The 52522-nt window shown below is 46.5% G+C and carries 53 protein-coding genes and 1 other annotated feature (1 of these 54 cut by a window edge); of the genes, 36 read left to right on the top strand and 17 right to left on the bottom strand.

Annotated elements, in window-relative coordinates:
• The first annotated feature begins 328 nt into the window (after positions 1-328).
• The gene (locus tag AAIH57_RS24220; protein WP_430023276.1) at positions 329-1264 is read left to right on the top strand and encodes a class I SAM-dependent methyltransferase; all 936 of its coding nucleotides are present in this window, start codon (positions 329-331) and stop codon (positions 1262-1264) included.
• An 81-nt stretch (positions 1265-1345) separates the two neighbouring features.
• Here the strand turns inward: AAIH57_RS24220 and AAIH57_RS24215 are convergent, their stop codons facing one another.
• Positions 1346-3733 carry a helix-turn-helix domain-containing protein gene (locus AAIH57_RS24215; RefSeq protein ID WP_430023275.1) on the bottom strand — a complete coding sequence of 796 codons (2388 nt, stop codon included), beginning with the start codon at positions 3731-3733 and terminating at the stop codon, positions 1346-1348.
• Between the two features lie 472 nt (positions 3734-4205).
• On the opposite strand from AAIH57_RS24215, the gene AAIH57_RS24210 reads away from it, so the two are divergent.
• From AAIH57_RS24210 to AAIH57_RS24155, 12 genes are all read left to right on the top strand, one after another.
• A complete protein-coding gene (locus AAIH57_RS24210; RefSeq protein ID WP_175399174.1) occupies positions 4206-4514 on the top strand; it encodes a LiaF transmembrane domain-containing protein in 309 nt (102 codons plus the stop codon).
• A 34-nt stretch (positions 4515-4548) separates the two neighbouring features.
• On the top strand, positions 4549-5220 hold the full coding sequence (locus AAIH57_RS24205; RefSeq protein ID WP_175399175.1) for a PspA/IM30 family protein: 672 nt from the start codon (positions 4549-4551) through the stop codon (positions 5218-5220).
• 4 nt (positions 5221-5224) lie between these two features.
• Positions 5225-5455 (top strand): PspC domain-containing protein, encoded by a 231-nt coding sequence (locus AAIH57_RS24200; RefSeq protein WP_175399176.1) that lies wholly within the window; start codon positions 5225-5227, stop codon positions 5453-5455.
• A gap of 17 nt (positions 5456-5472) precedes the next feature.
• Positions 5473-5976 (top strand): PspC domain-containing protein, encoded by a 504-nt coding sequence (locus AAIH57_RS24195; protein WP_430023273.1) that lies wholly within the window; start codon positions 5473-5475, stop codon positions 5974-5976.
• A 1-nt stretch (position 5977) separates the two neighbouring features.
• On the top strand, positions 5978-6685 hold the full coding sequence (locus tag AAIH57_RS24190; RefSeq protein ID WP_175399178.1) for a PspA/IM30 family protein: 708 nt from the start codon (positions 5978-5980) through the stop codon (positions 6683-6685).
• A gap of 149 nt (positions 6686-6834) precedes the next feature.
• Complete coding sequence (gene liaF / locus AAIH57_RS24185; protein WP_430023272.1) at positions 6835-7482, top strand: cell wall-active antibiotics response protein LiaF; 648 nt, start codon at positions 6835-6837, stop codon at positions 7480-7482.
• 34 nt (positions 7483-7516) lie between these two features.
• Positions 7517-8632, top strand: coding sequence for a sensor histidine kinase (locus AAIH57_RS24180; RefSeq protein ID WP_175399180.1), 1116 nt, complete (start codon positions 7517-7519; stop codon positions 8630-8632).
• A complete protein-coding gene (locus tag AAIH57_RS24175) occupies positions 8574-9242 on the top strand; it encodes a response regulator transcription factor (protein ID WP_175399181.1) in 669 nt (222 codons plus the stop codon). Before AAIH57_RS24180 ends, AAIH57_RS24175 begins: the two co-directional genes overlap by 59 nt.
• A gap of 221 nt (positions 9243-9463) precedes the next feature.
• Entirely contained in the window at positions 9464-10210 is a 747-nt protein-coding gene (locus AAIH57_RS24170) for a YwmB family TATA-box binding protein (protein ID WP_175399182.1), read from the top strand.
• A gap of 250 nt (positions 10211-10460) precedes the next feature.
• Positions 10461-12011, top strand: coding sequence for a glucose-6-phosphate dehydrogenase (gene zwf / locus AAIH57_RS24165; RefSeq protein ID WP_175399183.1), 1551 nt, complete (start codon positions 10461-10463; stop codon positions 12009-12011).
• Positions 12012-12358: 347 nt separating this feature from the next.
• Positions 12359-12757 carry a DoxX family protein gene (locus AAIH57_RS24160; RefSeq protein WP_430023268.1) on the top strand — a complete coding sequence of 133 codons (399 nt, stop codon included), beginning with the start codon at positions 12359-12361 and terminating at the stop codon, positions 12755-12757.
• Between the two features lie 343 nt (positions 12758-13100).
• Positions 13101-14681, top strand: a complete 1581-nt coding sequence (locus AAIH57_RS24155) for a peptide chain release factor 3 (protein ID WP_175399185.1) — start codon at positions 13101-13103, stop codon at positions 14679-14681.
• Between the two features lie 204 nt (positions 14682-14885).
• Here the strand turns inward: AAIH57_RS24155 and sspI are convergent, their stop codons facing one another.
• Complete coding sequence (sspI, locus tag AAIH57_RS24150; RefSeq protein WP_175399186.1) at positions 14886-15119, bottom strand: small acid-soluble spore protein SspI; 234 nt, start codon at positions 15117-15119, stop codon at positions 14886-14888.
• Positions 15120-15287: 168 nt separating this feature from the next.
• Between sspI and AAIH57_RS24145 the strand changes: the two genes are divergently transcribed.
• Positions 15288-15950 (top strand): potassium channel family protein, encoded by a 663-nt coding sequence (locus AAIH57_RS24145; RefSeq protein WP_127538885.1) that lies wholly within the window; start codon positions 15288-15290, stop codon positions 15948-15950.
• A gap of 51 nt (positions 15951-16001) precedes the next feature.
• Positions 16002-16790 carry a TrmH family RNA methyltransferase gene (locus AAIH57_RS24140; protein ID WP_430023266.1) on the top strand — a complete coding sequence of 263 codons (789 nt, stop codon included), beginning with the start codon at positions 16002-16004 and terminating at the stop codon, positions 16788-16790.
• Positions 16791-17052: 262 nt separating this feature from the next.
• Here the strand turns inward: AAIH57_RS24140 and AAIH57_RS24135 are convergent, their stop codons facing one another.
• Entirely contained in the window at positions 17053-17925 is an 873-nt protein-coding gene (locus tag AAIH57_RS24135) for a helix-turn-helix domain-containing protein (protein WP_430023264.1), read from the bottom strand.
• A gap of 113 nt (positions 17926-18038) precedes the next feature.
• Here AAIH57_RS24135 and AAIH57_RS24130 point away from each other — a divergent pair, with 113 nt between their 5' ends.
• On the top strand, positions 18039-19196 hold the full coding sequence (locus tag AAIH57_RS24130; protein ID WP_430023262.1) for a Gfo/Idh/MocA family protein: 1158 nt from the start codon (positions 18039-18041) through the stop codon (positions 19194-19196).
• Positions 19197-19285: 89 nt separating this feature from the next.
• On the opposite strand, the gene AAIH57_RS24125 is transcribed toward AAIH57_RS24130, so the two are convergent.
• Complete coding sequence (locus AAIH57_RS24125; protein WP_430023260.1) at positions 19286-20413, bottom strand: glycoside hydrolase family 88 protein; 1128 nt, start codon at positions 20411-20413, stop codon at positions 19286-19288.
• Positions 20414-20554: 141 nt separating this feature from the next.
• Here AAIH57_RS24125 and AAIH57_RS24120 point away from each other — a divergent pair, with 141 nt between their 5' ends.
• Positions 20555-21433: a helix-turn-helix domain-containing protein gene (locus AAIH57_RS24120; protein WP_430023258.1), complete on the top strand. Its 879-nt coding sequence runs from the start codon at positions 20555-20557 to the stop codon at positions 21431-21433.
• Positions 21434-21613: 180 nt separating this feature from the next.
• Here the strand turns inward: AAIH57_RS24120 and AAIH57_RS24115 are convergent, their stop codons facing one another.
• Positions 21614-21934 carry a winged helix-turn-helix transcriptional regulator gene (locus tag AAIH57_RS24115; protein ID WP_095292196.1) on the bottom strand — a complete coding sequence of 107 codons (321 nt, stop codon included), beginning with the start codon at positions 21932-21934 and terminating at the stop codon, positions 21614-21616.
• Positions 21935-22350: 416 nt separating this feature from the next.
• Between AAIH57_RS24115 and zwf (AAIH57_RS24110) the strand changes: the two genes are divergently transcribed.
• The 4 genes from zwf (AAIH57_RS24110) (at position 22351) to yunB (ending at position 26687) form a co-directional block, all read left to right on the top strand.
• Positions 22351-23805 (top strand): glucose-6-phosphate dehydrogenase, encoded by a 1455-nt coding sequence (gene zwf / locus AAIH57_RS24110; protein WP_430023256.1) that lies wholly within the window; start codon positions 22351-22353, stop codon positions 23803-23805.
• A gap of 124 nt (positions 23806-23929) precedes the next feature.
• A complete protein-coding gene (gnd, locus tag AAIH57_RS24105) occupies positions 23930-24823 on the top strand; it encodes a phosphogluconate dehydrogenase (NAD(+)-dependent, decarboxylating) (protein WP_175399193.1) in 894 nt (297 codons plus the stop codon).
• Between the two features lie 85 nt (positions 24824-24908).
• On the top strand, positions 24909-25553 hold the full coding sequence (gene fsa, locus AAIH57_RS24100; protein WP_095361223.1) for a fructose-6-phosphate aldolase: 645 nt from the start codon (positions 24909-24911) through the stop codon (positions 25551-25553).
• A 258-nt stretch (positions 25554-25811) separates the two neighbouring features.
• Positions 25812-26687, top strand: coding sequence for a sporulation protein YunB (gene yunB / locus AAIH57_RS24095; protein WP_175399194.1), 876 nt, complete (start codon positions 25812-25814; stop codon positions 26685-26687).
• 58 nt (positions 26688-26745) lie between these two features.
• Here the strand turns inward: yunB and AAIH57_RS24090 are convergent, their stop codons facing one another.
• On the bottom strand, positions 26746-27822 hold the full coding sequence (locus tag AAIH57_RS24090; RefSeq protein WP_430023254.1) for a M23 family metallopeptidase: 1077 nt from the start codon (positions 27820-27822) through the stop codon (positions 26746-26748).
• Positions 27823-28025: 203 nt separating this feature from the next.
• Here AAIH57_RS24090 and lipA point away from each other — a divergent pair, with 203 nt between their 5' ends.
• Together lipA and AAIH57_RS24080 are read left to right on the top strand one after the other, a co-directional pair.
• Positions 28026-28925: a lipoyl synthase gene (gene lipA / locus AAIH57_RS24085; RefSeq protein ID WP_175399196.1), complete on the top strand. Its 900-nt coding sequence runs from the start codon at positions 28026-28028 to the stop codon at positions 28923-28925.
• A gap of 14 nt (positions 28926-28939) precedes the next feature.
• The gene (locus AAIH57_RS24080; protein ID WP_430023252.1) at positions 28940-29335 is read left to right on the top strand and encodes a YutD family protein; all 396 of its coding nucleotides are present in this window, start codon (positions 28940-28942) and stop codon (positions 29333-29335) included.
• A gap of 72 nt (positions 29336-29407) precedes the next feature.
• Here the strand turns inward: AAIH57_RS24080 and AAIH57_RS24075 are convergent, their stop codons facing one another.
• Both AAIH57_RS24075 and ylbJ read right to left on the bottom strand, forming a co-directional pair.
• The gene (locus AAIH57_RS24075; RefSeq protein WP_095292189.1) at positions 29408-30211 is read right to left on the bottom strand and encodes an NAD kinase; all 804 of its coding nucleotides are present in this window, start codon (positions 30209-30211) and stop codon (positions 29408-29410) included.
• Between the two features lie 105 nt (positions 30212-30316).
• On the bottom strand, positions 30317-31573 hold the full coding sequence (gene ylbJ / locus AAIH57_RS24070; RefSeq protein ID WP_430023251.1) for a sporulation integral membrane protein YlbJ: 1257 nt from the start codon (positions 31571-31573) through the stop codon (positions 30317-30319).
• A gap of 567 nt (positions 31574-32140) precedes the next feature.
• Between ylbJ and AAIH57_RS24065 the strand changes: the two genes are divergently transcribed.
• Positions 32141-32518, top strand: a complete 378-nt coding sequence (locus AAIH57_RS24065) for a globin (protein ID WP_095361226.1) — start codon at positions 32141-32143, stop codon at positions 32516-32518.
• Positions 32519-32554: 36 nt separating this feature from the next.
• Positions 32555-33286: a DUF2225 domain-containing protein gene (locus AAIH57_RS24060; RefSeq protein WP_430023250.1), complete on the top strand. Its 732-nt coding sequence runs from the start codon at positions 32555-32557 to the stop codon at positions 33284-33286.
• An 11-nt stretch (positions 33287-33297) separates the two neighbouring features.
• On the opposite strand, the gene AAIH57_RS24055 is transcribed toward AAIH57_RS24060, so the two are convergent.
• Positions 33298-33531 (bottom strand): hypothetical protein, encoded by a 234-nt coding sequence (locus tag AAIH57_RS24055; protein ID WP_337034480.1) that lies wholly within the window; start codon positions 33529-33531, stop codon positions 33298-33300.
• Positions 33528-33698, bottom strand: coding sequence for a YycC family protein (locus tag AAIH57_RS24050; protein WP_175399199.1), 171 nt, complete (start codon positions 33696-33698; stop codon positions 33528-33530). Before AAIH57_RS24050 ends, AAIH57_RS24055 begins: the two co-directional genes overlap by 4 nt.
• 129 nt (positions 33699-33827) lie before the next feature.
• Between AAIH57_RS24050 and AAIH57_RS24045 the strand changes: the two genes are divergently transcribed.
• Positions 33828-35627 (top strand): M3 family oligoendopeptidase, encoded by a 1800-nt coding sequence (locus AAIH57_RS24045; protein WP_430023249.1) that lies wholly within the window; start codon positions 33828-33830, stop codon positions 35625-35627.
• A gap of 318 nt (positions 35628-35945) precedes the next feature.
• Positions 35946-36359 carry an O-methyltransferase gene (locus AAIH57_RS24040; RefSeq protein WP_413036847.1) on the top strand — a complete coding sequence of 138 codons (414 nt, stop codon included), beginning with the start codon at positions 35946-35948 and terminating at the stop codon, positions 36357-36359.
• Between the two features lie 75 nt (positions 36360-36434).
• Here the strand turns inward: AAIH57_RS24040 and AAIH57_RS24035 are convergent, their stop codons facing one another.
• From AAIH57_RS24035 to AAIH57_RS24025, 3 genes are all read right to left on the bottom strand, one after another.
• A complete protein-coding gene (locus tag AAIH57_RS24035; protein ID WP_175399202.1) occupies positions 36435-36668 on the bottom strand; it encodes an alpha/beta-type small acid-soluble spore protein in 234 nt (77 codons plus the stop codon).
• A 202-nt stretch (positions 36669-36870) separates the two neighbouring features.
• Positions 36871-37848 carry an aldose 1-epimerase gene (locus tag AAIH57_RS24030; RefSeq protein WP_175399203.1) on the bottom strand — a complete coding sequence of 326 codons (978 nt, stop codon included), beginning with the start codon at positions 37846-37848 and terminating at the stop codon, positions 36871-36873.
• Positions 37845-38027, bottom strand: a complete 183-nt coding sequence (locus tag AAIH57_RS24025; RefSeq protein ID WP_175399204.1) for a hypothetical protein — start codon at positions 38025-38027, stop codon at positions 37845-37847. The genes AAIH57_RS24030 and AAIH57_RS24025 overlap by 4 nt, the downstream gene beginning before the upstream one ends.
• A gap of 62 nt (positions 38028-38089) precedes the next feature.
• Positions 38090-38335: a binding site (T-box leader), on the top strand.
• Positions 38336-38415: 80 nt separating this feature from the next.
• On the opposite strand from AAIH57_RS24025, the gene trpS reads away from it, so the two are divergent.
• Positions 38416-39408, top strand: coding sequence for a tryptophan--tRNA ligase (gene trpS / locus AAIH57_RS24020; RefSeq protein WP_175399205.1), 993 nt, complete (start codon positions 38416-38418; stop codon positions 39406-39408).
• A 114-nt stretch (positions 39409-39522) separates the two neighbouring features.
• Here trpS and AAIH57_RS24015 read toward each other — a convergent pair whose 3' ends face one another.
• Positions 39523-39720, bottom strand: a complete 198-nt coding sequence (locus tag AAIH57_RS24015; protein ID WP_175399206.1) for a hypothetical protein — start codon at positions 39718-39720, stop codon at positions 39523-39525.
• Positions 39721-39838: 118 nt separating this feature from the next.
• Here AAIH57_RS24015 and AAIH57_RS24010 point away from each other — a divergent pair, with 118 nt between their 5' ends.
• Positions 39839-40057 carry an alpha/beta-type small acid-soluble spore protein gene (locus AAIH57_RS24010; protein ID WP_175399207.1) on the top strand — a complete coding sequence of 73 codons (219 nt, stop codon included), beginning with the start codon at positions 39839-39841 and terminating at the stop codon, positions 40055-40057.
• A 106-nt stretch (positions 40058-40163) separates the two neighbouring features.
• Here AAIH57_RS24010 and AAIH57_RS24005 read toward each other — a convergent pair whose 3' ends face one another.
• Positions 40164-41144: a metal-dependent hydrolase gene (locus AAIH57_RS24005; protein ID WP_175399208.1), complete on the bottom strand. Its 981-nt coding sequence runs from the start codon at positions 41142-41144 to the stop codon at positions 40164-40166.
• 259 nt (positions 41145-41403) lie between these two features.
• Between AAIH57_RS24005 and cyoE the strand changes: the two genes are divergently transcribed.
• Both cyoE and AAIH57_RS23995 read left to right on the top strand, forming a co-directional pair.
• Entirely contained in the window at positions 41404-42333 is a 930-nt protein-coding gene (cyoE, locus tag AAIH57_RS24000; protein WP_430023247.1) for a heme o synthase, read from the top strand.
• A 265-nt stretch (positions 42334-42598) separates the two neighbouring features.
• Complete coding sequence (locus tag AAIH57_RS23995) at positions 42599-43210, top strand: SCO family protein (protein ID WP_175399287.1); 612 nt, start codon at positions 42599-42601, stop codon at positions 43208-43210.
• Between the two features lie 92 nt (positions 43211-43302).
• Here the strand turns inward: AAIH57_RS23995 and AAIH57_RS23990 are convergent, their stop codons facing one another.
• Positions 43303-43650 carry a toprim domain-containing protein gene (locus tag AAIH57_RS23990; RefSeq protein WP_175399210.1) on the bottom strand — a complete coding sequence of 116 codons (348 nt, stop codon included), beginning with the start codon at positions 43648-43650 and terminating at the stop codon, positions 43303-43305.
• 165 nt (positions 43651-43815) lie between these two features.
• Complete coding sequence (locus tag AAIH57_RS23985; RefSeq protein ID WP_175399211.1) at positions 43816-44997, bottom strand: MFS transporter; 1182 nt, start codon at positions 44995-44997, stop codon at positions 43816-43818.
• A gap of 216 nt (positions 44998-45213) precedes the next feature.
• Here AAIH57_RS23985 and AAIH57_RS23980 point away from each other — a divergent pair, with 216 nt between their 5' ends.
• From AAIH57_RS23980 to AAIH57_RS23960, 5 genes are all read left to right on the top strand, one after another.
• On the top strand, positions 45214-45669 hold the full coding sequence (locus AAIH57_RS23980; RefSeq protein WP_175399212.1) for an ATPase: 456 nt from the start codon (positions 45214-45216) through the stop codon (positions 45667-45669).
• Positions 45670-45687: 18 nt separating this feature from the next.
• Entirely contained in the window at positions 45688-46836 is a 1149-nt protein-coding gene (locus tag AAIH57_RS23975) for a transglutaminase domain-containing protein (RefSeq protein WP_430023246.1), read from the top strand.
• A gap of 106 nt (positions 46837-46942) precedes the next feature.
• Positions 46943-48967, top strand: a complete 2025-nt coding sequence (locus AAIH57_RS23970) for a peptidoglycan D,D-transpeptidase FtsI family protein (protein ID WP_430023245.1) — start codon at positions 46943-46945, stop codon at positions 48965-48967.
• A gap of 878 nt (positions 48968-49845) precedes the next feature.
• Positions 49846-50247, top strand: a complete 402-nt coding sequence (locus tag AAIH57_RS23965) for a hypothetical protein (RefSeq protein WP_430023244.1) — start codon at positions 49846-49848, stop codon at positions 50245-50247.
• Positions 50248-50597: 350 nt separating this feature from the next.
• On the top strand, positions 50598-52522 hold the 5' portion of the coding sequence (locus AAIH57_RS23960) for a peptidoglycan D,D-transpeptidase FtsI family protein (RefSeq protein ID WP_430023243.1). The gene runs 49 nt beyond the window's last position; 1925 of the gene's 1974 nt are visible here — the first part of the coding sequence; its start codon is at positions 50598-50600; its stop codon lies off the right edge, out of view.

The raw sequence follows: 52522 nt of genomic DNA, 5'->3' as shown, positions 1-52522 counted from the left end.
CGTGGCGGAATGGCAGACGCGCTCGACTCAAAATCGAGTGGGAAACCGTGGAGGTTCGAGTCCTCTCGCCGGTATAACGTATAACCCTGTGAATTGCTTAGACAATTCACAGGGTTATTTTTATTAGAAGATAAGCATTGTTTTCGCGGAGCTTAAGAGCAGGCTGAATATTTGATGTTGACGTATGAACTTATTGGATATATTGTAGATATATAAAGTCTGTAATAATAATGACTATACCTTAATAACACTTTATACCTCTGTAGATTTTAAAAGGCTTTAATTCTTGTGAATTTCGATTCCTATTTATAGAACGGAGTGAAGTGAAATGGCTGGAGAAAAAGTTCTTGAGGAAAGTAATGCCGCTGCGTATTCGGAAATATTATTTAATTTGTCCGTATGGGAAGAGGCATGGAAGCAGCGGCCGAGAAACCCAAAATACAAGAAAAAAAGTGCCCCGTTTGACAACGAAGAAGCGTTTGAAGGCTGGGCTAGGGATTATCACCGCCAATCCTTCACAGAAGAAGGGAAACAGCGTTCTGAGCGTATCATGAACTGGGTTGAGAACCAAGGTGTAGATTTTAGTGGTTTATCCATATTGGACATTGGAGCAGCTTCAGGTATCTTTACGATTCCCTTTGCCGAGAAGGGAGCAAAGGTCACTGCAGTCGAACCCTCTGAACTGCTTGTATCTTTGATGAAAGAGACAATTCCACATTCCTTGGTTTCCAATATTGAGATTGTTTCGGAGCGTTTTGAAGACATATCAATTCAGGAGAAGGGCTGGGAAAAGGAATATGATGTTGCCTTTGCATCCATGTGCCCAGCTATGTCTGATTGGGAAACGATTAAACAGGCGATCCAGTGCGCACGAAAATATGTATATATCAGTACTATGGCTGGACCAAAAGTACATACGTTAATGGATGAACTAAAAGAGGTACTTGGGGTCAATTCACCCTACCGGGCTGGGGATATGGGATACATACAACAGTTGCTGTTCCTGAAAGGTTACGCGTATACGACCCTGATTACGAACGAAGTCAATCCTATTGAGATGCCTGTTCAGCAAGTTGTCGATCTTTTGCCGGAATGGCTAAACACCTATGGTTTGCCTTCGGATGAAAACTCACTATACAGAGCTGAGCAATATATCAGAGATTCCTACCCAGAGGGTGTGGCTACCTTTTTACGCGGAGGTCGGTTTGGAAAAATTCTGATTCAACTGGACCAGCAGCACATGAAGGTTGTTCGTACCAAATGATCTAAATAAACAATCAATCTTTTCTCAATAAAAAGGGAGCAGACCATCTGCTCCCTTTTGGCTTGCCTACAATAACAGCGTTTATTTCGTTGTAGAGGAGAAAGCCTTCTGCCTACGTTCCCGGTATTGGCCGGGAGTAATTCCTTCCCATTTTCGAAACGAACGGATAAAGTTCTGCGGGTTGTTGTAACGAAGCCGTGCAGCAATATCTTTGACCGTTAACTCAGTTTCATCCAACCACTTTCTTGCCATCTTGAACCGATATTGTGCGAGATACTCGCTGAATGCACAGCCTGTTTCTTTTCGGAAAACTGAACTCAAATAGCTGGCATTATAATGGAGCCTCATCGCACACTCCTCCAGTGTCAGGTCAGTATCGTATTCTTGCTGGACAATCGTAATCATTTTTTCCGAGATCTGTTGATGTTGTGCATATTGCCGCTCTCTAAAAATATCAATAACCGGTCCCATGATACGAGAAATGAACCATTGTTCAACTTCAGCAGCATATTGTAGAGCAAGCAATTCCTTGAAAATCGAACTGTGTCCTGGAGAAATCTGTGCGAGTCGAATACCAGAGTCGTGCATCATCTGTAAAACCTGCATCAGTAATCGAGTTAGAGCAACCTGATACTCTTCCGCAGTCCAATCCATACGAAATATACTCTGGAGCAATTGTTGTAAAAGAACGGAGGCTTCAGCCTCATCTGCTGATTGAATGGCATGGATCAGATTATATTCCAGTGACTCAGGGTAAGGGAGCGTCCATTGGGAAGGATAAATAGCTTCCGCTTCATATTGAACGATAACCCCACTCCCCAGCTTCATTCGCTGTTGTAATGCTCCCATGGCTTCAACATACGCCTGATGTACCTCTAAAATTGATGTGTACGGTTGACTAAATCCGAAACTTACCTGAAGATTCAATATCTCACCAATTTGATGTTGTAATTGCGTTGTTGTTTTATAAAGTTCTCGCGAAAACAAGTGATTGTCCAATTCAACACTACCTATTACTGTCACTATGGTCTGTTCCATAACAGTTGGGGAAAATTGTCGTTCCTCATCAATGGATTCTTCCATTATGTTTTGAATCGCAAACAGCAAAAGATCGAGATCCTGCGGACCATACTTCGTTTGATTCACCAGATCTACCTGTACGGTTAATACGGCCATTTGTTGCCACCGAATAAGCTGGTTGTTATAGCCTTGTTCACTGATGCTTTTATATAGTGTGGCTGGTGAGCATCTGCCTAGATACATATTCATCATCAGCTGGTTGCGTAACTGCAACACATATTGATTCAATTTATGTTCCATCTGGGATCGAGAAGCAGAAAGCTGAGTAATATGTGCTTTAATTTGCTCGAATTCATCTTGATGCGGTGCAAAGGATTCTTGCAGATACTGGTTTAACGGCGCTCTGTCTCCAATCCCAAGCTGCTTTAACAGTTCACGAATAGGGATATGCAATCGTCTTGAACCAACCCACGAGAAGAGCAAGGAAAGTAACAGAAGTACGATGCTGATACACATTGTGTAAAGGGCAGTCTCTACAGATTGCTGGGTTAGGACATTCATGGGTGTGATCAAAATATAGGTCCATCCCTTTAATGGTGACTGAGTGTAATTCAAGGAATAGTGTGCATCGGAGATACGCACTTCCCGATATCCCGACGAAGCAGGAAAACGGGTTGGAGACAGCAGCTCGCTCAATTCCATGTTGGATTCGCTATCCTCAATGTTCACTGCCGATAAAGGTTGACCAATATAAATGGGATTGGGATGAACGAGAATGCGCTGTTCCCGATTAATAATAATCAATTGTGAAGCCGATAGGTCCCTGTCATCAGGTATGACAGGGTTTTGCATAGAGCACGCAGGGATTCCGGCAATTAAGGCAGTACCAGAAGGTGTATTCAAATGTGGAATAGATCTCGCGAGCGCAATATGATAGATGCAACCGGAATCGGATGACCGTTCATTATGATTAAATACGGAGGAAGGAGCTAGCTGCCAACCAGAGGTCAGCGTCTTGGACAACAAATCCTGCATGGGAAGAGCGAGAGGGAAATCCGCGTTCAGATACAGTCCGGCATGATCGATTAGCCAATCCTGCGTTTGATTCACCAGAGTAATATCCATTAAGGGCTCCCATGATCGCATATGTTGAAATTCGGATTGCAGCTGGTTCGCTGTTGTTAAATTCATATTCGGAAGCGGAGCGGACAGGGACTGAAGCATAAAGGGAGAGCGTGTCGCCTGATCCAACATATAACTGACGGTGGCAAGCTTGTGTTCGACAGTGGACTGCATCTGTAAAAGAAGTTGCTTATTGGTCTGAATCCGGTGCAGCTCCGTTTGATTCACTGAATAAGTGAATGCCGCTATTCCGGTCAACAAAATAGGCAAGGTGCTGAGCAGCGTGCCAAACACGATTATTTTATGAAGATAACTGACGGGTCGCACAGCCCCACTCCTGACTTTTGAATTAGGATAGTACCTGTTTCTATTCTAGTAAACGCTTACAATTTAAACAACATAAATTTGTTTATATGGATAAATAAGTAATTTAAGTTGGGATTGTAGATTTCCCTTTCGCTAAACAGAGAGTCGATCTGGAGAAACGGATTACCTGTTGCATACGTAAGTAAGAGGTGAGGACGGATTTTATCATATACGGTCACACTGACTCGGATAAGGGTATTAAGAGGTAACCGTAGTTCATGCTGAGGTGTATGAGTACAGAGGTCTGATGCAAGGACAGACGGAGGTCCAACCCCATCCCCGACCTGAGTCTAGGATGAAAAACCGTCCGCGGTCTGTTTTGAAAAGTCTCCGTTTCCCCTAGAATAAGGACATAAGGTTAAACAAGAAACAACAAACACAAACGAGTAAACAAACAATTCAAAATACAAACCGAAAGGGCGGTGAAAAAAATATGAGATGGAATAAGGGAAATGGCTGGGCGATTGTACTAATCGTGCTGGGAGCTCTCATCCTTTTCGGAAAGTTAACTCCGCTTCTTGGACACCTAATGGGGTATCTGATTCCGATTCTGATGATTGCACTTGGATATTACGGAGTTAAACGAGGAAATGTGATGTTGGGATGGATCGTCCTGATCATCGGTATCATTTCACTGATGGGTAAACTGGCTTGGTTGATTGGACCAATCATCGCCATCGGATTAATCATCTTCGGTGTATCGATGCTCAGCAACAACCGCAGTCGTCGTGGCCGTTACTAAGTTTTCACGATCTTGAAAAGGAGGACAGAACATAATGAGTGTATTTCGTCGAATGCGGGATATTACCGTAGCTACTTTAAACGAACATTTGGAGCAAAGTCAGGATCCAGTCAAACTGATTGATCAGTTTCTGGTCTCGACCCGCCAAGACATTGGTGAAGCCGAGAAGCTTCGTCATCAATATGCTAGCCATACCAGACAAATGAAACAACAAGCCGACCAGGCAGCAGGTATGGTACACAAACGTGAAGAGCAGGCTTCCATGGCTCTCAAAGCAGGAGAAGAGCACTTAGCCAAACTGGCCCTGCAGGAGAAGATTCTCCACGAGGAAAAAATGGAACAATACAATGAACTGTATGCACAAAGCAATGCAGCATTGCAGGAACTCGATGAACAGATTGACCAGCTGAAAGTGGAGTATCAAAATGTGTACAGCAAACGTCAATACTACTACGCTCGTATGCAAACCATTCAGTTGCAGCAGCGAATGAACCAGAGAGGGCACTATAACGGTCAAAACGTACCCCGTATGTTTAACCGACTGGATGACCAAGTCTCTGATCTCGAATATGAGGCACAAAGTCTCCGGGAAATCCGGCGAATGAGTCAAGATGGTTCAGGAGCGTCTGGCAGCATGTCATCCTCTGCGCTGGATAAGGAATTGGAACGGTTGAAGCAGAAGCTAACCAATGAAAGAAAGGAGTAGTCACATGAATAGATTATACCGCTCAACGCGTAACCGAAGGCTGACAGGTTTGATCGGCGGCATCTCTGAAAATCTCGGACTAAGTTCCACGCTGCTGCGTCTTATCTTCTTCATCAGCATTTTCGCTACGGGAGGTACATCATTGCTGATCTACTTCATCGCTGCATTGGTAGTGCCGAAGGAATCCTATCCTGCTGATCCATACGGATATAATTCCGCAACAGGATATAAGTAAACGAAAGGAGCAAGCACATGAGCAAATTATACCGCTCAACGCGTGACCGGATGTTAACAGGTTTGATCGGTGGGATCTCAGAATCCATTGGAATGGATTCCACGCTGCTGCGGATCATCTTCGTCATCAGTATCTTTGTAACAGGCGGCACAGCGTTGTTGATCTATTTCATCGCAGCACTAGTGGTACCGAAAGAACCGTTTCCACCATATGATCCATACGGTTATGGTCCTGGCCCCGGCCCTGGTCCTGGCAGAGGATACAATAGTTATGATCATGAGCCGCAAAGAGGCCCATTCCGCAACAACAATCAAGGACATGGAAGCTTCGGTCCCGGCCCAGGATACAATAACAGACCGCATTCGGGCCCACGTCCTTATGACAATAACACCTATGGAGCAGGTGCACAGCAAGAAAGTGAACTGGATTCCATGATGAAAGATATTGAGAAAAAAGCACTGAAAAAAGAAGTTGAAGAGCTTCGCCAAAAATTATCTCGTTACGAGAAGGGAGAAAAGTAAAATGGGAGTATTTAAACGGATTAAAGATATGACTAAAGCGTCGGTAAACGATATGTTGGATAAAGTGGAAGACCCGATTGTAATGTTGAACCAGTATTTGCGTGACATGGAGGCCGAGATTCACGAGGCTGAAGTAACGGTAGCGAAACAAATGGCAAACGAGCGTCGCATGAAGCAACGTTTGGACGAAGCGGAGCGTACATCTGTACAACGTGAGTCCCAAGCTGAAGCTGCTCTGGCTAACGGTCAGGAAGAAGTGGCACGCAAACTGCTGGAAGAGAAAATCTACTTTGATCAAAAAATTACGGAGTACAGCGAACTGCACGCTCAGTCTGAAGCACAAGCCAAAGATCTGCTGCAACAGCTCCATGACATGAAAGATGAGTTCTACAAAATGCGTAACAAGCGCAATGAGCTCGTATCTCGTGCACAAATGGCGAAAGCCAAAAAGCAGATGTCCCAAATCAACAGCTTGCATACGATTGAAAGCGGCGGCGCATCCCTTGGATTCCACCGCATGGAAGAGAAAATCATGCAAATGGAAGCTGAAGCAGACGTAATCCGTGCACCATACCGAAACACACAATCTTCATATACGAACCCTGTGGATGCAGAGAAGCAATACAAAGTGGATCAACAACTTCAAGCCCTGAAAAACAAAATGGGCAGCGGTTCGAAAAATGAAACGGGCGGTACTGCAAAAGAATAACTGTTCGCTCAGCAGACAATATGATATTCTATAAATCGTGAATAAAGAACGGTTTGTGGAACAAAGGTTAAGCCATACAGGTCATCATTGCCTGGTATGGCTTTTCCAACGAATAGGGAAATTCAACTTACAGAGGAGGTGCGGCAGAGATGAACAAAAAAGAACAATGGCTTGCATTTGCGATCATTATCATCGGTGTAGTCATGTTGCTGAATCAGCATATTAACTTGCTGACGGCTGCCGCACTAATTCTGTTAACGATTGGAATGGTCCAAATCCGTAAGGGAGACACTCACAAGGGGTACCGTTACTTGGCGATTGGCGGATGTCTTCTGCTGCTTGGCAACCTGATGATTGTATTTTTAATTGTACTGGCCTCACTGGCATACTTTTATTCCAAAAACAAAAAGATTCATCTGCATGGCGATGTCATGCGCAAACAGAATTTTATGGCCCGCTACTACTGGGATCAGGGACCTTGGACGTTACGCAGCATGAGCCTCTGGCACGCCCTTGGTGAGATCAATGCAGATCTGTCTCTCTCCATTCCGGAAGAAAAACAGACAATCGTGCTGTTGCAAGGCGTTATGGGGAATGTTCGTTTGACACTGCCGGAAGATTACGGTGTAGAAATTGAGGCTTCTGTCCTGTTTGGACGAATTAATCTGAATGGTGAAAAAGACAGCGGCATGATGAACAAGTTAATCTGGAGAACACCTGGTTATGAAACCAGTGAACATAAAGCAAAATTTGTTATTTCTTATATTGTTGGCGACCTAAGTATCAGTAATCCGTAATAAGTTAATAAGTGAAGAAAAGGAGGAGACCCGGTTGAAGACAAAACGACATACCGACATGGTAACCCGAAGTATGGGTGAAGGGATCCTCCTTGTTTTCATTGTGCTCGCCGTTATTTTGTATGTATTGTATACATATGGTTATCTTGCTCCGTTTGCAGGATGGAGGCATCTGATTCAGTCAGGTCTCGCACTGTTATTATTATTGGTTGGTATTGGAGCCGTTTTTGGTTTCTATCAGAGCTATCGGGTCAAACGCAGGCTTGAATTGCTGCGGGAAACCCTTCTGCAATGGGAAAAGGGATCTCTATCACGCACCGTGCCTGATCTGGGGATCGATGATGTAGGCCGTTTAAGTGAACAGCTTGGACGCATCGGCAAGAAGTGGGAAGATCAGGTTACCTCGCTGCAGAGACTATCGACCAATAATGCGCAGCTTGCGGAACAGGCTCGAATAACAGCGATTGTGGAAGAGCGTCAGCGTTTGGCACGAGAGCTGCATGATGCCGTCTCCCAGCAACTATTCGCAATTTCCATGACAGCCACAGCGGTTGGACGGAAAATGGAAAAGGACTTTGCACGTGCCCAGCGGCAGGTGGCTTTGATTGAGGAGATGGCTTCGGTAGCCCAATCCGAGATGCGAGCGCTGCTGCTGCACTTGCGGCCGGTATATCTGGAAGGCAAACATCTGGAACAAGGTTTGAAGGATCTTGTCATGGAACTGAAAACAAAAGTACCCATGGACATTGTGCTCGAAATGGATGAAGATATTCATTTGGTCAAAGGAATTGAGAATCATCTGTTCCGTATTATTCAGGAGGCGATGTCCAACACATTGCGCCATGCCAAGGCAGAAAAAATGGAGATTCGGCTGCAGCGCCGAAACGATGCGATTCGCGTGTTGATTCGCGATGATGGTCAAGGCTTCGATCTGGATGACCAAAAGCAGGCTTCCTACGGTCTGGCGAACATGCGTGAACGGGTTACGGAAATTGGTGGAGCCATTCAATTCGTAACTGCACCGGGTAAGGGAACACGGATTGAGATAACGATACCTTTGATGAGCGATGAAAGTGAGGAAGAACATGTCAATGGAACCCCAAGTAGAAACGGAGACGGAAACGTCGATCAAAGTGTTGCTCGTGGATGATCATGAAATGGTACGGATCGGCCTTGCGGCTGTGCTCGATACCGAGGACGGTATTGAAGTTGTGGGTGAAGCAGGCAGTGGAGAGGAAGGCATTCGACTGGCTCAGGAATATAAGCCGGATGTTGTGCTAATGGACCTCGTTATGGAAGGCATGGACGGGATTGAAGCTACCCGGCAGCTGCTCAAAATGTATCCGGAATGCAAAGTCATTGTACTGACCAGTTACCTGGACGATGAAAAGATGTACCCTGTTATTGAGGCAGGTGCCTTCAGTTATTTGTTGAAAACATCAAGAGCCAATGAGGTGGCAGATGCCATTCGTGCTGCAGCACGTGGACAATCCGTTCTGGAGTCACAGGTTGCTTCCAAAATGATGAATCGTTTCCGGCAGCCACAGGCGGCAGCACCAGCACATGAAGAGCTTACTGACCGGGAGATGGATGTGCTCCGATTACTGGCGAAAGGCAAGTCCAATCAGGATATTGCCGATGATCTGATTATTGGGATCAAGACAGTCAAATTTCATGTCACGAATATCCTGGCCAAACTTGGTGTGGATGACCGTACACAGGCAGCTATTTATGCCTATAAAAATGGGCTTGCAGAGTAAGAAAAACAGTGATTTGAACGACTAACTAAGCAAAAGAGCCGTACTTAAAGAGTTCGGAGATTATAGATCTGGTACAGAGATCGGTAAGACGGAAAGGTCCCCTCCCCATGAATATGGTGGAGGGGACCTTTTTTTGATATGTCTATCAAAGTTTAGCAAATGAGAAATGGGGGCATGCTGTTGATAGATTCATAGAATACAAGTGAGAGCGGGGGATCTACATGTTAAATCGATGGATGACTGCAGGTCTAGTGGCAATGGCACTTATTATTGTTATAGGCATGACTAAGGTGTATGCAGGGAATGGAGAGAAGAGCGAATCGGAAGGTACGAAGTTGGAACAACTGATGAAGACTTCAAACGCGGCGATGGATCAGATAGAGCGCATGATTATCAAATGGCAGGGACAGGGGATAGGAAATGCACAAGAACAGGCAGAGCTGCTGGCGGGGCAACTGGGACTGCCACAACCGGTTTTGATACGGCAGACAGGCCACGATGTATATCGCAGTGAAATTCAGGCAGAAGGACAACATGCAGGAATACGGATGAATGCAATTGTGACTGGAGAAAATGGGTATTACGTGATTGTACAGTTATCGGGTGACAAGTTTACGAATTCAAGTCAACTAACGTCTTTGCATGAGCAAGTAAATCAAACGCTAGCAGAATCCGGAGTGGAAGCGACGTGGAATTATGCGGTTCAGGGCAAAGGGGCAAGCGATGCAACCGCCAGCATTCAATTGCAGAAGATGGAGGATAAGCTGTCCGGCCAGCTGAGTATGCATGCCGCAGAGCGCTACACGGATGCCAACACTGCAAGTGTATCCTACCGAGTGCCTGAGCTGTCTACTGCCATCCAGAGCGGCTCCCACATTCTGAACATGCAGATGGCTGTGCATCAGGATGATGACACAGGAAGCAATCGCATTACGTTAGGATTTCCGGTAATCACTATCGAATATTAAGTTTATATAACGTGTATTTATAAGATTGATTATGAATATTTATAGGTGAATTTTCTGAGGAATTCTGGAGCTATATTGAGAATCTTTATCAGGAAAATTAGTGCAACCGTTCAGGCAATATGCTAAAATGGCATCACATCCAAGAAGGAACTTGCTGGTAATTGTCGGTTGTATGTTGTGCATATATAACACCATTACATAGCTCGGGAAGAACGAAGAAATTGAGTCTTTCCGGAAGGAAGAGGAGCCCATGGTCGAAAAACAAATGCAAGATGAAGTGCAGACGCCTGGCGCAGTATTTTTCATTTTTGGAGCAACGGGTGATTTGGCCCGCCGGAAGCTGTTTCCGGCCATCTACAGTCTCTACCGCGAAGGCAAACTAGCCGAAGACTTTGCGGTTATTGGTGTTGCTAGGAGTCCAAGGACACCAGAACAATTCCGGGAAGACATCCTTGAATCCATTAGGGAGTTCTGCCGTTATCCGGCGGGGGAATCTGATGAGTGGAATGCTTTTGTCGAACATTTTGAGTATAAAGCTCTTGATATTAATAATGTGGATGGTTTCAGAGAACTGCGGGACCAGACAGAACGTCTGGAAGAGAAGTTCAAAACGCCGGGCAACCGGCTGTTCTATCTGGCGCTTGCACCTGAGCTGTTCGGCAGTGTCTCATATAGTCTGCGAGATGGTGGGATGCTGGAGAGTCGCGGTTGGAACCGCCTTGTCATTGAGAAACCATTTGGGTATGATCTGCAGTCTGCCGAGCAGTTGAATGAGCAGATTCGTGAAGTGTTCCGTGAAGAGGAAATTTATCGGATTGACCATTATCTGGGCAAAGAGATGGTGCAGAATATCGAAGTGATTCGCTTTGGTAATGCTTTTTTTGAACCGCTCTGGAATAACAAACATATAGCGAATGTTCAAATTACGCTTGGGGAGACTGTGGGCGTGGAAGAACGCGGAGGTTACTATGATCACTCCGGTGCCTTAAGGGACATGGGACAAAATCATATGCTTCAGATGCTGACGATGATTGCCATGGAGCCGCCAAGCCGTTTATTCCCGGAGGACATTCGGGATGAGAAGGTCAAGGTGCTGCGCTCCTTGCGACCATTTACTTCCGATGAAGAAGTAAGCAGCAATGTTGTCCGCGGGCAGTATACGGAAGGGGAATATCGGGGGAAACAGCTTCCGGGTTACCGTCAGGAAGACAAAGTTGATCCGGAGTCGAACACGGAGACCTATTTTGCGGCGCGTGTATTTGTAGATAATTTCCGCTGGGCTGGTGTACCTTTCTACATTCGGACAGGCAAGCGTCTCCCGGTGAAAACGACCGAGATCGTCGTTGAATTCAAATCAATGCCGAACAACGTATATCTGGGTAAAAAATATAAGCTCGAACCGAATCTGCTTGTGATCCGGGTGAATCCGATGGAAGGCATCTATATCAAAATCAATGCCAAGAAACCTGGCTCGGACTCCGAGATTCAGCCGCTCGCGATGGACTTCTGCCAGAGCTGCATGATCGGAATCAACTCGCCTGAAGCATATGAGCGTCTGCTGCATGATGCAGCAGAAGGAGATTCCACATACTTCACCCGTTGGGATGAAGTGGCGACCGCATGGTCTTTTGTTGACCGGATTGCTGCGGCATGGGCTGAGAATCATGGAGAGCTCCACACGTATCCTGCTGGGACATGGGGTCCGGAAGCGACAGGCAAGCTGCTGGAGCAGGATGGTTTCCACTGGTGGCCCGTTAATGGGCAGGACGAAGACAGTGTCATTTGGCAAGTGAACAACTAATACAGTGAATTAAGGTAATGAGGCCTGAAAAGGACGCAATTACGCGTTCTTCCGGGCTTTTTTTGTGACCAAATAGAAAGAGAATAATTAACAAAAAATAAATAAAATTAAGTTGTTGACAAAAAGTAAGTGAATAACTTATACTCAACTCAAGAGTTAAAGAGATTACGCAAAAACAAAATGCACTGAAGGAAGTTCTAAGAAGTTCTTCAATCCAGTAAAACATTCATGAGATGAAATTTGAACCAGTAGAAGGGGTTTCAACAACATTCATGAAAAAAAAATTTAGCATAATATCTTTAATCTAAGAATACTATTTTGTAACTATTTGAATGGGGGAAAAGAATATGTTGGATGTAGGATTGCTGTTGATTCGTTTGGTGATTGGATTGTCGTTCATGGCTCATGGTGCACAGAAATTGTTTGGATGGTTTGGCGGGTACGGAATCAAAGGAACAGGCGGTTGGTTTGAGTCAATGGGAATGAAACGTGGCGCACTGGTTGCACTGCTGGCAGGATTGGCAGAATTCGGTGGCGGCTTGCTGCTCGCTCTGGGTCTGTTGACTCCAGTAGGTGGCATTCTGATTGCGCTGACGATGGTAATTGCAATTGTAAAAGTGCATGGTGCGAACGGATACTGGTCCACGCAAAACGGTTTTGAGTATAACCTCGCCATCCTGGCGGTGGGTGTAGCTCTAGCTTTGACAGGTGGAGGACAATACGCACTGGATGCATTGATTTTCTAAGTGAGCTGAATAACATGAATGAGGAGTACCTGGATGCCATTACGATGGCTGAAAGGTGCTCTTTTTTTGCAATCGGAAAAGAGAAGAATCCTCTGCAGGTAATCGGTTATTTTCGGTAAAGATTATGGTACAATAGGAGAGTTGGGTAAGAAAGCAGGTTAACGGATTGAATGGAAGCACAGGGATAGGGAGGATGAACTCCGTTGTAAATGTGTAAAATTAACCTAATGTGCAAAAAGCGAAGGAAACAATCAACCGGTACTACCGGATAGCATAAAGATTGAATTTAGACCGGCCTGGCCGGTAATTAACGTTGAATGAACGGATGAAAGGGATAGAATCGATGAGCAAAGCAGATAACATTCTTCAACAGGAAGTGGACAAACGCCGGACGTTTGCCATTATCTCTCACCCGGATGCGGGTAAAACAACATTGACCGAGAAGCTGTTGCTGTTCGGGGGCGCCATTCGTCTCGCCGGTACGGTCAAAGCGCGGAAAGCAAGCAAGCACGCAACAAGTGACTGGATGGAAATTGAGAAGCAGCGGGGGATCTCGGTTACATCTTCCGTGATGCAGTTTGACTATCTGGGTCATCGCGTAAATATTCTGGATACCCCGGGTCACCAGGATTTCAGTGAAGATACGTACCGTACACTGACGGCTGCCGACAGCGCGGTGATGTTGATCGACGTGGCAAAAGGTGTGGAGGCACAAACGATCAAGCTGTTCCAGGTTTGTGCAAAGCGTGGCATCCCGATCTTCACGTTCATTAACAAGCTGGACCGTGAAGGGCAAAGTCCGTTCGATCTGATGGAAGAGCTCGAAAATGTACTGGGTATTCGCTCCGTACCGATGAACTGGCCGATTGGTACTGGTCGCGATTTGTGCGGTGTGTACGACCGGATGAAAAACCAAGTGGAATTGTTCCAAGGGGACGACCACTCCACGATTAAAGTGCAGAAAGTCGATGGATACGAAGATCCAGTGATCCGTGAGATGGCAGGAGAGTATCTGCATGATCAACTGTGTCAGGACCTGGAACTGCTGGATGTGGCAGGTGACCAGTTTGATATGGAAAAGGTACAACGTGGTGAGCTGACACCGGTATTCTTCGGCAGTGCGATCAACAACTTTGGTGTGCAGACGTTCCTGGAGAACTTCCTGCAGCTGGCACCGAAGCCTGAGCCACGTCACAGTACAGCGGGTGAGATTGAGCCGACCAATGAGAAATTCAGCGGCTATGTATTCAAAATCCAGGCTAACATGAACCCTGCACACCGTGACCGTATCGCTTTCCTGCGGATCGTGTCCGGTAAGTTCCAACGGGGTATGAGCGTTAAGCATAACCGTGTAGGTAAAGAGATTAAGCTGTCACAGCCACAGCAATTCCTGGCACAGGACCGGGATATCGTAGAAGAGGCATACGCTGGCGATATTATCGGTTTGTTTGACCCGGGCATCTTCCGGATTGGCGATTCTCTCAGCCAGGGCAGTGAGGTTATATTTGATGAAATGCCAACCTTCTCACCTGAGATTTTTGCCAAAGTAACCGTCAAAAATGCATTGAAACATAAACAGTACCAAAAAGGAATTGACCAGTTGACCGAGGAAGGAACCATTCAGGTGTTCAACACGGTGAGCTTCGACGAGACGCTGCTGGGTGTTGTAGGTCAGCTCCAGTTCGAGGTATTTGAATACCGGATGAAAGGCGAGTATGGGGTGGATGTGCAGCTGCAGCGCATGCCTTATCAGTTTGCTCGCTGGATTGTGGATGAGAACCTGGATCCAAGTAAATTCCGGATTAACTCCACGCTGGTGAAGGATAAAAAGGGGAACTATGTTGTCCTGTTCGAGAATGAGTATGCGATGAGAACGGCAATAGACAAAAACCCAACTGCCCAGTTCCTGGAGACAGCTCCATAAGTTAAGCTTATCAAGAGAAAGAATCAGTGTTTGACGCAGTGATAAGCATGAAATGTTAAAGATCCCTCCGCCTTTATGGCGGGGGGATCTGTTTGCTTTGCACCTTACTTGTATGGCAGGTATGATCCAGCCGGATAAGGGAAAGCTTTCTTTTGCAGACAGAACAAACGTGATGACGGTTACCGTTCCCCTTCAATACCTCGATTAGCGAAGCGGTTGAACGGGGATGGTGTGCAGATGCTCCTGCGCGACTTGAATCAATTCATCCTGCTTGGCAGGTTCAGTGTTCTTCCAGATCATTTCAAAAATGGCACCAAGTCCGGGCAATGCGGCTTCCGGTCCATCTACAGAACCTTCAATCATTTCCCGGAGTTGAGCATCACTCTTGTCATGCACCTTATGAACAATCGCTTCACGCAGGCTTAATGTAATTGGCATCGCAAGTCCCTCCTCGTATATTCGGCTGCTCCTTTACTGTTCCCTGGGAAGCGTGAGCGCATTCAAGTTTATCTGGCTTTGTGGTATACTACGAAGGATATTTAAGTAAGCATTGACATCATGAATGATGCTCAAGTGCTGAAGTGCAGCGGGAGGTTAAGAACCCTAATGGCTAAGAAACAGTATGCCGTAATTGGCATGGGACGGTTCGGATCAAGTGTAGCCAATGCGTTAAGCGGCATGGGATTTGACGTGCTGGCAATTGATGCGGATGAGCAGCGGACCCAGGAAATGTCCAATGTGGTGACTCATGCTGTATCGGCAGATTCAACGGATGAAGAAGCGCTTCGGGCGCTGGGCATACGAAATTTTGACGTTGTCGTTGTGGCAATTGGTGAAGATATTCAGGCGAGTATTCTTACAACCCTGATTTTGAAAGATATGGGAGTACCGGTTCTGATCGTCAAAGCACAAAATGAGCTTCATGGTAAAGTGCTGCAAAAGATCGGAGCGGACAAGGTGATTTATCCTGAGCGGGATATGGGGCTGCGGGTAGCCCATCATCTGACCTCCCCGAACATACTGGATTATATCGAGTTGTCTGAAGATTACAGCATTTTGGAGATGAGAGCTTCCGAGCAAATGATTGGCAAAAACCTGTTGGAGTTAAACATTCGTGCACGTTTCGGTTGTAACGTGATGGCAATCCGCAGCGGGAATTCCATGAACATCTCCCCGTATGCCGAGGATCGGATTGAAGCCGGAGATGTGTTGATCATCGTGGGCCACAAAGACCATTTGACGAAAATGGAGCTGGCATACCCGAAGTGATCTCTTGGAGTATTCGGAGTAAATTGAACCGCAGACGGGAAGGATGGAAAGATGGATATTGTATCACCGCAAAATTCACGTGTAAAGGAATGGGCACAGCTCCTGGAGAAAAAGCATCGTGCCCGTCAGCATAAATATATCATTGAAGGCATTCACCTGGTACAGGAGGCACTGCGTGCCCAGGCTGATCTGGAGTGCATTGTTTACGATGGTGAACAGGGTGTACCAACAGAACTGTCAGGGCTTGAAGCTCCTCTTCAACGTATAGAATGGATTAGTGTGTCACCGGCTGTTATCGCCAAATGTACGGATACGATGACGCCGCAGCCTGTTTTTGCGATTGTCCGTAAAGGACGTGAGCCGCTGGAAAACCTGATCTCTGGAGCACGCGGGCTTGTTGTGGTGCTGGACGGAGTCCAGGACCCGGGGAATGTGGGGACGATCATCCGCAGTGCAGATGCAGCCGGAGCAGCCGGCGTGGTGCTCGGCGCGGGATGCGCTGATGTATATAATCCGAAGACGATTCGTTCAACGATGGGGTCTCTGTTTCATTTGCCCATTGTGGAAGGGCAGCTCGAATCTTTGCTTCCAGAAGCGAAAGCAGCGGGCGTGAAGCTCGTAAGTACTTCTTTGCAGGCAGGGTATTCATGTTATAGCTATGATTTTACTCAATCCGTTTGGCTTGTGATCGGCAATGAAGGCAAGGGGATATCCGAGTCTACAGCAAGGCTGGTGGATGATGCAATTACAATCCCGATGCAGGGACAAGCAGAATCGTTGAATGCCGCGATGGCAGCAACTATTTTGTTGTTTGAAGCGATGAGGCAGCGGATGGTCTAATATAGAATTATGTACAATGGCAAGTAACATATAGGACAAGGTTTCCAGAGCAAGATTAAGCTTATTCCTACTTCTGCGAAGAGATAGGGATGAGCTTTTTCTTATTTCTTATAGAGAAGATAAAGAGTTATTAAAAAAAATCGAACGATATCACCCTCATAAGCCAATATATAGTGTGAAGAAGACTAACAACAAGTTGCAGGAAATCAACGGTGAGAGCGGAGGGAGGGGAACCTTCGCTTTTATTTTTTGACTGCTAAAATCAGGTTCTCCCTTGTACATTCAATCGGTATTGATGGGGAGTTGTGCCTGTTACGGTTCGAAATACTTTGCAGAAGTAGGAAGGGGTGGACATGCCTACACGATGGCCTATTTCTGGCACGCTGTAGGAGGTACGGGCGAGTAATATGCAAGCATGGCGAATACGGGTGGCCTGGGCATAAGCAACGATGGTCGTTCCTGTGGCCTTTTTGAACACGTGAGACAGATGGTAGAGAGACATGTGCATCTCTGATGCCAGATCCTTTAAATGAAAAGGCTCATCATAATGTTCTTCAATCCACTGCATGACAGCTTCCGCATGAGGATGAAGAAGGCTGGAGGAAGTTGGAGGTACCAATTGAGAGGGGGAATGCTTCCCTTCTTCCCATATATATTTAAGTTGTCCGAGCAGATGAAGCAAAAAGAGCCGGATATGCTCTTCTCCTTCGTATGGGAGCAGGTTGGGATGAACTTGCGCGAATTGTTCCATTAATTGAACCAGCATGGATGCAGAAGGCAGGATGAACGGTGCAATCGGTGAGTTTTGTCCCAAAAGCTCCTGTACAAAATCGTGGATAGCGGTAAAATGCCGCCAAGATCCCTTTAATAAATCCAGATCATACATAAGTACACTGCGGACAAAAGGATGCTCATCCGTAACTTGAATCTGTACCTGGTGTAATTGAAACGGGCGGAAAATCATTAGCGTTCCCGGTTCAAGCGGAAATGCCTGACCTTCCGTGATCAGTTGACCATAGCCATCATGAATATAAGTTACTTCCATCTGGGAATGGGCATGGAATATTTCACGGAAAGTCGCGGTGGATGTACGGCGGCAAGCCAGATCGAATTGCTCTTTGCCTAAGATGGACAACGTCAATTCCTCCCTCAACATAAGCGCAAGATCCTTTTATTTTAGCACAAGATGAACGCATAAAAGCGCTTAATTATTGTGTATTGTGTAGGAAATAAGGGAGGAATGTTCAGATGTTGAAAGTGGCGATTATTGGAGCAGGTGCAATTAGTGGAGCGCATATCTCAGCGTATTTGGCCTTTCCCGATCGATGTCAGATTGTAGCTGTGGTGGATATGTACCCTGAAAAAGCACAGAAGCGAATTAACGAACATGGACTGAAAAATGCACAGGCAGTAACGGATTATAAAGAATTGCTGAGTCAAAACATTGATGTGGTTTCGGTCTGTACCCCACCGTACACACATGCTTCCATTGCGTGTGACTTCCTTCATGCGGGTACCAACGTGCTGGTGGAAAAACCGATGGCTTCTTCCCTGCAGGAAGCTGATCAGATGCTGAACGCTGCACAGCAAAGTGGCAAGCTGTTGTCGGTTGTGGCACAGAATCGATTTACGACGCCAATGATGAAGCTCAAGGGTGTGCTGGAAAGTAAACTGATGGGGCCAATTGTGCATGTGCAGGTGGATTCGTTCTGGTGGAGGGGGCATAACTATTATGATCTGTGGTGGCGTGGAACGTGGGAAAAAGAAGGCGGAGGCTGCACGCTTAATCATGCGGTGCATCATATTGATGCCATGCTCTGGATGATGGGTCCACCGGTGGAACTGCAGGCCATGATGGCCAATACGTCTCATGATAATGCCGAAGTGGAGGATGTGTCGATGGCCATGCTTCGTTTCCGCGAAGGGGCACTTGGCATGATCACCAGTTCCGTCGTACATCACGGAGAGGAGCAGCAGTTGATTTTCCAGGGCAAAGAGGCCCGGGTATCCGCCCCGTGGAAAGTGGTTGCCTCTACGGCACGCAGTAATGGATTTCCGGAACCGAATCCGGAACTGGAACAACAGATTCAGCAAAGGGTTGAAGAATTGCCGGATGTTGTTCATGTCGGCCATGCCGGGCAGATCGAGAATGTGTTAAACGCCATTGAGACCGGATCACCGCTTCTGGTGAATGGACAGAGTGGGCGGAATACACTTGAACTGATTGTAGGCATCTATAAGTCGGCGAGTACGGGGGAAAAGGTAACGTTTCCGCTGGGAGCAGAAGATCCGTTTTACACACGGGAAGGTATAATGAAACATGCGGTTCATTTTTACGAAAAGAAGACGACGGTGGAGAACTTTGAGGATCTGAGTATTACGCTGGGGAGCAAATTGGAGCCCTAAGCAAACAATTGAACATAAAAAGATGCCCGCCTCATTAACGTGAGAGCCGGGCATCTTTTGCGTACTCTTTTATCAGCACCACTTTAACATCAATACACCCGGTGCTTCCATCCATTCAACTTGGCGATCGCTTCCAGATAATAATAATCTCCATAAATTAGGGAGACATCAATGAAGGAAGTACCGCTGCCGGTGGCGTGCAGTAAAATCGATTCATGCTCTGGCTGATCCCAGACGGCATAGTTCTCGGTTAATGAACGTAGTATACGTTCAGCGGCATCGGCATAGAGGCGTTTCTCACCTTCGGGAACGAAGGAAGCAAGCTCAAGGAGACCGGAAGCCGCAATCGCTGCAGCGGAACTGTCACGGGATTGTCCTTCCAGAGAAGGAAGCCTGAAATCCCAATAAGGCACGGAGTCTTCCGGGAGTGCGGAAATAAAATAATGTGCAATACGCTTCGCCGTATTCAGGAAACGGACATCCTGAGTATGGCGATATGTATTGGCAAATCCATATAAGCCCCATGCAGCACCTCGGCTCCACGTTGAATCCGGTGAATACCCTTGACCGCCAAAGCTTTCAATATAATGTCCGTCCTCTGGATCGAAGGACAGAATATGTTTGGTTGATCCATCTTCTCTGACACCATATTGCATCGTTGTCTCGGCATGCCGAATCGCAATATGCTTGTACCGGGGATCTCCAGTAACTTCGGAAGCCCAGAACAACAAAGAAATATTTAACATACAGTCGATGATGGCCCAGCCGTATTTATCCCCATTCCAGGCACGAATAAATTGACCTGCCGGATTATATCGTCCAGCCAGGAAATTGGCAGCCTCCAGACCACGTCTGAACCCGTCTTCATCACCTGTAATTTTATACTTGATGACAGCGGTGGAGAGGAACTGAAAACCGACGTCGTGATGAAGTTCCACAGTGGGTTTAACCAGCCATTGCTCCAGTGTCTCATCCCATGACCACGCTGCATCCCGATAGGCCTTATCTCCAGTCATATCATGCATAATCCAGAGCATGCCCGGCCAGAAACCGGAGGTCCACCAATCGGTATGGATGTTATCATACTTCCCATCTTCACCGGCAAAATGGGGACACTTTTCCCCGATTTGATCTTTCATTCGGTTCATTTTGTTTTCCAGCTTCTTCATGACTTCCTGCCAGTATGTGATCGCAACACCGGAACCTATGTTAGACATGTCCAACCTCCTGAGAATAAAATTAGAAATGCTGGATAGCGCTTTCTTTAAGCAGATTATATCTTTTTTAAATTCAGGAAAGTTGTGCTAGGATATGAAGAAATGTTGTTTTGTTGTCATACTGCAGAAAGGGGGAAAAAGATGTTTGATCGCGTGGAATTTGCGGGGGCTACGCTTGCATGGGACTACAGAATTCGATCGGTGAATGATTTTACGGGGTATTATCACTGGCATCAATGTGGAGAGTTCCTCTATGTACATAAAGGCAATGGCATTGTCGTTTTGAACAATCATACATACACCATTCGCAAGGGGATGCTGTTCTTTTTTCAACCGTATCAGCTGCATCATGTCTATGCGGAAGTTGAACCGGAGAACCCTTATGAAAGGAATATTTTTTATATTGATCCGATCATTATGGATCGTTATCTGGAATCATTCCCACATCGGCGTGCGTATTTCTCAGCATTATGGAAAGGGCACAATCAGCAGCAGGTGTTTGATTTGAGCTCATACACTTCGCAATTGGACTGGATTTATGAGAGTTACGATAGGTCACGCAATCGTGGTTGGGGAGAACGGGAAGAATCGGTTATGTTTCTGCTTCAGATCTTGAGTCTGTTGGAGCAGCAGAATGCGGGGGAAGGACAGCAGGGCTTGGCGAGGCAAGTAAAGATCTCCCGAGATTTAAAGCATGCCGAGAGGATCATGCACTGGATCGAGGATCATTATGAACATGAGATCAAGCTTGACCATATGGCTTCAGACATCCACTTGTCCAAATCATATGCTTCCCGTATTTTTCAACAAGAAACAGGCAGCAGCATTACTGATTATGTTACAGCCCGGAGACTGAAGCAGGCTTATCTATTGCTTGAGACCACGACCTTCCCCATTGAAGAAATCGGCAGACGTGTCGGATTCCCTAACGGATCTTATTTCATTCAGTTATTTCGCAAATCTGCTGGCATAACTCCGTTACAGTACCGGCATCAATTTGAACGTAAAAGCAGACATTAGGTCTACATATATAACATTTATCGCTAAATTTTCCGTTTGTTATATTATTGAATTGATGTCAGATATCTTCACAAAAATCCCGGCAGCAGCCAGCCCGATTTGATTCAAAGGGAAGCTGCCACACCGGGATTGCAAGCAACATGTAATTTGAAAGTAGTAAAGTCATTTTATTCTACTGCATTATAGCCACTTATCAGCCCATCGCTCCACGGCACTCAATGCGCGCCCAAGCTCCGTCCCTTTACGGGACAACATATATTCTGTCCGAACCGGTCGTTCCGTAACCACATGCCGTACGACCAATCCTTCTTCCTCCAGTTCCTTCATTCGTTCATTCAGCACTCGCTTGCTCAGGTCAGGGATATAAGCGTGAATTTCACTGAAACGTTTGGGCTCTTCCATCAATGCATGAATAATGAGGGCAACCCATTTTCGGCCAATGATCTGATAAGATTGTTCCACCTTTTCGCATATTTGCTTGGCATTCTCATCATCGCTCATAATAATACTCCTTTGAATTAGTTATGCTTATTATAGCACTAGTATACTTATTGTAACCTGGGTGTCTACAAGCCTTATGTATAAAATATCACATACCAATTGTTTATAATCTTACCACATAAAGCGTTAACATCAAATAAAAACCCTGTAAACACTGGTGTTCACACGTTAGACACGATTGTTGACGAATTGTGACGACAGGTGTAATATGGGTAACGTTAATTCAAATGGTTACAATTTATAACCTTGGTTTAAGGTTGTGGAGAGAAGGAATGTTCCATGGTTAAATTCAGGTGCATTATTTAAACGGAGGCAAGGGGGCAACATACCCCACTTATTCCGTCTTTTGTCATGCTTGAATTTGAACATTTTGCAACATCATATACTATACTGCACAGATCACAGGAGGCAATCCAATGGATGCAATGACATTTGTCCTGTTCGGGGCAACAGGCGATTTAGCCAAACGCAAGATTTACCCTGCATTATATAATTTGTACATGGATCAAAAAATGCCGAAATCCTTCTCCGTTATCGGTCTTGGACGTCGTGAATTGTCGGATGCTGACTTCCAGGCGAATGTCGAAAAGTCACTGCATGAATTCTCACGGCAAACGCCTGAAGAAGAATCTCAGGTACGTGATTTCATTGGGGCTTTCCGTTATTGTTCTCTGAATAATACGAAGCTTGAAGATTACACCAAACTGCTGAAGCTCGTTGAGCAGCGTGAGCAAGAACTGAGTATTCCGGAAAATCGCATGTTCTACATGTCGGTAGCACCGGAATTCTTCGAGCCAATCGCACTGAACATTCAGGAGAGCGGCTTGGGTAACACCAAAGGCTGGAAAAAGCTGATTATTGAAAAACCATTTGGACACGATCTGCAATCTGCACGTGAACTGAATGAGAAACTGAGCAATACATTTGCTGAAGAAGAAATCTACCGTATTGACCATTTCCTTGGTAAACCGATGGTTCAAAATATTGAAACACTTACCTATGCGAATCCGGTCATTCAGGCGTTATGGTCCAACCGTTACATTGCCAATGTACAAATTACGGCTAGTGAAACCGTTGGTGTTGAAGAACGCGCGGCTTATTATGACCAAAGTGGTGCCGTTCGCGACATGTTCCAAAATCATATGCTTCAATTGCTGATGATGATCGCCCTGCATTTGCCTAAACGCTGCACTCCGCAAGAAATTCAATTCAAAAAACAGAAGATCGCTGAAGCTCTTCGTCCATTGACGAAAGAAAACATCGCTTCTGAAGTGGTTCGTGCCCAATACGGAGCAGGCGAGCTGCAAGGTACTTCTGTTGTTGGATATCTGGACGAGCCTGGTATCCCGGCTGGTTCCCAGAATGATACGTATGTTGCGGCAAGATTGTGGATCGATGATCCATTCTGGAGCGAAGTTCCTTTTTACATTCGTACAGGTAAACGTCTGGCTGAGAAATCCACCCGGATCGTTGTTGAATTCAAGGCACCTCTTAAAACAGGCCATGAAGCTGAAAATACAACTGAGCCTAACCTGCTGACGATTGAAATTGGTCCTGGAGAAAGCATCTCTCTTCAATTAAATGCGAAGAACCCATTGAACCACGGTGAAGTGGAACCCGTTCACATGACATTTGCTTCAGGCAAACGCAACATTCCGGAAGCTTATGAGAACCTGATCTTTGATGCAATGCGTGGAGATTCCACCTTCTTTGCTCACTGGAATGAGGTTGAGCTGGCATGGAAGTGGGTACAACCAATTCTGGAAGCATTCCAGGATGGCAGCGTGCCACTGGACACATACAGTGCAGGTTCGCAAGGACCTGAATCGGCAGATCGTCTGATTGCAGAGAATGGCTACCGTTGGTGGTAATCGAAATTATTTAATCTGGTTATACCGTTCCAATTTTGCATAAGTCCTTCCGGTACTTGCCGGAAGGCCGTAAAAATTTTTGATATAGATAAACTTATAATTGTTCATAACAGGAGGATTTATCATGAAACTTGGACTTGTTGGATTGGGCAAAATGGGATTAAACCTGGGCAGAAACTTGATTGACCACAAACATGAAGTGGTTGCATTTGACTTGAATGCAGAAGCAGTAAACGAAATGAAAGAATACGGCGCTCAAGGCGTTTCTTCTTACAAAGAGATGGTTGAATCTTTGGAATCCCCGCGTGTACTGTGGATCATGGTTCCTCACAATGTGGTAGATGCTGTACTGGCTGAAGTAAGCCCATTGCTTTCCAAAGGCGACATCATCATTGAAGCAGGTAACTCCCACTACAAAGAATCCATTCGCCGTTACGAAGAATTGAAACCATCCGGTATCCACTACATGGATGCAGGTACTTCCGGTGGTATGGAAGGCGCACGGAATGGTGCATGTTACATGATCGGTGGCGACCCTGAGGCTTGGGCGATCGTTGAGCCAGCTTTCAAGGACACTGCTGTAGAGAACGGTTATCTGTATGCAGGTAAAGCGGGCAGTGGTCACTTCCTCAAAATGGTTCACAACGGTATCGAGTACGGTATGATGGCTTCCATCGGTGAAGGTTTTGACGTACTGGAGAAAAGCGACTTCGACTTCGACTTCGAAAAAGTGGCTCGCGTATGGAACAATGGTTCCGTTATCCGTTCATGGCTGATGGAACTGACAGAGCGTGCGTTCTCCAAAGATGCAAACCTCGATGAAATCAAAGGTGTTATGCACTCTTCCGGTGAGGGACGCTGGACCGTGGAAACGGCATTTGACCTTCAAACGGCTACACCGGTTATCGCGTTGTCCTTGCTGATGCGTTACCGTTCCCTGGAGACAGATACCTTCACAGGGAAAGTGGTAGCAGCATTGCGTAATGAGTTTGGCGGTCACGCTGTAGAAAAGAAATAATTTATATATAACTGTTAACATATAAGGTTGTTCGGGTAATGATTATTATTGTGTTTACAAATTCATCAAGTGGAGGGAACATATCATGAAATTTTTCTTGGATACAGGGAATGTTGAGGAAATCAAACGGATTGAACGTCTGGGTCTGGTGGATGGAGTCACGACGAACCCGTCTTTGATCGCCAAAGAAGGCAGAGTATTTAAAGAAGTCATTCAGGAGATCTGTGGCGTTGTCAAAGGCCCGGTCAGTGCTGAAGTTATCGGCCTCAAAGCCGAGGATATGTTGAAGGAAGCTTATGAAATTGCTGAATGGGCACCGAATGTAGTCATTAAACTACCGATGACCGAAGATGGACTGTATGCTTGTCATGAGCTTACGCAAAAAGGAATCAAAACGAATGTAACCCTGATCTTCTCGGCAGCACAAGGTCTGATGGCGGCGAAAGCTGGAGCGACTTACATCAGTCCGTTCGTTGGCCGTCTGGATGATATTGCGGTGGATGGCATGAAGCTGATTCGTGATCTGCGTCTCATTCTGGATACGTATGATATGCCGTCCGAGATTATTGCAGCAAGCATCCGTAATATCAAACACGTTGAAGATGCAGCTCTTTCGGGTGCGCACATTGCGACCATCCCTGGTTCGCTTCTGCCAACATTGTGGAAACATCCGCTGACAGACAGTGGCATTGAGCGCTTCCTGAAAGATTGGGAAACTGTTCCTAAATGATTTTTGCACAATATCATGATGAATTATTAAGCAAGTGTTCATATTGAATTGAAGCCTTCCGTCCAGCAGAGCAATCTGCTGACGGGGGCTTTTTTTTATTAGGGTAAGCAGCATTAAGCTAGTTCTACGAAAGGGTTACTCCACTTTTACAAACGGATGATGTCCCCGCAACACGGGTGCTGTCCTTCTTTTTCGGGACAACAGTGCATAAGGATAACATATAACCCTATAGCTCATCCCGCAGGGGAGGGACACCCGATGATGAGAAAAAGATGGCGGAGTCGAAGACGACGGAAGCCGCCAAGCGGCAAACGCAAGATGTGGCTGATTATTTTACTGGTAGCGGTATTTTGCTTAATGCAGGGCTTTGCCTACGTGGATAAGAAAATGAAGCCTCCAATTATGCATCTGGCCAAAATCCGGGTGAAGCAGATTGCCACGGAAGCGATCAACAAGGCGATTACGGCGCAAGTTGCAGAAGGCAAATCGACTGAAGGACTGATTGACTGGAAAACCGATACGGCCGGAAAAGTGTCCGGTTTCATGCTGAACTATGATGAACACATGCGAATTACCGCAAGTACGATGAATATTGTGCAGTCCACGTTACAGAATGTGCATATGTTAAAAGAGAAAATCCCACTAGGTCAGGCGCTCGGGAGCCCGGTACTGGCCTCCTTTGGCCCGAATATTCCCGTTCGTATCGAACCTCAGGGGGCTGTGAAGGTAGATCTGAATACCCGGCAGCAGAATGCCGGAATCAACATGATTCTGGTGGAGGTGTATATTCACATCATTGCCGAAGTGGCCGTGGTGGTTCCCTTCGACATGGAGCCCGAGACGGTAGATACCGAAATACCGATATCCTATCTGCTGGTGGTCGGTGATGTGCCGATGTACTATTACGATAACCAGGGCAAGCCTGTAGGCAGCAACGGCAGCAGTGCACCGTCGATTGCGCTGCCATCAGGACAGACTGGGGTTTCGGGTGGAAATGGCGTAACGACCACCCCCTCAGGCCAGAACCAGCAGCAGGCTCCAGGAGAGAATCTGAACGGAGATGAATTTGAACTTGAACCAGATCTTTCAGGCGAAATTGAAGGGTTACCGCTAGATTCAGGCGTGAATCATTAGCAAAATGAAGAAGTTGTCATTATAAAAAACGGGATCCTCCAGTAGAGGTCCCGTTTCTTTATTTGCTTTTAGCCTTGGCTTTTTTCTGTGCGCGTTCTTCCTGTTCCCAATGTTTCAATAATGGATAAGGATCGAATGACCATTCTGTGAGCCCGGTGTCACGGTAGATTCCGTAATGCAAATGAGGAGGGAATTTGCCCTGCGTACCCGGTTTTCCATAGCCTGAGCTGCCTACCCAGCCTATGACTTGACCAGGGGTAACAACCTCGCCAATATGGGCATTTTTATCAAACCCGGAAAGATGAGCATAATAGTGATAGTGGTTGTTTAGATCACGGATCCCTATCCGCCAGCCACCAAAGGGATTCCAGCCCTTGATCTCCACGACTCCGTAGCAGGTGCTTCGCACAGGAAGTCCTTGGGGAGCAAAGATGTCTGTTCCCTCATGGATGCGATAACCGCCCCAGCTGCGTTTGGTGCCCCAGGTGCTGCGATACGAATAATTGGTGCCGAGCGGTACGGGGAACGCATGATCAAACAGATCAATACGGTCAAAATGCTCATATAATTTCGCAAACTGCTGGATGCGCTGCACGGCCCGGGTATTGTGATAATACTCCCACAGGGCAATGCTAAAGTCCTCCTGGCGGGTTCCGTATTTTTGGATGACGTTCGCCATGCTGTATAAGACATCCAGATCATTGTTGGCATCTGCCACCCCGTCTCCCGATCCATCACGGCCGTGACCATTAAAAAAAGAGATGGAACCCGGCTGTTGATCCGTTTGGTCCGGGTTGAGCCAGCCTGTCCAGGCTGGAGACGTCATGAAAATACCTGTCAGTCGCTCCGGATGCTTGCGATCCTTGGGGTGAGCACGCGTGAGGGTCCGTTCGTATTGATCGATGGCAGCGAGTCTGTACCATGGAATGCCACTAATCTGTTCCATGCTTTCATATAAACCTCGACGTGCTTTCAAAATCTCCGCTGGTTTCAGTTTGGCAGGTTCGGTTTTGGACGGCACAGCGGAGGATTCACCATGAACATCAACAGGCAAGAATGGGAGAAGCAATGTGCCTGCAAGTAATGTTTTAATCCAAAACGAGTGAGTGAACCGCGATGTCAAGCGATCTTGCACAGGGAAGCAGCCCCCTTTCCGTTGAGATGATGCACAAAGTGCCCGGTGAACCAAGCTATAACCTAGCGTTCTTCAAAAGTCCTCATTTTATCCGTGAAAGCCTTATATGCACAAGATGTGACAAATGGGAGTTTTTCCAACGCTTTCATGGTATAATATGTTCCGAGCAACAGCCTAACTTCATTAGAAAGAGGGTTTACGCATTGGCTAAACGTGTTAAGGAACCGAAACCGGACTGGATTCGGATCAAATTGACAACCGGCGATAACTATCAGGAAATGAAAACGATGATGCGTTCCAAAACGCTGCATACAGTATGTGAGGAAGCACGATGCCCAAATATTTACGAATGCTGGGCCAATCGAACAGCTACTTTTATGATTTTGGGCGACATTTGCACACGGGCATGCCGTTTTTGCGCGGTAAATACCGGCTTGCCGACGGAGCTTGATTTGCAGGAACCAGAACGCGTGGCGGAAGCGGCGGAACAAATGAATCTGCAGCATTGCGTGATTACAAGCGTCGCTCGTGACGATTTGAAGGATGGGGGAGCGACCATCTTTGCCGAGACGGTGAAGGCAGTTCGCCGCCGTTTGCCTTTGTGCAGTGTGGAAGTGTTGATTCCGGACTTCCTGGGTGATCGGGAATCCCTGAAAATTGTGATGGATGCCAAACCTGACATTCTGAATCACAACATTGAAACGGTGGAGCGACTGTCGGACAAAGTCAGAGCCAAGGCCAAATACAAGCGTTCTCTGGAATTGCTTGCCCGTGCCAAAGAGATGCAGCCAAACATCCCGACCAAGTCCAGCATCATGTTAGGCGTGGGCGAGGAATATCAGGAAATTTTGCAAACGATGGATGATCTCCGTGCCGTGGATTGTGATATCATGACTATTGGTCAATACTTGCAGCCTTCGGAGAAACATCTGTTTGTTGAGAAATATTATCCGCCAGAAGAGTTCGCTGCATTGAAGCAGGAAGGACTGAAGCGTGGATTCAGCCACGTCGAATCCGGCCCGATGGTGCGCAGTTCCTACCATGCGCATGAACAGGTCAAATCTGCTGCAAAACATGCGGAGCAGGCGGCAACACACGCATAATGGAGGACACTGGATTGGAAGAAGAAAAAAGCACTGAGCAGGTTCAGGATGCACTCCAGGATCAATCTCAGGATAAATTACAGGATAAACCACAGGAAAAGATCATCGTTCAAGTGAACGGGAAAAATTATGAAATCGTGCAGAACCACAAAGAAGGCTGGAATCCGGAAGTTTTCCGTGACCGTTACAGTGAAGTACTGGAGCGCTACGATTATATTATCGGAGACTGGGGTTACAGCCAGTTGCGGCTAAAAGGCTTTTACCGGGACAACCATCCGAAAGCCACGAAGGATTCCACAATCTCAAGCATGGTGGATTATATTAATGAATATTGCAACTTTGGCTGTGCTTACTTTGTACTTCAAAAGAGCAAAGAGCAACCTCAAGTCAAAGCAAAAAGCGGCTCCTGAGAAGGGCCGCTTTTTTCTATGCTTATTAATGTGTATACCTTTGAAAGTAATTGAGCTTGTTCCTGATCCAGGCTAGTCCAAAAAGGCAGTGCGAACCCGGTTCCAGAACGGATAGGGACGATACCGGGCAAAGCTTACCTTGTGACTCGCTACCTGACAACGTACGGAAATGAGATCTTCCACCATGACATTCACATGATCAATGGTGAGCAGCAGCCGTTGATCCTTACGTGAGAAAATGTCGCAGTGATGATGTTTGGGCAAAATAACCGGTGAACCAAGCGTCCGGTAGACGCGGTTATTAATCGAAGCAATCTCGGCAATCTGTATAGCCTCGATGGTGGGATGCACCATGGCACCCCCCAGTGCCTTGTTGTAGGCTGTACTGCCTGAAGGCGTGGAGACGCAGATCCCGTCACCCCGAAACATCTCAAAGGTCACGTCATTAATGTCGACTTGGGCAACGACAGTACCGTCCACACCTTTTAACGTAAATTCATTCAAGGCAATATAGGAGGTATTGCCCGACTTTTTACGAATCTCAAGCTCCAGCAATGGATACTCTACAATCCGGGGTTTGAGTCGTTCGGGATCACCTTTGCCACTCATCAGTCTTACAAGTTCCTGCAGTTCGTCCTTCTTCCAGTCGGCATAGAAGCCGAGATGGCCTGTATGAACCCCAACAAAAGCAATGTCCGGGATCCGGTCGATGAAATTGTGAAATGCCTGCAGCATTGTACCATCGCCCCCGATGGAGATGACAATCTCCGGCGATTCTGCATCCAGCTTGAACCCTTCTTCCTTCGCCAGCGCATGAAACTGCTGACTCAGATCAATCGATAACTGGTCTCCGCGGTCTTGAACATAGTATCTCAAGATGAAAGCTCCTTTGTGGTCATTATATTACCGATGATAATCAATTCCAGAGCAGAACACAACGTTGGATTGATATTCATTTGAAATATAGATGAACCTCGGGGCTTATTTTTGGAACCGTCCACGGATGAGAAGGGTACGAAGCAGGGAAAAGAACAACAAGACGAGCAGCACACCTACAAGAACCGCCAATCCCGAAAATACAATCTGTCCCGCATCTGGTGAGTATAAAGACATATCGTGGGGGAGAGCACCAGAATCACTCATGACGGGTTTTATCGATCCACCCATGATGGGTACCCATAGTAATATGACAAGTACAGGTGCGATAAGGGCATGAATAGCTCTGGCAAACAGAAATGGCCCATATCTCATCGGTGTGTTGCTAAGTATACTCATAATCTGGGCATGCACCGACAGTCCGCCCCAGGACAAAACAAATGCAGCAGCGGCAGCCTTATATACGAGAGGGACTGCTGTACCAGCTCCGCCGGCTTCCTTGGCTCCCAGAGTCACTTCAAACAAACCACCCACGAGGCTTTGCGACAGCGCAGGCGGCAGGTTCATCCACGTGAGCAGTTGTTCGGTCATTCGATACAGTTGGCCAAGCCATCCGGTCTGTACAAGCAGCTCCATTATGACCGAGAAGAATACGACAAGCCCTCCTACGATAATAATAAGGCGAAGGGATGAGGAGACAGCCTGACGCAGCAATTCACCAAATGCCCGTCCATCCGCCATTCGTGCCTGATGCATGGCATGAATGGCCTGAAGCAGTCGGTTGCCCTTCGGTTGCCCGGAGGCGGTAGAAGGAGTAGGGTATTGGGCTGATGAATCCGTGGTCCGTCCATGAAAACGCATGAGCAGACCAACGATAAAGGCAGCAGCGTAGTGAGAAGCGACCAGAACGGGAGCGACGGCTACATTTTGAAAGAAACCAACGGACACTGCACCGATCATGAAGATGGGGTCAGATGAAGTGGTGAACGCCACGAGTCGCTCGCCTTCTTCCCGGGTGACCAGCTTTTGGTCCCATAGCTGCGCGGTTAATTTCGCACCTGTCGGATAGCCAGAAGCGCAGCTGACTGCAAATACAAAGCCTCCGCTTCCCGGAACCCGAAACAGCGGACGCATGAGCGGATTTAGCAGAGTACCGAGAAAATGGACGATGCCGAAACCGAGCAGCAGCTCAGAAAGAACCAAAAAGGGAAAAAGGGAGGGGAATAACACATCCCACCAGATGGAGAGCCCTCGTACACCTGCATGCCAGGTTTCTGCCGGAAACAGGACCATAAGAAAACAGAGAACCAGGAGAGCGAGTATAATCAGGACATGGGTGAGTCTAAATGATGAGGAAGCCATGTATACCTCTCCTTTATTTAATAAAATAATGGTCGTTAAGCTTGCCTCCGTGAGTGTCGCTTGTGCCATCAATATATGAGTAAACGCGGACAAACAGTACAAATTAATATGTAGTAAGCGCTTGCAAAAGAGGCTGTATTTTTAAAGGATGTATGCTAAAATGAAAAAAACGCCTGAACGTCACCTATTTGTCCAAAGGGTGAAATTCAATTCGGATGGAGTGATGATATGAGTCTTGTCACCGGAATCCTGGTCTGTGCTTTTGTCTATGTGATACGTGCCTCGCTTGTACGCTCTGAAGAAGAGGACTGGCGAAGTTATTAATGGGATATGTAGTGCGCCAACCTTTCGTTTGGCGCTTTTTTTGTGTCTTCCGAAGTGCGTTGGCTCTAGAAGGAAATACCCGAAGAGGGCATTGACTTGCTGATGTTAGATAGGACTTTTGGGATTTTTTTGATAGAATGAGGATAAAGGTGATTACAGCCTGATCTTGATTTTGATTTCACATTTAAGCATAGGAGTGTAATATATGACAAAATTCGACACGACTAGTGAGGGTTTAGACGAATGAATCCCAATTTGAGCATTTATGAAAATCTGGGCGGAGAACAAGGTGTTCGGGCATTAGTGGAAGCCTTTTACCCCATTGTCCAGCAAAATGAACAACTGGCTCCCCTTTTTCCAGAGGATATACAGCCGGTCATGGATAAGCAATACATGTTTTTGTCTCAATTTTTCGGTGGGCCAGCATTGTTCTCCGAGGCATATGGTCACCCGATGATGCGTGCCCGCCATATGCATTTTGAAGTGACAGTGGAACGGGCACACGCCTGGCTCGCATGTATGGATCAAGCGTTGACACAGATCGGTGTGGAAGAGCCGTTGCATTCATTTGTCCTGCAGCGTTTGTCGGGGCCGGCACATCATTTTGTAAACACGCCGTAACTTCGATAACAGGATAACGGGAGAGGGATGGAACGAGTGGAATTAGAGCCTCTGTATAAGGTGAAAGTAACATGTCATTATTGCGAGACCGAGTTTGAAACGTCCAGAGTAAGACCGAGCTTGAAGCGGCCTTATCGGACGGATTCCGATTTTTGTGCCTACTACAAACTGGAAAATCCGGATTTCTATGTCGTTCGGATCTGTCCTGAATGCGGGTTTGCTTCGACAGAGAACTCAACCGATAAACTGACTGACAAGCAGCGACAGGCCTTCAAGGATCAGATCGGCAATCGTTGGGAGAAACGGGACTACAGCGGTGCTCGGACACTGGATCAGGCATTGGCTACTTACAAGCTGGGTCTGCTATGTGCGCAGGTGATACAGGAGAAAGATCGCGTGGTTGCGGGGCTGCTGCATCACATCGCCTGGTTGTATCGTTACCGGGAAGACCATGAGCAGGAACGTCGTTTTCTGGAATTTAGTCTGGAAGCCTATGTAAGAGTGTTCGAGCGCGAGGGTGCTGGGAGCAATGAGGCCAGATTGCTGTATCTGCTTGGAGAATTGAATCGCAGAGCAGGCCATTTCCACGAGGCAGTCAAATGGTTTGGACGTGTTATTCATGATAAGCGGATCACGGATGCGGCCATGATTCGAGCGTCCAGGGAGCAGTGGGCGCTGCTGAGGGAACAGATGATTTCCGGCAAGATGGAGCTGCCTGAAGAAATGATTGAAGCAGACAAAGAGGCTGCTAAGCGCAGCCCCCTTTAAGTCATATGCAATTATTTGCGGACAGGCTTACTGGATAGCAGATAATCACTGTCGTTATCAATAACGGTCATACTGCCGTTACAACAAGGAAAGACCAGCAATTTCTTTTTGCCTTCACGAATGCGTATAAGCTCTCTCGGTTTGAGGGGCAGCAGCACATTGCTTGCTTGGCAGAACGGGCATTGCTGTACATAAATGTCCCCCATGACAATATCATAGGGCCAGCTGTTCTCAAAAGGAATCATTCCTGCTCGCCTTCCGCAGGGGTTGATTTGGACGCTTCTTCTTTGGCCAATTCGGCAATCTTCTGCAGCAGGATGTGCTGGGGCATGTGCATCAGATGCTCGAGGGGTACGCCAAGGGATTCTGCTAATTTGACGGCTGTGTCAGCCGATATTTGTAAAGGTTTCATCACATTTACCTCCTGAAAAATGGCTTGAACTATTTCTCTAGTATAGAGATAGAGCACTCATAAAACCAGTTTTAATTGAAGTCTTTTCGTTCGAATCCTTGAATCCAAAAAAGAGAGGTGCCTTATTAAATGAAAACACCATTAAAACCCGTTTGGGATCTGGAGTCCATTTTTAGTGGAGGTTCTTCCTCCGAATCATTCGCGGCGTACTTGATTGAGCTCGAACAGGATGTACGCAAACTGCAAACCCTTTTGATCGAAACTTCTGCACCAAAAACCGTTGAAGAAACTTACGCGTTCGACAAGATCTTGGAATTGCTGCAAAGCTGTTATATCCGCGTTTCGGAAGGCTCTGCGTTTGTGTCTTGTCTTTCGTCGCAAAATCAGAAGGATAAGAAGGCTACGCAGCTTCAAGGCTCCATAAGTTCTCTCGCGGCTATGCTGAATAGCAGCAAGTCCAGATTCGACAATCTCCTCAGCAAGACGACAGATGACGTATGGGAGAAGTGGATTGCACGTGAAGAGATCAAGCCCTTGGCTTTTGTACTGAATGAGAGCCGTACACAGGCTCGTGAGAAGCTGTCGCCTGAACTGGAAGGTCTTGCGCTGGATCTGGGTGTCGATGGGTATCATGGCTGGGGCAAGTTCTATAATACCATTGTCAGCAAGGTAAACATTCCGTTTGAACAAAATGGTGAGACTATCATGCTGTCTGCAGGACAGGCTGCCAACAAGCTGAGCGACAGTGACCGCGATGTGCGTGAAACGGTATTTGCGAGCTGGGAGAAGGCATGGACGGACGTTGAAGACTTCTGTGCTGACACACTAAATCACCTTGCAGGATTCCGTCTCAAATTATATGAGAATCGTGGCTGGGACGACATTCTGAAGGAGCCGCTAGCGATTAACCGAATGTCACGCCAGACGCTGGATACGATGTGGGATGTCATTAACGGAGCTAAACCTGCACTTGTAAAATATCTGGAGCGTAAGGCACAGCTGCTTGGTGTGGATAAGCTCAGCTGGAGTGATATCGATGCACCTGTAGGCAAGTCGGTTGGTAAAGTAACATATGATGAGGCAGCGATCAATATTGTTGAACAGTTTGCCAAATTCAGTCCAAAGCTCTCTAAATTTGCCGAGATGGCATTCGAGAAACGGTGGATTGAAGCCGAAGACCGTCCAGGCAAGCGTCCAGGCGGATTCTGTACTTCATTGCCGCTGAGCAAAGCTACCCGCATTTTCATGACGTTCTCCGGAACGCCGTCGAACGTGTCTACACTTGCACATGAGCTGGGTCATGGCTATCATCAGCATATTATGGAAGAACTTCCTGCACTGAATCAACGTTATGCCATGAATGTGGCAGAGACCGCCTCCACGTTTGCCGAGCTTATTGTTGCCGATGCATTGGTGCAGGCTGCAGCCGATGAACAGGAAAAGCTGGCCCTGCTGGAAGATAAGATTCAGCGCAGCGTTGCGTTCTTCATGAATATCCATGCCCGATTCCTGTTTGAGAATCGATTCTATGAACAACGCAAAAAAGGCTTGGTGAATGCAGATGAACTTTCCAAATTAATGGTAGAAGCTCAGCAGGAAGCATTCTGTGGTGTACTTGCATCGGATCACCCTCATTTCTGGGCATCCAAACTGCATTTTTATTTGACGGGTGTACCATTCTACAACTTCCCATACACATTCGGTTACATGTTTAGTGCAGGCATATACGCCAGAGCGCAGCAGGAAGGCCCAGCCTTCGCAGATAAATACGATGATTTGCTGCGGGATACCGGGCGAATGACGGTAGAAGAGCTTGCTCAGAAACATCTGGGCACAGATCTGACACAACCTGACTTCTGGCAAAATGCTGCTGATTTGGTTATTGCCGATATTGAGCAATTCCTTGAAATGACCGCAGCCGCCAAGTGACAAATGCAATCAACAATACCCAATCATTTTAATCGAGTTGAATAATACTCTGTTACATGAAAAAGAGAGCTGCATCACGTGTTAACCGACATGTGGATGCAGCTCTCTTTGATTATACTGTTAATTATTTGGATTCAGAGATTTTGTCGTATTATAGAGGATTAGCTCGTTTTAAAGCAGGGGATTGGCAATTAATTGTGCAAATTATAGTAATAAATACCCAAGTTTGTTTAGTTTTGTTGAATGAGTATATATGTTGTCATATAATGAGTCGTAAGTCCTTGTTTTATAGGACAAAGTGCATAAAGGAGGAGTGAAATGGTGAAAATTGACCAGCTTTCATTAGCACGACAATTGGATTTAGTGTTTAAAGAGCTTGATAAGGAATTAGCAGGGTTGGACTCAGGTGTTGTTTTTGTGCAAATACGCAATAATGTAATTGGAAAGTTCGGTATTCGACATAATCCGATAACTGGGCGGGATGGACAGATGGAAGTGGAAGATCAGGGATTAAGTGAAAGCCAGCGATCATCATTCCGCGTTATGGCGCTGGAAACGCTGAAATTTAAGCGGAACTGGACCCATGGGGAGATTTCGTATGACTTTACAGTGAGACAGGGCATGATTTTGGTGGATGCAACGATGGAATCGAATTACAACATGGCTAATCTCATGATTCGTTACCCTAGAACAAATACATACATGGAATCCGGAATGGAGTCGACTTCTTAATCATGCAGACATGCCAAAAGCGGCCTTCCGGAGAAGGCCGCTTTGGCTTCAAATCATCCAAGCATTAGTCCGAGCTTAAGAACGACCAGACAATTGTTGCTCAGCGATTTGTACCAGACGTTTAGTAATGTATCCACCCAGAGAACCTGTCTCACGGGAAGTGTAGTTACCATAGTATCCGTCTTGTGGAATTGTTACACCCAGCTCTTGTGCAGCTTCCATTTTCAATTGTTGCAATGCTGCAGTTGCTTGAGGAACAACCAGGTTATTGGAACGGCTTCCGCTACCTCTGTTTTGACCTCCGTACATGTGTGTCACCTCCTTATGGCTTGGTGATGTTAGTATGGTTAGAGAATGAAGAAATATACGTGATATGGCGTAAGGGAAAAAATGGGATTTAGAATGGCTGAATAACATGAAAAAAGCCGATCCAGACAGGATCGGCTACATTGTTTATTAGGTAAATATTATGAGTGTTCCAATGCAATACTCATATAAGATTTAAAGGTTACTACTCGGCAGCGGGAGCCATAACCTCAATACGGGTGAGAAGTTCAACAGGCTGCTCAGGTTCCAGACGAATTAACCCGGTCTGTTTGTCCGTCAGAGGAAGATTCGGGGCATCCGAGAGCCAAGTGTAGGGCTCAATGCACAGAAACTGATCGGATTCACCTTTGGTAAAGAGAACCCAGTGCTTAAAATACTGTTCATCTGCTGAATAGTTCAGCACATATCCATCTTGACGACGAAGTGTTGCGGTAGCCGCCTGCCCCTCAGTTGCTTTTAGGATCGTATCCCAATTGCGTCCCTGCATATTCATTCCTTCGTTTAAGGATTCCCATTCACCAAGAGGTTCAAGCTCGCCCGTAGGCAGCTGTTCTTCGTTCTGAGCGTACACGCCCGAGACAGGCAATTGCAGTGTCCATTCGGCAGGCTTGCCGTCTAGCAGGAACCATGTATGATATCCCATTCCAAACGGAGCGGGAGTGGACCCCAGGTTGGTTACACGAAGACGCTGGCTCAGCACGGAATTTTGCAGTCTGAACGTCATTTCGAGTTTCAGTGGCACCGGAAATTGCGCCATCCAGTGCTCTTCATTTGCAGTCAGCAATTCGGTAGTAATGGCACAGCCTTCTTCATCTTCTTCAATGTCGCTGACACACCAGGATTGGGTGCGATGGAGACCGTGAATATGGTTGTCATTTGCCGTATTCTGATCGAACTGGTATTGAACCCCTTCGTACTCGAAGCGTCCGCGATGAATGCGCCCCGGTGGAACCAGAAGCGGAACGCCGAAGTGATATGGTTTCTGCAGATAAAATGCTAACTCATCTTCTTCAGGACTGCGAACGACATCACGATCCTGTACCAGATCACGAATCGAGATGATATTATTTCCTAGACGCGGCAGCAGAGTGATCTCCAATTCACGGCTATGTAGGATATACGTGTCGTAACCATTCCATTGGCCTTTGGTCACTTGTTTCATATCGATGCTCCTTTTCCCACTTGAAATCTGTCTGCAGGCGGCTTGTCATGCTCCGCCGCAGGCGTGTCATTGAGTACATGCCAGCAATCCCATACAGCCTTCAGATCGAGGGCTGAAACAGGATAAGCAATTCCATCATAACAGATTTCGGCTTGGTGGGTAAAAAAAGCTGATTCCATTTTTGACAATCTGCGTGAAGCGCATTAAGATGGAATTCAGATAGCAATCACTTATGAATTCAATTAAAGCGATGACAGGGACAAGTACGTCAGGAGAAAACTCTTCAGAAAGCCGGTGGGTGATGCGAACCGGTGTGAACTCTTAACCGAATGGGCCCTTGAGTGCCGATTGGAACAGGTGAAGCTTGTGATATACCAAGCGAACCTCAGTAGAATGGGACGTCTATTCCACGTTACGGGAAAATGAAGGTGTTTTTGCGAATGGAAAAACACGAATAAGGGTGGCACCACGGTCTCACGTCCCTTGCGGATGTGAGGCCTTTTTGCGTCCGCGGAGAATTCAAGGACCGGGTAAATTTGAATGTTAAATTAGGAGGGCGTACGACATATGAAAACGGTATTGTCTGGAATTCAGCCGAGCGGTAAACTCACGCTGGGCAACTACATTGGTGCAATCAAGAACTTTGTGAAGCTGCAGCACGACTATCAATGTCATTTCATGGTAGTGGATCTGCATGCAGTAACTGTGGCTCAGGAGCCAGCCGCACTGCGTGAACAGTCCGAAGCAGTGGCAGCTCTGTTTTTAGCCGCGGGAATCGATCCGTCCAAATCCAATGTGTTTCTGCAATCCCATGTTCCCCAGCATGCGGAACTCGGATGGTTGATGACCACACTGACATCAATGGGGGAACTTGAGCGGATGACCCAGTTCAAGGACAAATCGTCAGGCAAAGACTCCGTTGGTGCGGGTTTGTTTGTATATCCGTCATTAATGGCTGCTGACATTTTGCTGTACAATGCGGATCTTGTACCTGTGGGCGAAGACCAGAAACAGCATTTGGAACTCACACGTGACCTGGCAGGTCGTTTTAACCACCGTTATGGGGAATACTTTACGATTCCGGATCCTTATATTCCACAGGTGGGAGCACGCGTGATGTCTCTGGATGACGCTTCTTCGAAAATGAGTAAAAGTAATCCCAATGCAGGCAGCTATATTGCTTTGTTGGATCCACCGGATGTGATCCGCAAAAAGATCAGCCGGGCTACAACGGATTCCGGTCGTGAAGTGGTCTATGATCCGGCTAACAAGCCTGAGGTCAGCAACCTGATGAGTATCTATGCAGAATGTGCAGGGATCACCCTGAATGAAGTGGCAGAACGTTATGAGGGTAAAATGTATGGTCCGTTCAAAAAAGAACTGGCTGAAGTGGTTGTATCCGTGATTGAACCGCTGCAGGAACGTTATCGCGAAATTCGTGAGTCCGGCGAGTTGGCCGAGATTCTGGATAATTCAGCACGCCGCGCCGAAACGGTCGCAGCTAAAACTCTTCATGATGTGAAAGATCGTATGGGATTTGTTCCTAGACGTACAGTGTAAGCACCCGAAGATAGAGATTATTGGAAAACTTCATGAGGTAAATGTTTAGATACAAAGAGAGGAGCCAGTGGCTCCTCTCTTTGTTGTTTCGAATAGAAAGATGATGGCTCCTGTTCAGGATGTTGATTCGGATGTGGAGCGTACTTCCTGACGTTCCTTTTTGGCACGAATAACGAATCCCCAGCCGATATTGGCAATGGACAGAATAAACAGGAGCGAGGCCAGCCAGCCGTTATAAGAAATCGATATCGCTGAAACCGTTAACAAAACAATCGAGGAAAATGCAAACCATAGGGATAAACCTTTGCTCATTGGGAAAAACCTCCATCACAAATTTAATGAATCTCCGCATAACCTGAAGCGTGCGAGCCATAATAATCTTGCAAGCTTGCAATACATTACAGACACAGATTGAAAGGAGATTTTAAATATGGCTCAAGGATCTCGTTCTAACAACTTGGTGGTACCTCAAGCAACTGCAGCACTGCAACAATTGAAAATGGAAGCTGCACAAGAACTGGGTGTAACAATCCCACAAGACGGTTACTACGGTAACTACACTTCCCGTGAAACAGGATCTCTGGGTGGTTACATCACCAAACGTCTGGTACAACTTGCTGAGCAGTCTCTTGCTGGGTCTGGCAAATAATTCATCATAACAAGACAGCAACAAAACAAAAGCCCGGAGCGGAAACGCTCCGGGTTTTTCGCGCAACAGTTCCTATGTCTGATTGTGCCTCCCGCAGTCCTTCCCGTCAAGAGCGGGCGGATAAAAGTTTTTTATCCATTTTCTCATCACTTAACCAGCCTACATACGTATCAATGGTTTCAAAATTGCGGTCCATCACGACCACGGCGACAAACGGATACTGCTTGCGGTGACGATAACGAACGTCCGCCCAGCGAACTTTGTATCCAGCTGGCAGCTCTTCTACCTCTGCAACCGCATAGGAAGTGAAGTAAAGAAAGGCATTTACCTCAGGTGATTTGCGTGAGGCCGCTACGGCTGCATGAGTGGAAGAGGAGGCATGCAAATGCCATGTCAGCTCCGAACCATCCATTTTTCCAATTTCATAACTGTCATCTGCAAAATGCTTCACCACATGCCACCGGTTCCAGGATATCGTTGGGATGACGATATAACGAAGTGCCGGTTTGCTGTTATCCAGTCTTTTTACTTTGGCAACAGCCTGGGCATGCGCAACAATACGCCATACATAATAGAGAGCAATAACGATATACAGTGAAACGAACAACGGTGCGGGGGCTGCCAAATCAAAGGCCCACAGCAGGATTGCTACCACATGCGAAGTAAACAGAAACGGATCAAAAATATGAATGATGTTCCAGGCAATCCAGCGTTCTGTAAATGGCCTTGCCGCCTGGGTTCCATATGTGTTGAACAGATCAGTGAAGACATGCACACCCACAGCTACAGCTGTCCAGGCAGCGACGTGTCCAATGGGAACAGCCGGGAAAATCAGTGCTATAACCCCCGTAATGAGTAAAACCCACAGCAGGAGAAAAGGCGGTGAATGGGACATGCCCCGGTGATTTCGGATGTACAGTGAATTACTTTTGAGACGCAACGCTGTATCAATATCAGGGGCCTGGGAGCCAGCGATGGTACCCACCATTACGGCAGCCGCGAGCATGGGGCTGGAAGCCACGACAGGATCAACATAAGCAAGACCTGCCAAACCGATACCCATGACAAAATGTGTAGAAGTATCCATAAACGTCTCCTTTGTGGTGTAGATCAATTTCATCATATTAATGATTCTCTATCTAGGTGATACCCATATATAGTGTATATTATCCGCCTGCCCTGAAGCAAAATCCGCAAAAAAAACCAAAAAGATGTCATATGAGTTCCATTTTGACTGACATTTGTACGAGCATTGTCATACTCTTTGCCATTTTCCTATGATAAACTTTATATCGGAGGCAAAAAGAGAGACCTCCAAACACGAGAATTAAGGGGGATTTCCAAGCGTGGATAATCAGTTGAGATACCAGGCTTCTTCCGATTCCGCAACATTAACCTCGCCTCCGACCAAGTCGGGATCGTGGAAAGACTTTATTCACATTACCAAACCGGGAATACTCCGGACCAATCTTATTGCTGTTTTTGGTGGTTTTTGGCTGGCATCCCAGTGGGATATCAACATGGTTAAGATGCTGCTAACCTTGCTCGGAACGGCGCTTGTTATGGCTTCTTCTTGTGTATTCAACAATTATTTTGATCGCGAGCTTGATTTGAAAATGGAACGTACCCGCAACCGATCCCTGCCAACAGGGCGTTTAACACCGAAAGTGGTTCTTTCCTATGCCATTATTTTGGGCGTGTTGGGATTAACCGTTCTGTTTGCTTTTTCGGGTATACTTGCCGGATTATGCGGTATTTTTGGCATGTTTGTCTATGTTATTATTTACACTCTCTGGTTAAAACGTTCTTCGACATGGAGCACATCCATTGGGGGTTTGTCAGGTGCCATGCCGCCTGTCATCGGTTATGTCGCAGTAACGGGACGTCTGGATTTAGGTGCATGGCTGCTTCTCGCCATGTTGTTTCTGTGGCAGCCTCCGCACTTCTGGGCGCTTGCCATTCGCCGGGTTGAAGATTATCGGGCAGGTGGATTTCCACTCTTGCCAGTTGTAAAGGGCATTAAGCGGACCAAGATTCAAATGATTCCTTATCTGGTTTTGCAAATTTTTGTGCCCATTCTGATGTATGCGTATGGCTATGCCGGTATTTTTTATTTGACGGTGTCCCTGGTTCTGTCCGTACTGTGGTTGTACTACGCACTCAAAGGTTTCCGTGCACAAAATACGGACGCCTGGGCCAAAAAGGTATTCCTTTACTCCATTAATTATCTGTCTCTCAGCTTCATCCTGATGATTCTGGATACCGTTCATAAATAACTGGAATACCGTCAGGGGAACATGCAAAATAAATGCTTGGGCATCTGCATCCAGAACGGTTACAATATGGTAGAGTCCCATTGTCGATGGGGTTCTTCGTATACATATGCAGTGCAAAGAAAAAGAAGCAGGTTATTTCCTCAATCATGACAGACACCCCGGCAGAGTGGAATCGAATGATGCAAAATGCTGAATAAAAATGCTTGGACTTCAAACAAGTTATGTATGCGTATTCATATTGGCAGGTATAGAAAGGACGAGGATGATGCTGAAAAAGTACAAATGGACCTGGATGCTGCTGGGGCTCGCACTGATTATGGCTGTATACCTCATGTGGGGCACCGTGTTTGCCAGCAAAGAGAAATTACCCGAAATTCGGGAAATCCAATCCTTTTCCATGGAGAATGTAGATGGAACTACCGTCTCACTTGACGATACCAAAGGCAAGGTGCGTCTGTTCTATTTTTACTTCACCAGTTGTCCGGACGTCTGCCCAATTACGACGTTTACGTTGTCCCAGGTGCAGGATTTGTTGAAGGAAGATGATACATTCGGCAAGGATGCGTCCTTTGTTTCGATTTCGTTTGATCCTGAAGTCGATACGAAGGAGAAAATCAAGGAATTCGCGGACCGCTTCCACGCGGATTATGACGGGTGGTATTTCCTAAGAGGGGATATGGACAAAACGAAGCAGCTCGCCAGGGATTCATTTCAGATCCTGATCGAAGGCGAAAGCAAGGAAGATTTTGCGCATATGAACATGATTGGCCTAGTCGATCAGAACAATCAGCTGCGCAAGGTGTATAATGCATTTAATACAGAAGATGTCGAGCCTGCAGTAATCGCAGAAGATATCCGTAATCTAATCAACGAATAATAGCTGTTATCATCATATTTGAATCATAGCAAAGGCTGCTGGCCGGGTTGGTAAAATAACCGGTAAGCAGCCTTTTTGGCGCTTTGTTGATTTTAAAATGATGGGTGTTCGGGGTATTGAATATACTCTTCCAATCCGGCCTTCTCCAACTGGGCAATGATGTATTCATCAGGCGTTCCTTCCACACCCGCATAACCACGTCTGGTATACATCTGTACTGCATCGGGGAAGGCATCCCGCAGCACGCCTCTTATTTTTTTGCCTGAACTGTCATTATCCATAAAAAGATACACTTCATCATAACCAACCTGTTTGCGCAGAGACTCCAGCTTGAGCGAATTCAGAGTGCCGAATGTACACAATATGTTGATTTCCGGCCCAACGAGACGCTTCAGCTTGCTGCGGTCATTTTTACCTTCCACAATGACATGAATAGGCATCGTATTCACCTCTTGTTCGAGAGCTAGTGTCGACATTCCCCGGGAAATGTTGCAGCGAAAATCGACTGGATTATATATAGTGTAGCTGTAATTGGGGGAATGATGCAAAGCAAAGGTAAATACAAGGTCGTTCTGTCAAAAAAGAGACTTACGTTCTCGGTGCCCTCAACCCATGACACTATTCGGATCAGTAGAAGACAGGGAAGCTTCGCGTCTGCTTGTGAAGTATGGAAGGAGCAGAATGCCAACCATCAATAGAATGAATGCGATGAAATATGGCGAGACCCCCATACGTAATTGCCCGGCAGCGATTGGACCGATGAAGGAACCAATCGAGGTGGCGATGGATTGCAGCGAGAAAATACGGCCGAGCTTGCTTCCTCCGCTTAAACGGATGAACAGGGTAGCCATGGCTGGGAAGGTAATTCCTTTGGACATCCCCAGCACAAACAGTACACCCGCCAGTGGGATCTGCGGAAAGGCTGCGAGCGTGAAGAAGCAGAGGGACATCAGCAGCACGCCTGCAGTTAAACGCAGTTTGGGCGAATAGCGATTAAGAAACAGCATGCTCAGGGTGAGAAGGGCCCCAACACTAATGACGGAAAACAATAAACCGGTAGACATCATGGACGAGTGTCCTCCGCCCCGCAGTGGCAATTCAAAAAACAGAATGCCCTGGGCACAAGCAATGACAAGTGGCAGCGCGAAGTATCGCCAGGAGACCGGAATAAATGTGCTTGAGCTCCCGCCAAGGTTAGAAGGCTTGGGTGGAACAGTCTCCTTCTCACGCTGTACATCAACAAGCCCTTTCGGCATGGATAACCAGGCAATCATTCCTGACAAAATGAGCAGATAACCAAGACTCGCAAAGGTAGCGGAAAATCCCAAAGCACCAACAATCAGGGCCCCTGCTGCAGGGGATACGACCGACGCCAGCGTATGTACGACACCATGTCCCGACATATATTTGCCCTGCGTGACGGGGTTGGTCGACAGCTGTGCAAGCAGAGCGAGACAGGCCGGAGACAGAAAAGCGAGCACAAATCCACTGATGGAGCGAAGTGCAAGCAGCTGCCAGGGGGTGTGAATATGGGCTTGCAGCAGTAAAATGATGCCGGCCCCGAGCAGACTGAACACAATATAACGCCGACTGCCGTGTTTATCGATTTGTGTGCCGGCAATCAAATTACCAGGAAGATGTGTCAAGGAGTAGATGCCCATCATCCACCCGATGAAGGTGGGAGCAGCCCCGAGCGAAATCGCAAAGGGGGTCAGGATGGGATACTGGGCGTGCAGATCAAAAACAGCAAGAAACAAAAATAGATAGAGCCAGATGGCCGTTTTCACAAAAGCCCCTCCTTGTTAAACGATGCATGTTCATGCCAGGTCGTCAAATGGTTTTCCCGTTCTTCATGCAAAACCTCATGGTACTACTTGTACGTTCAACGGGACGAACTTAGACCTTTATTTTTACAAGGGAGTGCTTAGCTGACAGCGGGTTCGGAAATCATGTATAATATTCGGGAAGTGTGATTTCTTAACTCTAATACGGAAGGTGTAATCATGAACATAGAAGTAATCAAAGAGTTTGTGATGCAGAACTGGCTGGTGATCGTCGTTGCGCTGATCATTTTGTTCTTTGTTCTGAATGTGGTCAAAACCGTATTGAAATGGGCGATTGCCATCATCATTATTGCGGCTCTGTTGATATACAGCGGCATCTCCATCGATCAGATCAAACAGACGGTATCAGAAGTACAGACCAGTACGATGGACACATTGAAAAAGGAAGCGACCAACATGATGGTGAAGGAGGCCTCCAAGGCAACTTACACCAAAGGACAGGATGGACAATTTACCATTACGAGTCCCAATGTGGAAATTAAGGGTACAGCCGGGTCGAACAAGGTCAATGTGACCTTCCGAGGTATTTCACTGGGTGAATGGAATCTCGACAATGAAACGATACGGACTTTTGTCGATCAGGCCAAAGGAAATATAACAGCACCAGCTTCTTAGAAAAGGGGGAATGGATACGTGCTGCAGAGTTGGCTGGACAGCCTGAAGGAGTTCAATGGCATCACGATTATGCTGTTATTGATTGTGGCTGCTTCATTGCTGCAGGGATGGTCCAGAGGGGCTTCGCGTTCCGCAGGTAGACTTTTTGGATTCCTGATGGATGGCATTATGGCTGTCATTGGCATTCTGTTGTCCATCGGATTGACACTTTGGCTTGCGCCGTACGTGCAGCAGTGGTTGTCTGCACATGCTTCGGCCATGCCGAATCGGGATCTGAACCGATGGGAACAGATGTATTATACGTTGGTTACGGCGATTGCCGATTTTCCGCTGATGCGGTTTGCCGTGTTGTTTGTGCTTAGCTATGGATTTATTCGTTTGATTCTTGGCTTGTTCTCTTCCCTCTTTTTTAGAAGGAGATATCACTCATCAGAACAAGAGAGCAGTCCCAAAGGCATAATTAGCCGTTTTATGGGTGCCGTAATAGGTACAGTCATTGGTTCGGTCCGCGGGATGATTGTCATTGCCGTTCTTTTCATGATTGTCAGCCTGTATCCCGGAAGCACGTTCAGCCGGTATGTAGAGGCTTCGCCGATCTATATGCAGGGGGCCAAATCCGTGATCGAACCGTTATCCGGTAATCTGATCAAGGACAAGCTGCCAGTATTTACCCAAGCGGTACAGAAGGAACTGGGCGGAATTTTGCAGCGCAAATATGAAGTCATTGACCACAATATTCCGGCTGATATCGAATCTGCGGCAAGTGAGATTGTGAAGGGTCAAGCGACGGATGAAGCGAAAGCACGAGCCCTGTATGATTGGGTCGGTTCCCGCATTCAATATGATTACGGCAAAGTGGATGATTATGAGCAAAAAGGCATATGGCACGAACAGACACCGCAAAACACGTTTGATACCCGAAAAGGGGTATGCATTGATTACGCCCGTCTGTATGCGGTCATGGCTCGTTCACAAGGACTGAATGTTAAGGTCGTGACAGGCCTAGGATATAACGGACAGGGCGGATATGGCCCACATGCATGGAATGAAATTTATTTGAGTGATTCCCAGAGCTGGATTCCGCTTGACCCGACATGGGCAGTGAGTGGTGACTGGTTCAATCCTCCGAACTTTGCCGATACCCATCTGAAAGATCAGACAGCATAACATTACACCGGACAGGGTTCCGGAATATGACGACGTTGCCAGGTTATCATGCCGCGGCTAGACTGCTAAGTGCGGTATGCATCAAGTCATGAAAGAGGTAGGATGAATGAACAACCATTCAAAAGAGAAGGATGAACTTACAGACAAAAGGCGTTTCAGTTACCGGATGAATGTATTTTTCTTCGCTTCCTTTGTTATTTTTAGCGTAATTATTGTACGGCTGGCATTTTTGCAATTCGTGGAAGGGCCTGAACTCAGTCAAGAGGAGGCCAGCAACATTACCAAGGATGTGCCGCTCGCTCCGGTGAGAGGAACCATCTATGATTCGACCGGTGAGGTGAAGCTGGCGTATTCCAAGCCGATTCAGTCTCTATATCTGACATTATACAAAAACTACGGTGATGTGAACGGACAACCAAGTCCAAACTTCCCGGAAGCTCAGGATATTGCAACCCGACTGCATGATGTGTTTGAACAGTACAAAACCAAGGAGTCGGAGTCCCTTACCGTTGATCAGATCATTGAAGCGATGGACCTGAATTCCCGCAAGGCGAATGGCTTCATGCCACGTCTCATCAAGAGCGATCTGTCCGAGGAAGAAGTGGCTTATTTCCTGCAGCACAAGGATGAATTCACAGGGATTCAGATTGTCGAGGAAAGTGTGCGTTACTATGATCCGGACACCGTGGCTGTTCAAACGATCGGATATTTGAAAAAATTCAAAAGTTCCAAAACACTGGATAAATACCAAGAGGTTGATGAAGCGAACAAAACGCAAACCGACCCTGGTCTGGTGTATACGGAAAACGAGTTTGTCGGGTTCGACGGACTTGAGCTGCAATACCAGGACATTCTGCGTGGTAAAAGTGGTTATAACTCCGTGGACGTGGATTTGCGGAATTTGCCTGAAGGTGTGGCTGGTTCCACTCCACCTGAGAAGGGGTATGACCTGATTACGAGCATTAACAAAAACGTTCAGGTGAAGACGGAGCAGGCAATTCTGGATCAACTGAGCTGGCTGCATACACATCCGGTTTCCGGGAAGCTGCATCCCAATGCCAAAACAGGTTTTGCCGTTGCGATGGAAGTGGATACAGGCAAAATCGTATCGATCGCCAGTATGCCGGACTATGATACGAATATCTGGAGAACAGGGAGTATTACCAACGATCAGTACGATGACATCAAGTACGTATACCAAAATGGTACCATTCGTTCCTTTCCTCCGGATGATTCCAAAAAGCGTGCTGAATCGGTTGTTTTGCTTGGTTCCACGATCAAACCGCTCAGTGTATTGATCGGGTTGAAGGAAGGCTTCTTTACAACGAACACGGTCTATTCGGACAGAGGTTCAACGACGTTCGGTGGAGATAACCGCAGAGTACAGAACTCATCGGGACATGTCTATGGTCTGATGCGTCCGCATGACGCGATCCGTCACTCTTCCAACGTGTTCATGATTGACGAAATCGGTAAGAAATTATACTCCCAATATGGTGCCAAAGGGATCGATAAATGGGACGAGTACATGAAGCAGTTTGGCCTTGGCGTTTCCACCGGAATCGATTTGCCAAACGAATGGCTTGGATACAGAGAATATACCAATGAACTGGAAAGTTCCCTGACTCGTCTCGTGTATGCTTCCTTTGGTCAACAGGGGAAATATACAGCCATGCAGCTTGCTCAATATACAACGATGCTGGCAAACAAGGGCAAACGGATGCAGCCGCAATTGGTTAGTGAGATTCGTGATTCCGAGGGTAATGTTGTTGAGAAAATGAAACCGAAAGTTTTGAGCACGGTTGACTTCAATGACGCATATTGGAATGAGGTTCAACGAGGCATGGCCACAGAGGTTACTGCATTTAGCGGTTTCCCGTATGACTTTGCCAGAAAAACAGGTACTTCAACACAGGTAGTCGGCGGAAAGTTAGTGGATAACGGGGTATTTATTGCTTACGCTCCACGCAACAATCCGAAGCTGGCTGTAGCTGTGGTCATCCCGGAAGGGGGCTTCGGTTCGAACAGTGCTGCCCCTGTTGCACGTGCGATCTTTGATGCCTATGACGAGGAGTTCGGTCTCGACGGTGTTCCGAAAAAAGATAAAACCGAAGAAACAGATACACAATAAAACCAGTCACTCCAAAAACAAGGTAGGGAATATGCATGTCATGATCTTGTGAAGTGGCATTGAGAGTAAATCTATTCGGCGTCCATTCCAGGAAGTTAATTCCGGGAGAGGACGTCTATTTTTTTGAAATAGTTTACGATATAAAATAAAAATATGCGACGAGAGGATAAAAATGGTAGAATAGTCCTTGCTTATCATAGATATATGAGAAAAGACGGCTAATAACGGCTGAGATGCCGGTCCAGCATTTGATACAATTGCAGGATGGTCTTGCCTCTGAAATCAATAGCTTATGGTACCTGATCTGGGTTTATATACATACAGAGTTCTGGGGGCGAATAATGAGAACGTTTTTTGGAGTGCTTTTTATAATTATAGCGGTACCAATTTTACTTCTATTTTTAGCTTTGTTGACCCGAGTACAGAAAGGTTATGATCTGTTTATCGTTATAACAGTCTTCCTTTTACCGGGGATTATACTGATATGGGCTGGCATTAAGAACCTCAATGGTAGGCCTAAGATATTGTATTCCGTTCCTCCTTATCGTCCAGACAATCATGTTGGAAACGATGGAGGGAGCGACCATCTACATCAGTCGGATTGGGGAATTAGACCTAACGTTTTCCGACAGAACATCAACGTAATTAATGGTCATCGAGACCAGCAGGTTGGAATTAATTTAGACCATGATTTTAATACATACAACAATAGTTCACCTGAGAATGAACACAGGCAGGAACCACAACGTCCCAAGGGTCCTGTGTCAGTTGAATGTTCCGGGTGCGGAGCAAAGGTCAAGGTTCAAGGCACGATGTCTGCTGACTGCGAATATTGTGGCACGACTGTTCAAATTTCGTAACTCAGAAGGGGAATTTCAATGAGGAAAATGTTAGCTAGCATCCTTTTTCTATTATCATGTTTGCCCGTTTATTCTCTCTCTGTTCATACAGCCCTGGAGGGAGGTTGGGAAATCCCAGTTGCTATTTTCTTTCATTTTATACCAGCAACTGCTTTGTTATATGTTGTATTTAGATTGTTCAAGGGCTATCCGTTATTTGATCGAGGACAGCGTTCCGGTTCTACAAACCACAAGTCTAGTGAGGGCCATGCCTTATGGGCAGACGAGAGAGCGTGGCAGCAGGAGAAAGAACAAGGGGAGGCTGAGCAAAAGGGAGAGAAGAAGCTGCAGATTTCTTGTTCTGGTTGTGGTGCAAAGATACAGGTTTCCCTTCATTCCACATCCCCATGTGAATTTTGTGGAACTATGGTACATGCTTAGTGATTGGGGCAAGAGACAAAGTAGAGAACAATAGAATTTGTAATCGGCGATTTTTTCCTTGAATTCAATTGAGGAAGGGGTCGCCGATTTTATTTTACATTTTGATGATGAATGCAGTTGGTCCCGAAAGGAATTCTATTTTTAAAAAATTCAGAAAGTAAATATGGTAATCATATGTAAATCGCTATTGTCACTTTTATATGTTAAAGGTGACTCATGTTTACGAAAGTGTAACCAAAATTAGGAAGACGTGTTAATCATCCTTTGATAAACTTATATTAGGAGATTTTTTGCTGTGAGTTAATTCAAAATGTTACCAATTATTTGATATAGAACGGAGACGCCTACACATGTTTAAGCGATGGAGGAGCAAGAAAGCATCCGATGAAGATACAGCTGTCAACAAGCCGTCTGCGGCAAGAATGAACATGTTCTTTTTCGCTGCATTTGTCATTTTCAGTATTTTAATTTTTCGATTGGCTTTTGTGCAGTTTGTTGAGGGACCCGAGTTAACGTACATGGAAACGAGTCGGAATACGAAAGACATTCCTCTTGCACCTGTTCGTGGACCGATCTATGATGAAACCGGGAAAGTTGCATTAGCGTACTCCGAGCCTGTGCAGTCTCTATATGTATTGTTGTATGAGGACTACAGTAACGGTTCCCGACAAGAAGAAGTTCAAAAGCTGGCAGATGAGTTGGCTGCCGTCTTCAAGGAGTTTAACACTGGTGACAAGGAACAGCCGGATGCAGAGGAAATTATGAAACGCCTCGATCTGGATTATCAAAAGGCACACGGGTATACACCAAGATTGGTGAAGTCCGATCTGAATACGAAAGAAATTGCTTATTTCATGGAAAAAAAGGCTGATTATCCAGGAGCAATGGTGCTGGAAGAAAATATAAGAAAATACGATCCTGACAGGGTTGCTGTTCAGGTCATTGGCTACACAAGAGAGTTCAAGGGTCAACAGAAGTTGGATAAGTATAGAGAAATAAGTGAGTCGCTGGCAACGGAACGTGACCCGGGGCTGCGCTATTCTCAACAAGAAATGGTTGGAGTTGACGGATTGGAATTTCAATATCAGGAAGAACTCCGTGGACGTAGTGGCTACCAATCCATTGATATTAACGCAAGGAATCTGCCGGAAGGGACCATGATACAAACTCCACCTGAAAAAGGATACAGCCTGGTATCAACGATTAACAAGGAAATCCAACTGGCAGCTCAGCAGGCTATTACAGATGAACTGCGCAAACTGCCCAAAGCCATTACCGGGTATGCGGTTGCCATGGAAGTGGATACAGGCAATGTAGTAGCGATGGCGAGTATGCCAGACTACGACCCGAATGAATGGGATTATGATAAAATCAAGTACGTTTTCCGTAATGGGACGATTGCCTCCTTCCCGCCAAATGATTCCAAGCCCAGCCATGCAGAGTCAGTTGTTCTGCTAGGTTCCGTCATCAAACCTCTTAGTGTACTTATTGGTTTGAAAGAGGGCCTGTTTACAGCAGGAGAGACCTATCCCGACCAGGGATATGCCATTCTGGGGAAAGACGGGCGACAGGTGAGAAACTCCCACTCTGCCTATAATGGTAATATCACTGCAAGACGCGCCATAGAGAAGTCTTCCAATGCTTTTATGATTGATATGGTGGGTAAACGGTTGCTGAATAAATACGGCTCGGACGAAGGAATCCGCGTCTGGGACGAAAACATGAAAGATTTCGGCTTGGGTGTCTCCACAGGTGTGGATCTGCCAGGGGAGTACCTCGGCACACTTGAATATAAAGATAAAGATGAATCCGCATTGACACGTCTGGCGTTTGCCTCGTTTGGTCAACAAGCGAAGTACACTACACTTCAGCTCGCACAATATACTACGATGCTTGCCAATAAGGGCAAACGAATGGAACCTCATCTGGTGAAGGAGATTCGTGACGCGGAGGGTAACGTGGTTAAGAAGATCAAACCTAAAGTATTAAACGAAGTGGATTTTGCGGATGCATACTGGAATGAAGTGCACCGCGGCATGGTCACCAAAGTAAGCTCGTTTGACGGCTTCCCTTATGACTATGCTCGTAAAACAGGTACGTCCGAGCAAGGGACAGGACCGAATAAGAAGGAGAACGGTGTGTTTATCGCATTTGCACCACGTGAGAATCCGAAACTGGCCATCGCGGTAGTGGTACCGGAAGGTGGCTTCGGGTCCGTCAGTGCGTCTCCGATTGCACGCAAAATTTTTGATGCATACGATGAAGTGTACGGTCT

It is taken from the genome of Paenibacillus sp. MABNR03, assembly GCF_050455445.1.
GTDB classification, from domain to species: domain Bacteria; phylum Bacillota; class Bacilli; order Paenibacillales; family Paenibacillaceae; genus Paenibacillus; species Paenibacillus xylanilyticus.
The sequence above is the reverse complement of the archived record's forward strand: the minus strand, read 5'-3'. Positions and strand labels throughout refer to the sequence as shown.

Coding starts and splice junctions, on each gene's coding strand:
- AAIH57_RS24220 (WP_430023276.1), top strand. CDS start 329: ATGGCTGGAGAAAAAGTTCTTGAGGAAAGTAATGCCGCTGCGTATTCG.
- AAIH57_RS24210 (WP_175399174.1), top strand. CDS start 4,206: ATGAGATGGAATAAGGGAAATGGCTGGGCGATTGTACTAATCGTGCTG.
- AAIH57_RS24205 (WP_175399175.1), top strand. CDS start 4,549: ATGAGTGTATTTCGTCGAATGCGGGATATTACCGTAGCTACTTTAAAC.
- AAIH57_RS24200 (WP_175399176.1), top strand. CDS start 5,225: ATGAATAGATTATACCGCTCAACGCGTAACCGAAGGCTGACAGGTTTG.
- AAIH57_RS24195 (WP_430023273.1), top strand. CDS start 5,473: ATGAGCAAATTATACCGCTCAACGCGTGACCGGATGTTAACAGGTTTG.
- AAIH57_RS24190 (WP_175399178.1), top strand. CDS start 5,978: ATGGGAGTATTTAAACGGATTAAAGATATGACTAAAGCGTCGGTAAAC.
- liaF (WP_430023272.1), top strand. CDS start 6,835: ATGAACAAAAAAGAACAATGGCTTGCATTTGCGATCATTATCATCGGT.
- AAIH57_RS24175 (WP_175399181.1), top strand. CDS start 8,574: ATGGAACCCCAAGTAGAAACGGAGACGGAAACGTCGATCAAAGTGTTG.
- AAIH57_RS24170 (WP_175399182.1), top strand. CDS start 9,464: ATGTTAAATCGATGGATGACTGCAGGTCTAGTGGCAATGGCACTTATT.
- zwf (WP_175399183.1), top strand. CDS start 10,461: ATGGTCGAAAAACAAATGCAAGATGAAGTGCAGACGCCTGGCGCAGTA.
- AAIH57_RS24160 (WP_430023268.1), top strand. CDS start 12,359: ATGTTGGATGTAGGATTGCTGTTGATTCGTTTGGTGATTGGATTGTCG.
- AAIH57_RS24155 (WP_175399185.1), top strand. CDS start 13,101: ATGAGCAAAGCAGATAACATTCTTCAACAGGAAGTGGACAAACGCCGG.
- sspI (WP_175399186.1), bottom strand. CDS start 15,119: ATGCCAATTACATTAAGCCTGCGTGAAGCGATTGTTCATAAGGTGCAT.
- AAIH57_RS24145 (WP_127538885.1), top strand. CDS start 15,288: ATGGCTAAGAAACAGTATGCCGTAATTGGCATGGGACGGTTCGGATCA.
- AAIH57_RS24140 (WP_430023266.1), top strand. CDS start 16,002: ATGGATATTGTATCACCGCAAAATTCACGTGTAAAGGAATGGGCACAG.
- AAIH57_RS24130 (WP_430023262.1), top strand. CDS start 18,039: ATGTTGAAAGTGGCGATTATTGGAGCAGGTGCAATTAGTGGAGCGCAT.
- AAIH57_RS24125 (WP_430023260.1), bottom strand. CDS start 20,413: ATGTCTAACATAGGTTCCGGTGTTGCGATCACATACTGGCAGGAAGTC.
- AAIH57_RS24120 (WP_430023258.1), top strand. CDS start 20,555: ATGTTTGATCGCGTGGAATTTGCGGGGGCTACGCTTGCATGGGACTAC.
- AAIH57_RS24115 (WP_095292196.1), bottom strand. CDS start 21,934: ATGAGCGATGATGAGAATGCCAAGCAAATATGCGAAAAGGTGGAACAA.
- zwf (WP_430023256.1), top strand. CDS start 22,351: ATGGATGCAATGACATTTGTCCTGTTCGGGGCAACAGGCGATTTAGCC.
- gnd (WP_175399193.1), top strand. CDS start 23,930: ATGAAACTTGGACTTGTTGGATTGGGCAAAATGGGATTAAACCTGGGC.
- fsa (WP_095361223.1), top strand. CDS start 24,909: ATGAAATTTTTCTTGGATACAGGGAATGTTGAGGAAATCAAACGGATT.
- yunB (WP_175399194.1), top strand. CDS start 25,812: ATGATGAGAAAAAGATGGCGGAGTCGAAGACGACGGAAGCCGCCAAGC.
- ylbJ (WP_430023251.1), bottom strand. CDS start 31,573: ATGGCTTCCTCATCATTTAGACTCACCCATGTCCTGATTATACTCGCT.
- AAIH57_RS24065 (WP_095361226.1), top strand. CDS start 32,141: ATGAATCCCAATTTGAGCATTTATGAAAATCTGGGCGGAGAACAAGGT.
- AAIH57_RS24055 (WP_337034480.1), bottom strand. CDS start 33,531: ATGATTCCTTTTGAGAACAGCTGGCCCTATGATATTGTCATGGGGGAC.
- AAIH57_RS24050 (WP_175399199.1), bottom strand. CDS start 33,698: ATGAAACCTTTACAAATATCGGCTGACACAGCCGTCAAATTAGCAGAA.
- AAIH57_RS24045 (WP_430023249.1), top strand. CDS start 33,828: ATGAAAACACCATTAAAACCCGTTTGGGATCTGGAGTCCATTTTTAGT.
- AAIH57_RS24040 (WP_413036847.1), top strand. CDS start 35,946: ATGGTGAAAATTGACCAGCTTTCATTAGCACGACAATTGGATTTAGTG.
- AAIH57_RS24035 (WP_175399202.1), bottom strand. CDS start 36,668: ATGTACGGAGGTCAAAACAGAGGTAGCGGAAGCCGTTCCAATAACCTG.
- AAIH57_RS24030 (WP_175399203.1), bottom strand. CDS start 37,848: ATGAAACAAGTGACCAAAGGCCAATGGAATGGTTACGACACGTATATC.
- AAIH57_RS24025 (WP_175399204.1), bottom strand. CDS start 38,027: ATGGAATCAGCTTTTTTTACCCACCAAGCCGAAATCTGTTATGATGGA.
- trpS (WP_175399205.1), top strand. CDS start 38,416: ATGAAAACGGTATTGTCTGGAATTCAGCCGAGCGGTAAACTCACGCTG.
- AAIH57_RS24015 (WP_175399206.1), bottom strand. CDS start 39,720: ATGAGCAAAGGTTTATCCCTATGGTTTGCATTTTCCTCGATTGTTTTG.
- AAIH57_RS24010 (WP_175399207.1), top strand. CDS start 39,839: ATGGCTCAAGGATCTCGTTCTAACAACTTGGTGGTACCTCAAGCAACT.
- AAIH57_RS24005 (WP_175399208.1), bottom strand. CDS start 41,144: ATGGATACTTCTACACATTTTGTCATGGGTATCGGTTTGGCAGGTCTT.
- AAIH57_RS23995 (WP_175399287.1), top strand. CDS start 42,599: ATGCTGAAAAAGTACAAATGGACCTGGATGCTGCTGGGGCTCGCACTG.
- AAIH57_RS23990 (WP_175399210.1), bottom strand. CDS start 43,650: ATGCCTATTCATGTCATTGTGGAAGGTAAAAATGACCGCAGCAAGCTG.
- AAIH57_RS23980 (WP_175399212.1), top strand. CDS start 45,214: ATGAACATAGAAGTAATCAAAGAGTTTGTGATGCAGAACTGGCTGGTG.
- AAIH57_RS23970 (WP_430023245.1), top strand. CDS start 46,943: ATGAACAACCATTCAAAAGAGAAGGATGAACTTACAGACAAAAGGCGT.
- AAIH57_RS23965 (WP_430023244.1), top strand. CDS start 49,846: ATGAGGAAAATGTTAGCTAGCATCCTTTTTCTATTATCATGTTTGCCC.